A 56,119-nucleotide genomic window follows, 5' to 3' on the forward strand; every position below is an offset into this window, starting at 1 on the left:
AGCCGGTGGCCAGCAGCATGATCGGCAGCAGGGAAAGACACCACCGGCGCCTAGAATGAGCGCGCAATGCGCCGAGATCGTGCATCGCATCTCCATCGGCGAGGCGCTCACCGCCGCCGACCGGACCGTTCTCAAGGAGGAATGCCGAAGATGACCACCTCGACCCTGTTGCAGGCCCTGCGCCGGTGGTGTCTTTCCCTGCTGCCGATCATGCTGCTGGCCACCGGCTTGGCGGGATGCCAGACCTCGCCGCCGGTGTCGTCCAGCACCGACGCGGTGTCGCTGGACCAGGCCGTGGCCTTCGCCACCGACAGCCTGGCCGCGCAGTTGCAGAAGATGCCCGGCCTGCTGGCCAAGATGGAGGCCAAGCGCCCGGTGCTGATGGACCCGGCGCTCGATGCCGCGTCGGGCCAGCAGACGGCGCTGACGCGACAGCTCGACCAGAAGGTCACCGACCGCCTGCGCGCGCAGCCGCTGTTCGAAGTGCTGCCCTTCCAGCAGACCAGCCTGGCCAAGGCGCAGTACCTGCTGGTGGGCACCATCACCCGCATCGAGGTGGGCAAGGGCGCCTACCAGCTGCACCTGGCGCTGGCCGAACTGAAGACCGGCCAGATCGTGGCGCAGGCTTCTTCGCGCGCCCGCGACGAAGGCTTCGACACCACGCCCACCGCCTACTACCGCGACACGCCGGTGCTGATGGTCAAGGACAAGGTCGTCGAGGGCTACATCCGCACCGCGCAGACGGCGGTGGGGCAGAAGGCCAATGCCGCCTACCTCGAACGCGTGGCGGCCGCCGCCGTCATCAGCGAGGCCACCGCGCTGTACAACGCCGAGCGCTACAAGGACGCGCTGGGCCTGTACCGCAGCGCACTCGACACGCCGGCCGGCGAGCAGATGCGCACGCTCAACGGCATCTACCTGTCGAGCTGGAAGCTGGGCAACCTGCCCGAGGCCGAGCAGGCCTTCGGCAAGCTGGTGTCGCTGGGCCTGGCCAACAAGGCGCTGGGCGTGAAGTTCCTGTTCAGCCCGGGCAGCACCGATTTCTGGCCCGATCCGAAGATCAACGGCCCCTACGGCCTGTGGCTGCGCCAGATCGCGCGGCAGGCCGCCGGCGCCAAGGTGTGCCTCGAGGTGGTCGGCCACACCAGCCGCACCGGCTCGGAGGCCGTCAATGACCGCCTGTCGGCGCAGCGCGCGGCGGCCGTCCAGCGCAAGCTCGAAACCGAGTCGTCGGCCCTGGTCGGCCGCATGAAGGCCAGCGGCGTGGGCTACCGCGAGAACCTCATCGGCACCGGCACCGACGACGCCAGCGATTCGCTGGATCGTCGGGTGGAGTTCAAGGTCAACGGCTGCTGAAAGGCCTCCCGCCTTGGCGGGGATGCGGTGCGGCGCCGGCCCAGCGGGCTGGCGTTGCGTGGGCCGGAGCGCGTCGCCGCCTCAGCCCACCACCCCCGCCCGCTCCAGCATCGCGTGCAGCAGCACATTGCACCCCGCGGTGATGTGCTCGGGCTTGGCGTCCTCGATCTCGTTGTGCGAGATGCCGTCCTTGCAGGGGATGAAGATCATGCCGGCGGGGGCCAGGCGGGCCATGTAGACGGCGTCGTGCCCGGCGCCACTGACGGCGGGCATGTGGCTGTAGCCCAGCTTCTCGGTGGCGCGGGCCACGGCGTCGATGCAGTCGGGGTGGAAGGGCTGCGCCGGGTAGTTGGAGACCAGGTCGATCTGGATCGGCAGGCCGCTGTCGGCGCTCAACCGGGCGGCCACCGCGCGGATGTCGGCGTCCATCGCCTCGCACAGCGCGTCGCTGGCGTTGCGCAGGTCGATGCTGAACTTCACCCGGCCGGGGATCACGTTGCGGCTGTTGGGGTGCACCTGCACCATGCCCACGGTGCCGCGGCCGTGCGGTGGATGGCGGTGGGCGCAGGCCACCACCTCCTGCATCAGTGCGGCGGCCACCTGCAGCGCGTCCTTGCGCAGGGCCATCGGCGTCGGGCCGGCGTGGGCCTCCATGCCGGTGACGGTGCAGTCGTACCAGCGGATGCCCAGCACGCCGGTCACCACGCCGATGGTCTTGTCGTGGTCTTCCAGCACCGGGCCCTGCTCGATGTGTGTCTCGAAGTAGCTGCCGATGGGGTGGTCGCCGGGCTCCTGCTCGCCGATGTAGCCGATGCGCGCGAGTTCGTCCTTCACGCTCTTGCCGTCCACGTCCTTCGCGGCATAGGCATGCTCCAGCGTGAAGGCCTTGGCGAACACGCCCGAGCCCATCATCACCGGCACGAAGCGCGAGCCTTCCTCATTCGTCCACCAGGCCACCTCGATCGGTGCCTCGGTCTCGATGCCGGCGTCGTTGAGCGTGCGCACCACCTCCAGCCCGGCCAGCACGCCGTAGTTGCCGTCGAACTTGCCGCCGGTGGGCTGGGTGTCGATGTGGCTGCCGGTGACCACCGGCGGCAGGCTGTTGTTGCGGCCTGGGCGGCGCAGGAAGCCGTTGCCGATCTTGTCGATCGTCACCGTCAGGCCGGCCTCCCTGGCCCAGCGCGAGACGAGGTCGCGGCCCTGCTTGTCGAGGTCGGTCAACGTCAGGCGGCACACGCCGCCCTTGGGCGTGGCGCCGATCTGCGCCAGTTCCATCAGCGAATCCCACAAGCGCGGGCCGTTGATGCGCAGGCCCTGCACCTTCTCGGGCAGGGGCTTCGTCTTCATGTCCATGCGGATCTCCTCAGCGCGCCACGGGCGTGGGCGCATCCAGCGCGGCCTTGCGGGCCAGCGCATCGAACGGCGGGCCGAAGGGCGGGCGCTTCACGTACTGGCCGGCGCCGCGCACGGCGCGCAGGTCGCCGTCGGCCAAGACCAGTCGGCCGCCGCTGACGGTGTGGGTGGCCACGCCGGTGACGGTGCGGCCCTCGAAGACGTTGAAGTCGCCCAGCGAGCGCTGGGTCTTGACCGACAGCGTCTTGGTGGCCTTCGGGTCCCACAGCACCACGTCGGCGTCGGCGCCCTCGACGAGGCAACCCTTGCGCGGGTAGATGTTGAACAACTTCGCGGCATTGGCCGAGGTGACGGCGACGAACTCGCTGGGCGTCAGCCGTCCGGTGTTGACGCCTTCGTCCCAGATCACCGCCAGGCGCTCCTCGACACCGCCGCAGCCATTGGGGATCTTGCTGAAGTCGTCGCGGCCGGCGGCCTTCTGCTCGGCGCAGAAGGTGCAGTGGTCGGTGGCGGTGGTGTGCAGGTTGCCCGACTGCAGCCCACGCCACAGCATCTGTGCATGGCCCTTGGGGCGGAACGGCGGGCTCATCACGTGGCCGGCGGCAAACTCGAAGCGCGGGTCGCGGTAGACGCTGTCGTCCAGCGTGAGGTGTCCGGCCAGCACCTCGCCATAGACGCGCTGGCCGCGGGCGCGGGCGCGGGCGATGGCCTCGGCGCTTTCGGCGCAGCTCACGTGCACCACGTAGATCGGCACGTTCAGCACGTCGGCGATGGCGATGGCGCGTTGCGCGGCCTCGGCCTCCACCGCGGGCGGGCGGCTCAGCGGGTGGCCTTCGGGGCCGAGGATGCCCTTGGCCTTCATCTCGGCCTGCAGCAGGAAGACGAGTTCGCCGTTCTCGGCGTGCACCGTGGGCATCGCGCCCAGTTCCAGCGCGCGCTTGAAGCTGTTCACCAGCGTCTCGTCGTCGCACATGATGGCGTTCTTGTAGGCCATGAAGTGCTTGAAGCTGTTCACGCCTTCGTCCTGCACCAGCGTGCCCATGTCGCGGCGCACCGACTCGTCCCACCAGGTGACGGCGACGTGGAAGCTGTAGTCGCCGGCGGCCTTCTCGGCCCAGCCGCGCCAGGTGCGGTAGGCGTCCATCAGCGGCTGCTTCGGGTCGGGGATCACGAAGTCGATGATGGTGGTGGTGCCGCCGGCCATGGCCGCTGCGGTGCCGCTGTAGAAGTCGTCGCGCGTGACCGTGCCCATGAAGGGCAACTGCATGTGGGTGTGCGGGTCGATGCCGCCTGGGATCACGTATCGGCCACCCGCGTCCAGCACGTCGGCACCTGCAGGTGCGGCGAGGTTGGCACCCACGGCGGCAATGCGCCCGTCGACACACAGCACGTCGGCACGGAACTCGCGGTCGGCGTTCACCACCGTGCCGCCACGGATCAATAGGGGCTTCATCGAAGGCGCTCCTGCGGGGAAAGGGCAATGGTTGCGCCCGGGGCGCGTGGCGTCAAGCCGGCTGCGCGGCCTTGCGCATCGGGTTGTTCGGGTGCGTGGTCCAGTCGGCCGGCGTGGCGCTGACGGCGCGGCCGGTGCGCTGGTCGACCTCGCCGGGCGCCAGCGTGCGCAGCGTGATGCACTCGGGCACTGGGCAGACGGTGACGCACAGGTTGCAGCCGACGCACTCGTCTTCCTTCACCTCGAAGTGGCGCTGGCCGTCCTTCATCGCGGTGATGGCCTGGTGCGAGGTGTCCTCGCAGGCAATGTGGCAGCGACCGCAGGCGATGCACTTGTCCTGGTCGATGGCGGCCTTGCTGATGGCCTCGAGGTTGAGGTACTGCCAGTCGGTGACGGTCTTCAGCGCGCGGCCCTGGAAGTCGGCGGTGGTGGCGAAGCCCATCTCGTCCATGTAGTTGGCCAGGCCGTCGGTCATCTCCTGCACGATCTTGAAGCCGTACACCATCGCGGCGGTGCACACCTGCACGTTGGTGGCGCCCAGCGCGAGGTAGTCGAGCGCGTCGCGCCAGTTGCCCACGCCGCCGATGCCCGAGATGGGCAGGCCGGCGGTCTCGGCCGAGCGGCCGATCTCGGCCACCATGTTCAGCGCGATCGGCTTGATGGCCGGGCCGCAGTAGCCGCCGTGGCTGCCCATGCCGCCGGTGGCCGGGCTCATGGTCAGCGTGACGGGGTCGACGCCCATGATCGAGTTGAGGGTGTTGATCAGGCTCACCGCATCGGCGCCGCCGCGCCGGGCGGCGGCCGCGGGCTGGCGCACGTCGGTGATGTTGGGCGTGAGCTTCACGATCACCGGCAGCCGGCTGTACTGCTTGCACCAGCGGGTGACCATCTCGATGTACTCGGGCACCTGGCCCACGGCGGCGCCCATGCCGCGCTCGCTCATGCCGTGCGGGCAGCCGAAGTTCAGCTCCACGCCGTCGCAGCCGGTGTCTTCCACCATGGGCAGGATCGCCTTCCAGGCCTGCTCGGTGCACGGCACCATCAGGCTCACCACCAGCGCGCGGTCGGGCCAGTCGCGCTTGACCTGGCGGATCTCCTGCAGGTTGAGTTGCAGCGGCCGGTCGGTGATCAGCTCGATGTTGTTGAAGCCCAGCATGCGCCGGTCGGGCGTGAGCAGCGCGCCGTAGCGCGGGCCGTTGACGTTGACCACCGGCGGGCCTTCCTCGCCCAGCGTCTTCCAGACCACGCCGCCCCAGCCGGCCTCGAAGGCGCGGTTCACGTTGTAGGCCTTGTCGGTGGGTGGCGCGCTGGCCAGCCAGAACGGGTTGGGGCTCTTGATGCCGGCGAAGTGGTTGGTGAGGTCGGCCATGGCGGGCCCTTCCTGCGGTGGGGTGGGGCGCCGCTCAGCCGGCGGCGACAGGGGTGCCGATGAGGGCATGGATGGCGGCGGCGGCGCGCTTGCCGTCTTCCACTGCCTCGACGGTGAGGTCGCGGCCGCCGAGGCGGGCGTCGCCGCCGACGAACAGGCCCGGCGTGGCGGTGCGGCCGTCGTCGTCGGCCACGATGCGGCCGCCCTGCAGCGTGAGGCCCGTGCCGTCCAGCCAGCCGGCGTCGAGCTTCTGGCCGATGGCCTTGAGCACCATGTCGGCGACGAAGCTCTGGTGCGCGCCGGTGGCTTGCAGCACGCCGGCCGCCAGCCGCTGCCGCACGAAGCGCATGCCGGCCACGTGGCCCTGCGAGCCCAGCACCGCCTCGGGTGCCAGCCAGTGGTGGATGGCCACGCCTCGCGTCTGCGCCCACTCCTGCTCGGCACGCGACGCGCCCATCTGCTCGGGCCCGCGGCGGTAGACGATGTGCACCTCCTCGGCGCCCAGCAGGCGGCTCTGCACGGCCGCGTCGATGGCCGTCATGCCGCCGCCGATGACCACCACGCGGCGGCCGATCGGCAGGGTGGACTTGTCCTGCGCGACGCGCAGGTCGGCGATGAAGTCGACCGCGTCGCGCACGCCGGCCAGGTCTTCACCGGGCACGCCGAGCGTGTATGTGCGGCCCAGGCCCACGGCCAGGTAGACGGCCGCGTACTCGCGGCGCAGGGCGGCCAGCTGCGCGGCGTCGGCCAGGCGCCAGCCGGTCTCGAGGCGGATGCCGCCGATGCCCAGCAGCCAGGCCAGTTCGCGCTGCGCAAAGTCGTCGGCCACCTTGTAGGCGGCCAGGCCGTACTCGTTCAGGCCGCCGCCCTTGGGTCGTGCGTCGTGCACCACCACCTCGTGGCCCAGCCGGGCCAGCCCCACGGCGCAGGCCAGGCCCGAGGGGCCGGCGCCGACCACGGCGACGCGCCGGCCGCTGGGGGCCGCCCGCGGAAACAGCGAGGCGAAGGGCCGGTCCATCACCGCGTCGACCGCATGGCGCTGCAGCCGGCCGATCTCCACCGCCTTGCCCTGCTGGGCGTGGCGCACGCAGACCTGCTCGCACAGCACCTCGGTGGGACAGACGCGGGCGCAGGTGCCGCCCAGCGGGTTGGCATCGAGGATCACCCGCGCCGCGCCGCGCAGGTTGTCGTCGGCGATGCGGCGGATGAAGCTGGGCACGTCGATGCCGGTGGGGCAGGCGGTGCTGCACGGGGCATCGTGGCAGTACAGGCAGCGCTCGGCCTCGACCAGCGCCTGCGCGCGGGTCAGCGGGGGCACGGCGTCGCCGAAGCGCTGCGCCACCTCGGCCGGCCCCAGCCGGCCGGCCTTCACGTCGGGTGGGCCGCCGTCGATCGTTCCAGGGCTCGTGGACACGGGGCAACTCCTCGCGCACCGGGCAGGGCAGGTGGCCCGGATTCACACCGAAGCTGACCATTTGGTCAGAAATCTCGAGGGCATGGTACGCAACGGCCGTGCCCGGCGGCGACCCCGGAAAAACCCCCGCCGCGGTGCAGGGGCAGGTGTCTGCCGGGTTGCCCTTGGTGCACGCCGCCTCGGGGCGGTGCAGGGGCCGGACGGTGCGGCGGCGGCGCCGCTGCGGGGTGCGCTCGGCACTGCCGGCGTGGCGCACGTGGGGTCGGGCACGTGGGGTCGGGTCAGGCCCGACGGCCAGTCCCGTGCCCGAGAGGCTCAGGCCGCAGCGGACAAGCCCGTCAGCGCCTGGTGCATGGCCTCGGTGGCCTGCTCGACGATGCGCTGCTTCCAAGCGTCGGTGTCGGTGTAGAACGCGTCGCGCACGCGGCGCTTGATGGCCTCGCGCTGGGGCTCGCCGGCCTCGGGGTGGTTCTCGAGCCACTGGTCGGCGCGCAGGGCGTCCAGCACCTCGCCGATCGGCACGGTGCCGTACTCGAGCGCGATGCCGCTGTATATGGCCTGCGGGCATTCCTCGTAGGCGGACAACCACATCAGGCCCGACAGCAGCGCCGACGTGGACGAGCCGTCGTAGATGGACGTGACGCCAGCGCCCCACCAGCCGCGCACCCGCGCCAGCGCGGCGGCATCGTCGCGGCAGGCGAAGATGCGCTCGCCCACGCCGCTGGGGCCCAGGCCGGTGTGCAGGTCGATCCAGCCCAGCTGGCGGCAGCGCTGGCCGTGGTCGCGCAGCACCTGGCGCAGCGTCTGCTGGCTCCAGGTGGGGTTGCGTCCGCCGTAGAACAGGCCCTCGGGGTGGTCGTACTGGCCCGCGGTGATGGCCGTCTGCCAGGCGCGCAGGCCGTGGCGCGCGATGTAGTCGTCCTGCGCGGCCTGCACCCCGGCGCTGGGCGGCCAGGTGGACGGCACCAGCAGGTGGGCGATCTCGTCGTAGCCGGTGTTGCGCGGCAGCGGCCGGTGGAAATCGTGGAAGTTGCGATTGAGGTCGACGTTCTCCTGCGTCGTGCGCCGCCACCACGAGAAGCCGTAGGGGTTCAGGCCATGGATGTACAGCACCGCCACGCCCGACCGGCGCACCGCCTCGCGATGCGCCGCATTGCCCACCAGCGCCACCTGCGCGCCCGAGCCGCAGAAACCCTCGACGCCGTGGCAGGCGCTGCTGAGGATCAGCACGCTGGCGGCGTCGGCAGGGCCGTCGCGCACCACGTCCATCGACAGCGCTTCGCCATCGCGGCCGATCATCGGGTGCGGGTGCACCTCGACGTCGAGCCCGGCCGCCTCGGCCGCGGCCACGAACTTGCCGCGCGCCTCGGCGTAGGTTTGCGAGAAGGCCGCCGACACCGTGCCGTTCACTTCGGCGTGCCCAGCCAGGCCTCGGCCATCCGCACCCAGGCTGTGGCGCCGAGCGGGATCAGGTCGTCGTTGAAGTCGTAGCTGGGGTTGTGCAGCATGCACGGGCCCAGGCCGTGGCCGCCGTCGCGGTGCGATCCGTCGCCGTTGCCGATCAGGAAATAGCAGCCGGGCTTTTCGAGCAGGTAGTAGCTGAAGTCCTCGGCGCCCATCGTCGGCTCGAACTCGTGCACGTTGTCGGGCCCGACCACCTCGCCCAGCACGCGGCGGGCGAAGGCGGTCTCGGCGTCGTGGTTGACGGTGGGTGGGTAGTTGCGGACGAACTCGAACTCGCAGCCGCATTCGTAGGCCGCGGCGGTGGCCTCGGCCATGGCCTTCATGCGGCGCTCGATGAGGTCGAGCACCCCGGTGGTGAAGGTGCGCACCGTGCCCTCGATGACGCAGCTGTCGGGGATGACGTTGGTGGCCTCGCCGGCGTGGATCATGGTCACCGAGATCACGCCGGTGTCGATCGGCCGCAGGTTGCGCGAGACGATGGTCTGGAACCCCTGCACCATCTGGCAGGCGGCCGGCACCGGGTCGACGCCCAGGTGCGGCATCGCGCCGTGGGCGCCCTTGCCGCGCAGCGTGATCTTGAACTCGTTGCTGGATGCGAAGCAGGGCCCGGACTTCAACGCGAACTGGCCCACCGCCATGCCCGGCCAGTTGTGGGCGCCGAACATCGCCTCCATCGGGAACAGCCGGAACAGGCCGTCCTTGATCATCTCGCGGGCACCGCCGCCGCCTTCTTCGGCGGGCTGGAACACCAGGTAGACGGTGCCGTCGAAGTTGCGGTGCCGCGCCAAGTGCTTGGCCGCCGCCAGCAGCATCGCGGTGTGGCCGTCGTGGCCGCAGGCGTGCATCTTGCCGGCGTGGCGGCTGGCGTGCTCGAAGCGGTTGTGCTCGGTCATCGGCAGGGCGTCGATGTCGGCACGCAGGCCCACGGCGCGGCCGGAATTGCCGTTCTGGATGATGCCGACCACGCCGGTCTTGCCCAGGCCGCGGTGGATCGGGATGCCCCAGTCGGAGAGCGCCTGCGCGATGACGTCCGACGTGCGCTGCTCCTCGAAGCACAGCTCCGGGTGGGCGTGGATGTCTCGGCGCAGGGTCGCGATGGTCGCGGCGTCTGCCAGGATGGATTCGATCAGGCGCATCGCGAATGTCTCCGTTGGTGTTTCGAAAAGTCTACGTCCAACGCGATGGCCCCGGCTGAGCGCGGGTCAGCGCCGCACCCGGCCGTCCTCGGTGAGCATGGTCAGGTCGACGAAGGACGACCCGACGTGGTTGCGTGGGCCGAAGCCGACATGGAAGCCGCCCAGGTCGAGCCGCTGGATCGATTCGAGCGCGCCGATCAGCGTGTCCCGCGTGACGGCCCGGCCCGCACGCTTCAGCCCCTCGACGAAGACGCGGGCGGCGATGAAACCCTCCATGCCCGAGTAGTTGGGCTTGTGCTGGTCGCCAGCCCGCTTGGCGGCGTCGAGGTAGTCGCGCGAGATGCCCGCGGCGGTGCTGAAGGGGTAGGGCATGACCTGGCTGATCATCACGCCGCGGCCCTCCTTGCCCAGTTCGTCGGCCAGCGCCTGCGTGCCGACGAAGGACACGTTGTAGAAGGTGCCGCCGTAGCCGGCCTGCCGGGCCGCCCGGATGAAGGCCGCGCAGCTCTTGTAGGCGCTGATCTGCACCACCGCATCGGGCTGCTTGGCCACGATGGCCTGCACCGCCGCGGCCACGTCGACGCTGTTGCGTTCGACCAGGCCGACGACCGTGGGCGCCAGCCCCTGCGCCGACAACGCGCGGGTCACGCCATCGAGCCCGGCCTGGCCGTAGCTGTCGTTCTGGCGGAAGACGGCGATCTTCTTCAGCCCCAGGTGGGTGAGCTGGCGCACGATGAGCGCTGTCTCGTCGAAGTACGAGGCCCGCACATGGAAGACCTGGCGGCTGAAGGGCTCGCGCAGTGCCTGCGCGCCGGTGAAGGGGGCGAACAGCGGCACCCGCGCGTCGTTGACCAGCGGTAGCGCCGCCAGCGTGGTGGGCGTGCCGACGTAGCCGAACAGCGACAGCACGTCGTCGCGGATGAAGGTGTCGGTGTTGGCGCGGCAGCGGTCGGGCTCGTAGCCGTCGTCGAGCAGGCGCAGTTCGATGGGCTGGCCGTTGACGCCACCCTGCGCGTTGACGGCATCGAAATGCAGCTTCGCGCCCTGGTTCATCTGGATGCCCAGTTGCGCGGCAGCGCCCGTGGTCGGAGCCGACTGGCCGAGCACGAGGCGGCGGACCGGCTGCGCCAGGATGGGGCCTGAGGCCAGGGTGGCCGCGGCAGCGAGGTGGCGCAGGACGTGGCGTCGATCGAGGGTTCGGGTCATGGACAGTGGGTCGGCGACAGGCCGCGTGATGCTGCAGTGTTCGCGCGGCCGCCGCAACCTGGGAGCACCCCATCGGTTCGGACCGACCGTGCGAAGGTATGCAATAGTTGCCGCATGCAGACAAACACTGACCTGCGCATGGTACGTGGTGCCTGTCCGCACGATTGTCCGGACACCTGCGCGTGGATCGCGACGGTCGAGCGTGGCAAGGTCATCCGCCTGCAGGGCGACCCCGACCACCCGCCCACCCACGGAGCGCTGTGCACCAAGGTTTCGCGCTACGCCGAGCGCACCTACCATGCCGGGCGCGTGCTCACCCCCCTGAAACGGGTGGGCCCCAAGGGCGCCGGGCAGTTCGTGCCGGTGGGCTGGGACGAGGCGCTCGACGACATTGCCGCGCGCCTGCGCGAGATCGCGTCACGAGACCCCGAGGCCATCCTGCCTTACAGCTATGCCGGCACGATGGGCATGCTGCAGTCCGAGAGCATGGACCGGCGCTTCTTCCATCGGCTCGGCGCGTCGCTGCTCGACCGCACCATCTGCTCGAACGCCGGTGGCGAGGCGCTGGCCGGCACCTACGGCGGCAAGCTCGGCATGCACCTCGAGGACTACGCGGCGAGCCGGCTGATCCTCATCTGGGGCAGCAACTCGATCGCGTCGAACCTGCACTTCTGGACCTTCGCGCAGCAGGCCAAGCGGCAGGGCGCGCGGCTGGTGTGCATCGACCCGCGGCGCACCGAGACGGCCGACAAGTGCCACCAGCACATCGCCCTGCGGCCCGGCACCGATGGCGCGCTGGCGCTGGGCCTGATGCACGAGCTGATCACCGCAGGCCTGCTCGACGAAGACTACATCGCCCGCCATGTCGACGGCTTCGACGCGCTGCGCGAGCGCGCGCTGCAATGGCCGGCGGCCCGGGCGGCCGAGGTCTGCGGGCTCGACGCGGCCGTGATCACCGCCCTGACGCACGAGTACGCCGCCACGCGGCCCGCCGCCATCCGCCTGAACTACGGCGTGCAGCGCGTGCGCGGTGGCGGCAACGCGGTGCGGCTGATCGCGCTGCTGCCCTGCCTCACCGGCGCCTGGCGCGAGCGCGGCGGCGGGTTGCTGCTGTCGAGCTCGGGCTGGTTCCGCGCCTTCCGCAACGACGCAGTGCTGCAGCGGCCCGACCTGCTCGGCGATCGCCGGCCGCGCACCATCAACATGAGCACCATCGGCGACGACCTGCTGCGCGACAGCTCGCCTGCCTTCGGGCCGCGCGTCGAGGCGATCGTCGTCTACAACAGCAACCCGGTGGCGGTGGCGCCCGATTCCAGCAAGGTGGTGGCGGGCTTCCGGCGAGAGGACCTCTTCACCGTGGTGCTCGAGCACTTCCTCACCGACACGGCCGACCACGCCGACTACGTGCTGCCGGCCACCACGCAGCTGGAGCACCGCGACCTGCACACCGCCTACGGCCACACCTACGTGGTGGCCAACGAGCCGGCGGTGGCGCCGCTGGGCCAGGCGCGGCCCAACACGCAGGTCTTCCGCGACCTGGCTGCGCGCATGGGCTTCGACGAGCCGTGCTTTGCCGACACCGACGAGCAACTCGCCGCGCAGGCGCTGCAGGGCCTCGACCTGCAGGCCTTGCGAGCGCAGGGCTGGGTGAAGCTGCCCGTGCCCGACCGGCCCTTCGCCGACGGTGGATTCAGCACGCCCAACGGCCGCGCGCAGGTGGCGCCGCCGGGCTGGGCGGTGCCCGATCACCTGCCGCCGCACGAGTCGCCGGCCTCGGCGCCCGCGCTGGCCGCCCGCTACCCGCTGGCGATGATCTCGCCGCCGGCGCGCAACTTCCTGAACTCCACCTTCGTCAACGTCCAGAGCCTGCGCGACATCGAAGGCGAGCCGCTGCTCGAGATCCACCCCGACGACGCGGCCGCGCGCGGCATCGCCGACGGCAGTGTGGTGCGCGTGTTCAACGACCGCGGCACCTACCGCTGTAAGGCGGCGGTGTCGACACGCGCCCGGTCGGGCGTGGTCATCGGGCTGGGCGTCTGGTGGCGCAAGCTGGGGCTGGACGGCACCAACGTCAACGAGCTCACCAGCCAGCGCCTCACCGACATCGGTCGCGCGCCCACCTTCTACGACTGCCTGGTCGAGGTGCAGCCGGGATGACGTGGCGGCGGGTGGCCGCCACGGGCGGCGCGGTGCTGACGGCGATGCTGGCCAGCGGCTGCGACAGCATGGGCTACTACGCGCAGTCGGTGGGCGGCCACCTCGACCTGATGCGTCGCGCGCGGCCCGTGGCCGAGCTGCTGGACGATGCCGCCACCTCCGAAGCGCTGAAGCAGCGGCTGCAGCTCGCGCAGCGCCTGCGCCGGTTTGCGGTCACCGACCTCGCGCTGCCCGACAACGCCAGCTACCACCGTTACGCCGACCTCGGCCGCCCGTCGGCGGTGTGGAACGTGGTGGCCGCGCCCGAGCTGTCGCTGACGCTGCAGACCTGGTGCTTCCCGGTGATGGGTTGCGTCGGGTACCGCGGCTACTTCGACCGCGGTGGCGCCGAGCGCATGGGCACCGAGCTGCGCGGGCGGGGCCTCGAAGTCAGCGTCTATGGCGTGCCGGCCTACTCCACGCTCGGCTGGAGCAACTGGGTCGGCGGCGACCCGCTGCTCAACACCTTCATCGCCTGGTACGAGGCCGATCTGGCCCGGCTGATCTTCCACGAGCTGGCCCACCAGGTGGCCTATGCCGCGGACGACACCACCTTCAACGAGTCCTTCGCCACCGCGGTCGAGCGGCTGGGCAGCGCGCGCTGGTTCGAGGCCGCCGGCCGGCCGGTCGACACCGATGCCGCCTCGCGCCGCCGCGTCGAGTTCAAGGCGCTGACGCTGCGCACCCGATCGGCGCTGGAGGCGCTGTACCGCAGCGACCTGCCCGATGCCGACAAGCGCCAGCGCAAGGCCGAGCTGATGGCCACGATGCGCGCCGAGCATGCCGCGCTGAAGGCCGGGCCCTGGGCCGGCTTCACCGGCTACGATGCCTGGTTCGCCGGTGCCAACAATGCCGCACTGGCCGTGCAGGCCGCCTACGATGCGCTGGTGCCCGAGTTCGAGCGCCTGTACGAGCGCCAGGGCCGCGACTTCACCCGCTTCTATGCCGAGGTCAAGCGCCTGGCCGCCTTGCCCAAGGACCAGCGCCGCGCCACACTCGCGGCCAATCCCTGAACCCCTTGCCGTCCCCGGAGTCCTCTCGAATGTCCGACATCCGCATCCACCGCGACCACAGCCTCGGCCTGAAGAAGGCGCGCGAGGTGGCCTGGCAATGGGCCGAAGAGGTCGAGCAGAAGTTCGACATGGAATGCACCGTGCTCGAGGGTGAGTTCAGCGACACGGTGGAGTTCACCCGCAGCGGGGTGAACGGCACGCTGACGGTGGCCGCCGACCACTTCGACCTGCAGGCCAAGCTGGGCTTCCTGCTCGGCGCCTTCGCCAGGACCATCGAAGGCGAGATCGAGAAGAACCTCGACGCGCTGCTGGGCCAGGCCGGGGCCACCGGCAAGAAGGCTGCCTCACCGGCCAAGAAGGCCGCCGCGCCGCGCAAGACGGCCGCCAAGCGCTGAACCGCGTGGCCGCGCGCAGGGCCTCGCCGGGCCCCGCCGTGTCGACTTACTTCAGCGATTCGATCAGGTCGACGTACTCTTGCATCGCGTCGTCGGTGGACTTGCCCTTGAGGCCGTTCCAGGCGTCCCACTTGGCGCGGCCCACCATGTCGGTGAAGCCCGGGCGCTTGCCTTCGACGTCGCCCGCGCTGGCCTGCTTGTACAGCGAGTAGATCTGCAGCAGCGTCATGTTGTCGGGCTTTTCCGGCAGGTTCTTGCTGTCGGCCACGGCTTTTTCGAAGCGGGCTTTGAGGTCGGCCATGGGGGTCTCCTTGGGGGTCGGGATGTCGCTGACAATCGAAAACCGCGATTGACGACCCGGATGTTAACCAGCATCGTCGTCCGGACACCACCCAGAACAGGAGACGATCGATGACCGCACCCGCCGCCAGCCGCATGTCGAGAGTCGACACCGCGTGGCTGCGCATGGACAACGACGTCAACCTGATGATGATCGTCGGCGTCTGGTTGCTCACCCCGGCCATCACGGTGGAGGCCCTGCGCGAACGCATCGCCGACAAGCTGCTCAAGTACGAGCGCTTCCACCAAAAGGTGGTGCTCGACACGATGGGTGCCAGCTGGGTCCCCGACGGCGATTTCGACATCGCCCGCCACGTCTTCGTCGAGAAGCTCGTGCGCCGCCGCGGGCAGGGCGAGCGTGCCGCGCTGCAGGCGCGCTGCGGCGAACTGGCCACCACGCCCCTCGATCCTGCCCGCCCGCTGTGGCAGTTTCACCTCATCGAGCAGTACGAGGGCGGCTGTGCGCTGATCGCCCGCATCCACCACTGCATCGGCGACGGCATCGCGCTCATCTCGGTGATGATGTCCATCACCGACGGTGGCAGCGATCCCCCGCAGCGCCGCCGCCGCAAGGGCGCCGACGCTGACGGCGAACACGGCCACGAGGGCGACTGGCTGGCCGAGGCGGTGCTCAAGCCGCTGAACGACGTGGCCGTCAAGGCGGTTGCCATGTATGGCGGCGGCGTGGCCCGGTCGATCGACATGCTGGCCCATCCGCAGCAGCCGCTGCTGGGCTCGCTCGACATGGCGCGCTCGGGCCTGCAGGTGGTGGGCGACGTGGCCGCGCTGGCGCTGATGCCCGACGACTCGCCCACGCGGCTGAAGGGCAAGCCGGTCGGCAAGAAGGTGGTGGCCTGGAGCGAGCCGATGCCGCTGGACCGCGTCAAGGTCATCGGCAAGGCGCTGGGCTGTTCGATCAACGACGTGCTGCTGGCCTGCGTGGCCGGCGCCATCGGCCAGTACCTGCGCGAGCAGGGCGACGAGATCGACGGCCAGGAGATCCGCGCCATGGTGCCGGTGAACCTGCGCCCGCTCGAGAAGGCCTGGCAACTGGGCAACCGGTTTGGCCTGGCGCCGCTGGTGCTGCCCATCGGCATCGAGAACCCGGTGGAGCGCGTCTACGCCGTGCGCCAGCGCATGAACGACCTGAAAGGCAGCTACCAGCCCTTGCTGGCCTTTGCGGTGCTGTCGGTGGCGGGGCTGTTCATCAAGCCGGTGCAGGACGCGATCCTGGGGCTGTTCGCCAAGAAGTCGACCGCGGTGATGACCAATGTGCCGGGTCCGCAGGTGCCGCTGCGTTTCTGCGGTTCCACCTTGCGGCAGACCATGTTCTGGGTGCCGGCCTCGGGCGATATCGGCGTGGGCGTCAGCATCCTCAGTTACGGCGGCGGCGTGCAGTTCGGGCTGATCACCGACCGCAAGCTGTGTCCCGACCCTCAGGCCATCATCGACCGCTTCGAGCCCGAGTTCGAGAAGGTGCTGTGGCTGGCGATGATGCTGCCCTGGGGCGGGCAGGCCGACGGGTTCGACGGCTGATCAGGCGTTGCCGGCGTCCGGTGCCGGACCGGCGCCGGGGGCCGAGGGCGGCTCGCCGTCGAGGTGGCCGTCGTCGGTGGGGCGGCCGCGCATGCCGCCGCGCAGAAAGCGGTTGTGCTGGTGCGCCGCGCGCGGCAGGAACCGCGCCAGTTCGGACAGCGCCATCTGGTACACATCGCGCTTGAACTCGATCACCAGTTCCAGCGGCACCCAGTAGTCGTTCCAGCGCCAGGCGTCGAATTCGGGGTGATCGGTGGCGCGCAGGTCGAGATCGGAATCGCGGCCCGTCAGGCGCAGCAGGAACCAGATCTGCTTCTGGCCCCGGTAGTGGCCACGCGCATCCTTGCGGATGAAGTGCTCAGGCACTTCATAGCGCAGCCAGTCGCGCGTGCGCGCCAGGATGCGGACGTGCTCGGGGCGCAGGCCCACTTCCTCGTGCAGCTCGCGAAACATGGCCTGCTCCGGCGACTCGCCGTACTTGATGCCGCCTTGGGGGAACTGCCACGAGTGGGTACGCAGACGTTTGCCCCAGAACACCTGGTTGCGCGAGTTGAGCAGGATGATGCCGACGTTGGGCCTGAAGCCTTCCCGGTCGAGCATAATCAACCCCAATTCTTGAATTGAAATCATTATTGCACCGGCCTCGTGCGGCATGCGAACTCTCGCTTACCCGCACGCTCCAAAGGCCTCGGTGCCCGCTGCGGCCCCACCGCGGCGGCCTCAGCGAGCCCCCATGAAAGCCACCCAGTTCTTCATCGCCACCCTGAAGGAAGCGCCTGCCGACGCCGAGGTCGTGAGCCACCAGCTCATGATGCGCGCCGGCATGATCAAGCGGCTCGGCGCCGGCATCTACAACTACATGCCCATGGGCTTGCGTGTCATTCGCAAGGTCGAGGCGATCATCCGCGACGAGATGAACCGCGCCGGGGCGGTCGAGCTGCTGATGCCCGTGGTGCAGCCCGCCGAGCTGTGGCAGGAGACCGGCCGCTTCCAGGCCTATGGCCCCGAGCTGATGCGCGTGAAGGACCGCCACGACCGCGACTTCATCATCCAGCCCACCAGCGAAGAGGTCATCACCGACATCGCCCGCCAGGAGCTGCGCAGCTACAAGCAGCTGCCCCGAAATTTCTACCACATCCAGACCAAGTTCCGCGACGAGCGCCGGCCGCGCTTCGGCGTGATGCGCGGGCGCGAGTTCACGATGAAGGACGCGTACTCCTTCGATCGCGACAAGGCTTCGGCGCTGAAGAGCTACCAGGTCATGTTCGATGCCTACAAGCGCATCTTCGACCGTTTCGGCCTGACCTACCGCGCCGTGGCTGCCGACACCGGCGCCATCGGCGGCGATGCCTCGCACGAGTTCCAGGTCATCGCCGACACCGGCGAGGATGCCATCGTCTACTGTCCCACCAGCGACTACGCGGCCAACATCGAGCTGGCCGAGGCGGTGGCGCCTGCGGCCCCGCGCGCCGCGCCGTCGCAGCCGCTGCACAAGACGCCCACGCCGGGCAAGAGCACCTGCGAAGACGTGGCTGCTCTGCTGAGCCTGCCGCTGGAGCGAACCGTGAAGTCGCTGGTGCTGGCCACCGACGTCAAGAACGAGGCCGGCGACATCGTCGAGAGCACCGTGTGGCTGCTGCTCGTGCGTGGCGACCACAACCTCAACGAGATCAAGGCCGGCAAGCTGCCGGGGCTGAAGGACGGCTTCCGCTTTGCCACCGTCGCCGAGATCGAAGACCGCTTCGGTTGCAAGCCCGGCTACCTGGGCCCCATCGGTACCGCCAAGCCGGTGAAGGTGGTGGCCGACCGCACCGTGGCGGCCATGGCCGATTTCGTCTGCGGCGCCAACGACGCCGACTTCCACTTCACCGGCGTCAACTGGGGCCGCGACCTGCCCGAGCCCGACCTGGTGGCCGACATCCGCAACGTCGTCGTCGGCGACCCCTCGCCCGACGGGCAGGGCGTGCTCGCCATCCAGCGCGGCATCGAGGTCGGCCATGTGTTCTACCTGGGCACCAAGAAGTACAGCGAGCCGATGAAGGCCCACTTCCTCGACGAGACCGGCAAGCCGCAGCCCTTCGAGATGGGCTGCTACGGCATCGGTGTCACGCGCATCCTGGGCGCGGCCATCGAGCAGAACCACGACGAGCGCGGCATCATCTGGCCGGTGGCCATCGCCCCCTTCGCGGTGGTGATCTGCCCGATCGGCTACGACCGCAGTGCCGAGGTGCGTGCCGCGGCCGACCAGTTGCACGACACGCTGGTGGCGCAAGGCATCGACGTCATGCTCGACGACCGTGGCGAGCGCCCCGGCGCGATGTTCGCCGACTGGGAACTGGTGGGCGTGCCGCAGCGTGTGGTGCTGTCCGACCGCGGCCTGAAGGCCGGCACCGTCGAACTGCAGGGCCGTCGCGAGGCCCAGGCCACCGTGGCGCCGCTGGCCGAGGCCGCCGCCCTCGTGAAGGACCGGCTCTCGGCATGACCGGGCGGCTGCGCCGCCGCGCGGTGCTGGCCGCGGCCGCCGGGGTGGCTTGGCCGCCGGCCCAGGCCGGCCGGCAGGCCGAGGAGCCGCTGGCCGACTCGGTGCGCACGGCCTTGTCCGCGGCCATCGGCAGTGCGGCGCCGCCGCGGCCGCAGTTCGACCAGATCGAGGCCCGCCTGGCTTACCTGCGCTGGCTGGGCGCCATGAGCGAGCGGCTCAAGCGCCGCAAGAGCGAACACAGCACCCGCGTCGAATTCCTCGAGACCCTGTGGTACGAGAGCAAGCGTGCCGGCCTCGAACCCGAACTGGTGCTGGGGCTGATCCAGGTGGAGAGCGGCTTCCGCAAGTACGCCATCAGCTCGGTCGGGGCACGCGGCTACATGCAGGTGATGCCGTTCTGGGCCCGCCTCATCGGCGACGGCGACCCGGCGCGGCTGTTCCACATGCAGACCAACCTGCGCTTCGGCTGCGTGATCTTGCGCCACTACCTGGGCATCGAGCGTGGCGACCTGTTCCTGGCGCTGGGCCGCTACAACGGCAGCCGAGGCAAGCCCGAATACCCCAGCGCGGTGTTCGCAGCGCGCCGCCAGTGGTCGGCGGCCTGACCCTCAGCGCCTGAGGCCTTGCCAGTGCCGCGGACGGGCGTCGGCCACGCCCAGCAGCGACAGCACGCGTTCCACGCTCTCGTCGACCAACTCGTCGATGCTGCTCGGCCGGTGGTAGAACGCTGGCAGCGGCGGGAAGACGATGCCGCCCATCTCGGTGACGGCCGTCATGTTGCGAAGGTGGGCCAGGTTGAAGGGCGTCTCGCGCACCATCAGCAGCAGCGGGCGGCGTTCCTTCAGCGTCACGTCGGCGGCGCGCGTGAGCAGGTTGTCCGACAGGCCGTGGGCGATGGCCGCCAGCGACTTCATCGAGCACGGCGCCACCACCATCGCGTCGGTGGGAAAGCTGCCGCTGGCCACGCACGCTCCCACGTCGCCCACACCATAGGCCTGGTCGGCCAGCGCCTCGAGCGCCGAACGGTCGAGGCCCAGTTCATGGTGGCCGTTGAGCACGCCGGCGGCCGTGACCACCAGGTGCGTCTCCAGGCCGAGTGCTCTCGCGCGCTGCAGCAGCCGCACGCCATACACCGCCCCGGTGGCGCCGGTGATGCCGACGACGAGCCTGCGTGGTTCGTCGCTCACGGCGATGGCCTACGCGCGTGGCGGTCGGTCATGCGGCGACCGCGCGGGGTGTCACTTCGCCAGCATCTGCTGCAGTTCGCCGGACTCGTACATCTCCATCATGATGTCCGAGCCGCCGACGAACTCGCCCTTCACGTACAGCTGCGGGATGGTCGGCCAGTTGGCGTAGTCCTTGATGCCCTGGCGGATGGCTTCGTCCTCGAGCACGTTCACGGTCTTCAACTCGGTCACGCCACAAGCCTTCAGCACCTGGATGGCCCGGCCCGAGAAGCCGCACATCGGGAACTGCGCATTGCCCTTCATGAACAGCACCACGGGGCTGCCCTTCACGATGTCGTCGATCTGCTTGTGCACGTCAGTCATGTCTTGCCCGGTCCAATGTCTTGATCAGGTCGAGGTTATACGGCAAACCGGGTCGGCGCCGCCACGGCCGGTCATGTAGGCCCGTCGCGTGCGACGGCTTCTGTGGCGCCGGGCGCTCAGAAGCTGTAGGTCACGCCCAGGCGCACCATGGGCTGCAGGCGCAGGTCGCGCAGCGCGTCGCCGACGCTCAGGCCGCCGTTGAGCACGCGTCCCAGGCGGGCCGCGGCCCCCAGGCTCTGCGCCGCCATGCCGACATCGGCGCTGAAACCCCAGTCGCCGCGCTGTCCGGCGCCAGAGTAGCCGATGCCGAGGTAGGGCCAGGCGCTGACGGCATCGCCGTCGGTGGCCGCCGACACGATGCGCTGGTTGAGCACCAACCCGCTGGTCAGCCGCAGGCCACCGGTGTTGCCGAACCTCAGTGCGTCGAGGTGGTAGTCACCGAACAGGCGCGCCGATCGCTGCAACGCGCCATGCCCGAGGTCCAGCGGCGACCAGCCGGGTCGGGGCAATGCCGTCTCGAACTCCAGGCGCGCCTGCCAGTGCGCACTGGGCTCCGGCGCTCGCGGCACGGACAGGCCATCCGCCCACGCCGCCAACGGCGCCAACAGCAGGCAGGTGGCCAATGCGATCGACGTGCGGTTCATGGCGTACTCCTTGCGCAAGGGACTGCCAGATCATCGTACGCCCGGCTCGGCAGTCTGTCTCGGCACTGGCTTGCCAACCACACCCCGCGCGGCCTTTGCCTCATCCCCAGAGGGGACCGGGCCACCGCCCGCCGGTGCACCGATCGTGTCCGGCCAGATCGCATCGGGTCGCGATGTCGTCCAAGCCCCCGGCATGGAGCAGCGCACGCACGGCGGGCGCCTGGTCGAAGCCATGCTCGAGCAGCAGCCATCCGCCGGCCTCGAGGTGCGCCGGCGCGCCGGCGACGATGGCGCGGAGGGCGTCGAGTCCGTCCGGCCCGGAGGTCAGTGCGAGCGCGGGCTCGTGCCGCAGCGCCGGCAGATGCGGGTCGGCCTCGGCGATGTAGGGCGGGTTGGACACCACCAGGTCGAAGCGACGGCCCGCCACGGCCTGCCACCAGGCGCCGGCCCGCCATTCGACGGCCAGGCCCAGCCGGTGGGCATTGCCGCGGGCCACGGCCAGCGCGGCCGGGCTCAGGTCGGTGGCCGTCACGCGCCAGGCGGGCCGGGCGTGGGCCAGGGCCAGGGCCACGGCGCCGCTGCCGGTGCCCAGGTCCAGCACCTCGGCCGACCCGGCGCCCCGGGCGTCGAGTGCCCAGTCGACCAGCGTCTCGGTGTCGGGCCGCGGCACCAGCACGTCGGGCGTGACCTGCAGCGACAGGCCGTGGAACTCGCGTTCGCCCAGCAGATAAGCCACCGGCCAGTCGTCGGCGCGGCGCTGGCAATCGGATTGGAATGCCACCCAGGTGTGAGCCGGCAGCGGATCGCCGTCATGGGCCAGCAGCCAGGCGCGTGGCTGGCCGAGATGGTGCGACAACAGCAGGTGCGCGTCGAGCCGGTCGAGGCCGGCCTGCTGCGCCCAGGCCAGCGCCTGCGCCACCGTGGCGGGTTGGGTCGGGCCTGGCGGCAGGCTCACGCCGCGCTGCCGTCCAGCGCCGCCAGCTGGGCCTGGGCCTGCGCGGCCTGCAGCGCCGCCACGACGTCGTCGAGTTCGCCGTCCATGATCGCGCCCAGCTTGTACAGCGTGAGGTTGATGCGGTGGTCGGTGAGCCGCCCCTGCGGGAAGTTGTAGGTGCGGATGCGGTCCGAGCGGTCGCCGGTGCCGACCAGGCTCTTGCGCGTGGCGGCCTCCTTGGCCTCGCGGGCCACGCGGTCGCGGTCGCGCAACCGGGCCAGCAGCACCGCCATGGCCTTGGCCTTGTTGCGGTGCTGCGAGCGGTCGTCCTGGCATTCGGCCACCAGGCCGGTGGGCAGGTGGGTGATGCGGATGGCCGAGTCGGTCTTGTTGACGTGCTGGCCGCCGGCGCCGCTGGCGCGGAAGGTGTCGATGCGCAGGTCGGCCGGGTTGAGGGTGACGTCGGTGGCCTCGTCCGGCTCGGGCATCACGGCCACGGTGCAGGCGCTAGTGTGGATGCGGCCCTGCGACTCGGTCTCGGGCACGCGCTGCACGCGATGGCCACCGGACTCGAACTTGAGCTGGCCGTAGACGCCGTCGCCCTCGATGCGCAGCACCAGTTCCTTGTGGCCGCCCAGGTCGCTGGGGCTGTCGCTCATGACCTCGCTGCGCCAGCCCTTGCGCTCGCAGAAGCGCAGGTACATGCGCGCCAGGTCGGCGGCGAACAACGCCGATTCCTCGCCGCCGGTGCCGGCGCGGATCTCGAGGAAGGCCGGGCGGGCATCGTCCGGGTCTCGGGGCAGCAACGCCGCCTGCAGGTCGGCCAGCCCCTGTTCGAGGTCGGCCTGCGCGGCATCGATCTCCTCTCGGGCCATGTCGGCGAGGTCCGGGTCCGACAGCATCTCGTGCGCGGCGGCCAGGTCGGCCTCGCGCTGCTCATGGCGCCTGAAGCGCGCGACCACGTCGGACGCCTCGGCCTGTTCCCGGGCGATGCTGCGGTAGCGCTGCATGTCGGACGTGACCTGCGGGTCGGCCAGGCTGGCATCGAGCTCGGCCAGGCGCATGACGAGGCGCTGGAGCTGCAGGCGGAGGCTGTCTTTCATCGGCGGCGAGGGCAGGGTGGCGCTGGGCACGCGCGACGTGGTCGCACGTGCCGGTGGCGGCGTAGCAGCCGCTAACGGCCGTCGTCGGCGGGATTGCGGGTGGTCTGGCGCAGGAACAGACGCGACACCGTCTGCGCCATCTGCGCGCGCTGCTCGCCATCGCTGGCGTGGAGTTCGGCCATCGTGCCGTGCAGCATCTTCTGCGTCAGGCCGCGGGACAGCGCCTCGAGCACGGTGTCGATGTCGGCTCCCTTGGCCAGCAGCTTGCGGGCCCGCGCGATCTCGGCAGCGCGCCAATCGTCGGCCTGCCGATTGAGTGCCTGGATGAGCGGCACGCTGGCGCGCTGGTCGAGCCAATGGGTGAAGCTCTGCACGCCGGCGTCGATGATGGCTTCGGCCTGGGCCACGGCGGCCTGGCGCTTCTCGCCGGCCGACTGCACCTGGGCGGAGAGATCGTCCACCGTGTACAGGTAGACGTCGGACAGCGCGGCCACTTCGGGCTCGATGTCGCGTGGCACGGCCAGATCGACCATGAACATGGGGCGGTGGCGGCGGGCCTTCAGCGCGCTGCGCACGGCACCCAGGCCGATGATCGGCAGGGTGCTGGCGGTGCAGGACACGATGGCGTCGAACTCGTGCAGCCGATGCGGCAGATCGGCCAGGCGCAACGCCTGGGCGCCGAAGCGGCCGGCCAGTTTCTCGCCGCGCTCGAGCGTGCGGTTGGCGATGGCCATGCCCTTGGGGGCACGCGCCGCGAAGTGCGTGGCCACCAGCTCGATCATCTCGCCGGCGCCGACGAACAGGACCTGGATGTCTCGCAGGTCTTCGAACAGTTGCGCGGCCAGCCGCACCGAGGCCGCGGCCATGCTGATGGAATGCGAGCCGATCTCGGTGGACGTGCGCACGTCCTTGGCCACCGAGAAGGTGCGCTGGAACAACTGGTGCAGCGTGGTGCCCAGGGTGCCGGCCATGTCGGCCTCGCGCACGGCCTGTTTCATCTGTCCCAGGATCTGGGGCTCACCCAGCACCATGGAATCGAGGCCGGACGCCACACGGAAGGCGTGGCGCGCGGCGTCGCGGTGCTCGAGCACGTAAGTGTGGTGGCGCAACTGGTCGGTGCTGACGCCGCCGTGACCGGCCAGCCAGTCGATCGCCGGGGCAACCAGACCATTGACTTGGGCCGGTTCGGCCGCGACGTAAAGTTCGGTGCGGTTGCAGGTGGACAGCAGCGCCGCCTCAGGCAAAACGCGCTGCAGGTTCTCGCGGAACGCGCGCAGTGCCGGAGAGAGCTGCTCGGGCGCGAACGCGAACCGGCCACGCAGATCGACGGGCGCTGTCGTGTGGTTCAGGCCGAGGGCGAACACGCTCATGCACCGATTATAGAATTCGGTCCTCGAAAAACGCGGCATCCAGCCCACGAACTTGACGTGAGTCAAGTCGACACGACTGGACATCGACACGCCCATGGGACCGCTCGACGCCGCCTGGCACCTGCTCAACTTCTTTGCCCCGGCGGTGGGCGTCGGGCTGCTGTCGGCGGCGGGCGCCAAGTGGCTGTGGCGGCGCGAACTGGGCGCTGTGCCGTGGCGCCGGCTGGCCAGCGCGGCCAGCGGCGCCTCGGCGGCGGTGCTGGTGGCCGGCCTGGTGCTCAGCGGCCGCGACGGCCGCATGGTCGTCTACGCCGCGATGGTGCTGGCCTGCGCCGCAGCCCTGGCCTGGGTGGGCTTCGGGCCTGGCCGGCGCTGAGCGTCAGCCGGCGACCACCGGGGCGACCGGCGCGTCCCGCATCGTCGGCACCAGCACCTCGCCGCGCAGCGAATGCGGCAGCGCCTGCGTGATGCGCACGTCGATCATCTGCCCCACCAGCCGCTGCGGCAGCGGTCCGCCGTCGAAATTGACGATGCGATTGCACTCGGTGCGGCCCATCAATTCTGCAGCGCTCTTCCGGCTGGGCCCCTCGACCAGGATGCGCTGCACCTGGCCGACGAGTCCGGCGCTCAGCCGCTGCACGTTCTGCTCGATCAGCGCCTGCAACTGCTGCAGGCGGGCGAGCTTCAGCGCCTGCGGCGTGTCGTCTTCCAGCGCGGCCGCGGGCGTGCCCGGGCGCGGGCTGAAGACGAAGCTGAAGCTGGCATCGAAGCCGATGTCCTCGATCAGCCTGAGCGTGCGGGCGAAGTCGTCCTCGGTTTCGCCCGGGAAGCCGACGATGAAGTCGGTGGACAGGCTCAGGCCGGGGCGTGCTGCGCGCAGCTTGCGCACCAGGCTCTTGTACTCGAGCACGGTGTAGCCCCGCTTCATGGCCATCAGGATGCGGTCGGCGCCGTGCTGCACCGGCAGGTGCAGGTGCCCGACCAGCTTGGGCAGGTGCCCGTGGGCCTCGATCAGCCGCGCGGTGAACTCGTTGGGGTGGCTGGTGGTGTAGCGGATGCGCTCGATGCCGGGGATCTCGTGCACCACCTCCAGCAGCAGCGCGAAATCGGCGATCTCGCCGCTGGCGCCCATGCTGCCCCGGTAGGCGTTGACGTTCTGGCCGAGCAGCGTCACTTCCTTGACGCCCTGTTCGGCCAGCCCGGCCACTTCGGCGAGCACGTCGTCGAAGGGGCGGCTCACCTCCTCGCCGCGGGTGTAGGGCACCACGCAGTAGGTGCAGTACTTGGAGCAGCCTTCCATGATCGACACGAAGGCGCTGGCGCCTTCGGTGCGCGCCGGCGGCAGGTTGTCGAACTTCTCGATCTCGGGGAAGCTGATGTCCACCTGCGGCCGCCCCGCCAGCCGACGAGCGGCCAGCAACTGCGGCAGGCGGTGCAGGGTCTGCGGCCCGAACACCACGTCCACGTAGGGGGCTCGTTCGATGATGGCCGCGCCCTCCTGGCTGGCCACGCAGCCACCGACGCCGATGAGCACACCCTTCTGCTTGAGGTGTCGCACCCGACCCAGGTCGGAGAACACCTTTTCCTGCGCCTTTTCGCGTACCGAGCAGGTGTTGAACAGGATGAGGTCGGCCTGCTCGGGGTCGTCGGTGGGCTCGTAGCCGTCGGCCGCGTGCATCACGTCGGCCATCTTGTCGGCGTCGTACTCGTTCATCTGGCAGCCGAAGCTGCGGATGTAGACCTTCTTGGTCATCGCTGCCTCCGCCGCCTCAGCGTTTGGTCCAGACCTGGGCCGCCGGATCGAAGGCCCAGCGCTGGGCTTCTTCCGGCGTGCTGGGCCAGGGCTTGCGTGACATCTCCTCGGCCGTGAGGATCCACACGTTGTGCACCATGCCCATCGTCTCGAGCGTGTAGTGCACGACGACCTTCTGGCCGGCCAGCGCGCCGGACAGCACCAGCAGGTTGTTCTCGCCGCGGATGCGCGAACCGGGCGACAAGCGCGCGGGCTGACCGTTGAGCAGCACTTCCGGGCCCTGGTTCACTTCGAGCGTGCCGCGCAACGCGTTGGCCGGGAACGGGCGAGGCGCCTGGGCGGCGGCGGTGCCGGCCAGCAGCATCGAGGCCACGATGGCCGGGGCGGCGGTCGCCCACCGCACAGCGGGCAGGACACAGCGGATCATGGTGTTCATCCAGTGGCTGTGGAAAGAAAAACGGCCCGAGCTCATCGCTCGGGCCGGGATCTGGTGGCGCTTCAGGGATTCGAACCCCGGACCTGCGGATTATGATTCCGTCGCTCTAACCGACTGAGCTAAAGCGCCTTTCAGCCTGTCATTATAGCGGTCTCCAACGACGGAATCGAATGTTCAGTTTCTTCAGGAAGAAGGCGCCCGCGGCGGCGCCGGTCGAAGTCCCCGTTCCGGCGGTCGACAACGCACCCGTTGCAGCACCCGCTGCCACGTCCCCACAGGCTGCGCCGGCAGTCGACCTCACCCCAGCGATGGCACCGCCGGCAGCGGCCGCGACGCCCGCGCTGTTCGGCCTATTCAAGCGGAAGTCGGCAGCGGCGCCGGCGGCCGACACGCCTGCACCAGCCGCCGCCGAGGCGATCGTGGCCGCCCCGGTCGTTGCGCCGGCTTCGGCACGGCAGGGCTGGCTCGACCGGCTGAAGAATGGCCTGCGCAAGACGGGCTCCAGCATCGCCCAGGTGTTCACCGGCACGCAGATCGACGACGCGCTGTACGAAGAACTCGAGTCCGCGCTGCTGATGGCCGACACCGGCGTCAGGGCCACCGAGTTCCTGTTGCAGGACCTGAAGCGGCGTGTCAAGGAGGCCAAGGCCACCGACCCGTCACAGGTGAAGGCGCTGCTGGCGGATGCACTCACCGACCTGCTGGCGCCGCTGGAGCGGTCTCTGGCCATCGGTCAGCAGCACCCGACCGTGATGATGGTGGTGGGCGTCAATGGCGCCGGCAAGACCACCAGCATCGGCAAGCTCACCCGGCACCTTGCCGATGCCGACCAGTCGGTGCTGCTGGCGGCCGCTGACACGTTCCGCGCGGCAGCCCGCGAGCAACTTGCGGTGTGGGCCGACCGCAACAAGGTTGAGATCGTCAGCCAGGAGGGCGCCGATCCCGCGGCCGTGGCCTTCGATGCCGTCAGCGCGGCCAAGGCACGCGGGCGCGACGTGGTGATCGCCGACACCGCGGGCCGCCTGCCGACGCAACTGCACCTGATGGAAGAGTTGCGAAAGATCCGCCGCGTCATCGCCAAGGCGGACGCGAGCGCGCCGCACGAGGTGCTGCTGGTCGTCGACGGCAACACGGGGCAAAACGCCTTGACACAAGTGAAGGCCTTCGACGACGCGCTGCAACTGACCGGTCTGATCGTCACCAAGCTCGACGGCACGGCCAAGGGCGGGGTGCTGGCGGCCATCGCACGCGAGCGCCCGGTGCCGGTCTACTTCATCGGGGTGGGCGAAAAGCTCGAGGACCTGCAGACATTCAACGCGCGGGAATTCGCCCAGGCCTTGCTCAGTTGAGGCATCTCCCCGCTGCGCCTGTGTCGCGCATCGGACGCCTGGCGTCAGCGCTTGGCGGGCAGCGGCAGGTCGGGTGCAAACTCGTCGAACAGCGCCGACGGCACCGGCTCCATCGCGCTGTCGCCCTCGCTGTCCGCATGGTCGGCATCGCCTTCGGCGAGCACCTCGGCCACCGGGATCAGCGGCATCGGCCGAGACGACGTGCCGGCCGACGATCGTGCCGCCTGCCCGGTGAGCAGCGGCAAGATCTGGTTGCGGATCATCGTCACGTCGGGCAGCGCGTCTTCGTTCCAGGACAGCACCTTGATCCCCGCCGCCTTGAGCAGTCGGTTCATCTTGTCGTGCCGACGGCGGCTGCCGTCGCTGGATCGCGCCGACCGCACATCGACCACGGCGAGCACGCGAGAGCCCGAATCACAGACCAACATGTCCACGCTGAGCCCATTGGCCAATTGCAGCCACTCGCTCTGCTGGGTGTCGACGCGCAGGAACCGCGTCACCGGAACCTGGGCCAGCACAAGGTAGCCCGGCAGTGCCTGGCGCAGCAGCGTGTGGGCGCGGCGCTCGGCGACCGTGAGCACCCGGACCGCCTGGGGCACGAAGCGGGGCAGAGATGAATCGGGCGCGCGCTGGGGGCGGCGACCTGCGTTGCGTCGGCGAACCACGGCGGCGCGCAGCGTCAACATCAGCAGCAGGGCGGCGACGAGGGCGAGGGCGGAGGAGGGTTCTACGGCAAACATGCTCGGTGTTCGGCCAGGTGAGCGTCAACTGTAGGCGGTCACCCTGCGCGCCTTGGTGACGAGTCGGCCGATTCTGTATCGGCTTGTTTCATGAATCAGGGCATCAGGCCTTTCATGCCGCCCATGCGCTTCATCATCTTCATCAAGCCGCCACCCTTCATCTTCTTCATCATGCCCTGCATCTGGTCGAACTGATTGAGCAATCGGTTCACCTCCTGGACATGCACCCCGGCGCCGGCCGCGATGCGCCGCTTGCGGCTGGCCTTCAGCAGGTCGGGCTTGCGCCGCTCCAGCGGAGTCATCGAGCGGATGATGCCTTCCATGCGGCGCACGTCACGTTCGGCACGGTCCATGTCGACCGCGCCGGCCTTGGCGGTCATCTGCGAGGGCAGCTTGTCCATCAGGCTGGACAGGCCGCCCATCTTCTTCATCTGCGAGATCTGCATCAGGAAGTCGTCGAGATCGAAGACCTCGCCGGACTTGACCTTGTTGGCCAACTTCTGCGCGGATTCGAGGTCGACGCCCTTCTGCACCTCCTCGACCAGGGCAACGATGTCACCCATGCCCAGCACGCGGCCGGCATGCCGTTCGGCGTCGAAGACCTCGAGGCCGTCGATCTTTTCGGACACGCCGGCGAACTTGATCGGTGCCCCGGTGATCTGGCGCACCGACAGCGCGGCGCCGCCGCGCGAATCGCCGTCGAGCTTGGTGAGCACGATGCCGGTGAGCGGCAGCGCCTCCTTGAAGGCCTTGGCGGTGTTGACCGCATCCTGGCCCTGCATCGCATCGACGACGAACAGCGTCTCGATCGGCCCGAGGGCGGCGTGCAGGTCGCGGATCTCGGCCATCAGCGCTTCGTCGATGGCCAGGCGGCCGGCGGTGTCGACCAGCAGCACGTCGAAGTAATGGCGCTTGGCGTGATCGAGCGCGGCCAGCGCGATGTCGCGCGGCTTCTGCGACGGGTCGGACGGGAACCACTCGGCGCCCGCCTGGCGCGTCACGGTCTTCAACTGTTCGATGGCCGCCGGGCGGTAGACGTCGGCGGACACCGTGAGCACCTTCTTCTTGCGGCGCTCGATCAGGTGCTTTGCCAGCTTGGCGGTGGTGGTGGTCTTGCCGGCACCCTGCAGGCCGGCCATCAGGATGACCGCCGGGGGCTGGGTGGCGAGGTTGAGATCGGCCACCCCTGCGCCCATCGTGGCGGCCAGTTCCTTGTGCACCACGCCGACCAGTGCCTGGCCGGGGTTGAGCGACCCGACCACTTCGGTGCCGAGCGCCTTTTCCTTGACCCGCGCGATGAAGTCGCGCACCACGGGCAATGCGACGTCGGCTTCGAGCAAGGCCATGCGCACCTCGCGCAGCATGTCCTGCACGTTGGTGTCGGTGATGCGGGCTTGCCCGCGCATCGTCTTGACGAGGCGCGACAGGCGGTCGGAGAGGGTGGAGGCCATCTGGATGGCGCCCGGGGGGTCTGCATGCCGCAGGGCCGGCCGCGAAAGTACACTGTCCGTGATGATTCTATCGTTCGCATCCTCGGCCTCCGCCGGCTCGCCGCCGATCGCCCTGGCGGTGATGGCCCTGGTGGCCTACCTGGTGGCGGCGGGCCTCGTCGGCACGTCCGAACGCGTGCCCACCATCGCGCTCAGCGTGGGCTGGCTGCTGCACGGCCTCTGGCTGGTGCTCGACATCGCCGGACTGCACCGGCCCGAGGCTGGCGTCCGGCTCGGCTTCGGGCCGGTGTTGGCGCTGGCGGCCTGGCTGATCCTGGCGGTGCACACCGTCGAGAGCCGCTTCGTTCCCTTGCCCGCGGTGCGCCGTGTGTTGGCGCTGCTGGGTGCCGTCACGCTGCTGCTGGCGTGGGCCTTCCCGGGCGAACTGCGGCAGATGGCCTCGCGCTGGGCCCCGCTGCACTGGGCGCTCGGTGTCGCCTCCTACGGCCTGTTCGGCGCGGCCGTGCTGCATGCCACCATGCTCGATTCGGCGGAGCGCCAGATGCGGCATCGCGGCCCCGCCATCAGGGGGCCGCTGGGCATGCCGCTGCTGCGGCTGGAGCGCCTCACCTTCCGCTTCGTCGACATCGGGTTTGCGGTGCTGACCCTCACGCTGCTGCTGGGCGTGGCCACCTCGACACATTGGCGGCTCGACCACAAGTCGGTGTTCTCGCTGTTGGGCTGGGGCGTGTTCGCGGCCTTGCTGGCCGGTCGGCACTGGAAGGGGTGGCGAGGCCAGCGTGCCACCCGCTGGCTGTACGCCGGCGTGACCTTGCTGCTGCTGGCCTATGTCGGCTCGCGCTTCGTCTTCGAGGTGTTGCTGGGTCGCGGAGGGGCCTGACCATGAAGTACGTGCTGGTCCTGGCGGTCGTGGTGGCGGTGCTTTGGATGCTTTCCACGAAGACGCGCCGACCCGGCGGGCGCACCGAGAGCCCCCGGCCTCCGCCTCCGCAGGTGCCACAGGCCATGACCCGCTGTGCACACTGCGGTCTGCACCTGCCGGCTGCCGACGCAGTGGTCGACGGCGCGCAGCAGTACTGCAGCGACGCCCACCGCCGGCTCGGCCCCACGGCCGGTTGATGTCGGCGTCTTCGGCCCACGAGCGGCGCCGCGTCGAGCGACGCCGCACCGATCGTCGGCAACCGCCCAAGCCGCCGGGCGAAGATTCCTGGTTCGGCGCGCTGGCCGATGGCGGCGACACGGTGCAGCGCGGCGATGGCGCCGATCCGTCGGCCCTGCCCGACGCGGGCCGCCCATCGGTCACCGACAGCCGGTTCCTGGCGCGGGAGGCCCGGCGCATCGTGTCGGGCGAGGGCACCGCGCTGCACCGCGTGTTCCGCGCCTATGTGACAGCGCGAGCCGTCATCGGGGCCGCGTTGGTGCTGGCGCCCTGGGCGATGTCGATGATGGGGTCCCGGCCTCCATTGGCCCTGGTGCTGGTGTGCCTGGGCTATGCCAGCCAGGCCGCGTCGATGTGGTTGCTGGGTGGCCGGGAAGAATCTGGCCAGCCCGCGGCTGCGCGCTTGCGGCGCCGCCAGTGGGTGTTGACCATCGGCGTTGACCTGGTCGCCTTTTCGGCCCTTCACCTGATGGAGACCACGCAGCCGCTCAACTTCTCGGCCCTGCTGGCGTTGCCGGTGCTGATGGCCGGGATCATGACCAAGCGGCTGGCGGCGCTGGCCACGGCGTCCTTTGTGGCGCTGGTGCTGCTGGTGGGCGTGTGGCGTCTGGCGCTGCAGGGGGGCGATCCAGTCGTGCTGTTCTCGCAGGCCGGCGTGGCCGGCATCGGCGCCTTTGTCATCACGCTGATCGCCAGCGAGCTGGCGCAGCGGCTGGCGCGCGAGGAGCGCTCGGCGCGCGGCAGCCTGGAGATCGCCCGCCAGCAGGCGCAGCTCAACCGGCTGGTGCTCGAGGAAATGGCCGATGGCGTCATGGTGATCGACCGCCGCTCCCGCGTGCGGGCCGCCAACCCGGCGGCGCGCGCCATGCTCGGCGTGGCCGCGCGCGGTGTGCCGATGCCGTTTTCGCTGCAGGGCGAGCCGACCTGGAAGGAGTTGATCGAATCCGTCGAGCAGGCTTTCGCGCTCGGTGGCTGGCCGGAGACGAGCCGCGAGCTCCGCCTGGGCGGGCCGACCACGGCGATGCGCATGGTGCAGGCCCGCGCACGGTTCACGCGGCGCGGCAGCATCGACGGATCCGACGACCAGCCCGAGGACGTGTGCGTGCTGTTCCTCGAAGACATGCGCCACGTGCAGGCCCGCGTGCGTCAGGAGAAGCTCGCGTCGATGGGCCGCATGTCCGCCGGCATCTCGCACGAGATCCGCAACCCGCTGGCGGCCATCGCGCAAGCCAATGCGCTGATGCTCGAGGATGCGCTCGACCCGAGCCAACGCAAGCTGGCGCGCATCGTCGAGGACAACGTGCTGCGGCTCAAGCGCATCGTCGACGATGTGCTGGCCGTGGCGCCGACCGAGGTGGTGCGGCCGCACCCGGTGGACGTGGCCGCCCTCGTCCGCGAGATCTGCGACGACTGGATGAAGGGCCTGGCGACGCCGGCCGGCACCGGGGCCGCCGGGCGGGTGACCCTGCTCCTGCCCGAGGCCGCGATGCTGGCGCTGTTCGACGCCGAGCACATGCGCCGGGTGCTGGTCAACCTGCTCGACAACGCCAACCGCCATGCCACGCAGGCGGAGGGTTCGATCCTCGTCGGCCTGCGGGCGCAACACCCCGATGGCATCGTCCTGAGCATCGGCAGCGATGGCGCGCCGATCACGCCCGACGTCGAGCGGCACCTGTTCGAACCGTTCTTCTCGACGCGCAGCCGGGGCACCGGGCTGGGCTTGTATATTTGCCGCGAGCTGTGCGAGCGCTATGGGGCCACGATCGACTTCCGGCCCGGCCAGCCGGGCGACCGCCACTGCAATGTCTTCCGCGTCGTGATGCGACCGGCCCCCAGTCCCTGACCACCGAGGCATGCCACGCCGATGTCGGACTCGACCGCTTTCAGCCTGCTCGTCGTCGACGATGAGCCGGACCTGCTCACCCTCTACGAACTGACGCTGCTCCGCGAGGGCTACAACGTCGAAACCGCGGGCACGGTCGAGGAAGGATGGCAGTGCCTCACTGCCGGCAGCTTCGATGCGGTGATCACCGACATGCGACTGCCCGACGGCAGCGGCCTCGATCTGCTGCACCGGCTCGAGCAGGCTGGGCGCAGCGAGAAGACCATCGTGATCACCGCCTACGGGTCGGCCGAGAACGCGGTGGAGGCGCTCAAGGCGGGCGCCTTCGACTACCTCACCAAGCCGGTCGACCTGCGGCAGTTCCGGCACGTGGTGGCGTCTGCGCTGGGGCGCAGCCTGCCGGTGCCAGCGCCGGCGAAGGCCGCCGGGACTGCAGCGCCCGGTGCGGCGCGGCCACAGACCGCGGCGGCCTCGCCGTCTGGTGCGGCAACGCCGCCGGTCGATCGGGGCGCGGCAGCCACCGCCGCCGCGCCGCCGCCGGTCCATCCGGCGTTGAGAAGACTGTCCGGCGAGTCCACGGCCATGCAACAGGTTCGCTCCCTGATCGAACGGGTGGCGCGAGGCATGGCGCCGGTGATGGTGCAGGGCGAGTCCGGCACCGGCAAAGAATTGGTGGCCCGGGCCATTCACGACGTCAGCGCCCGTGCGCCACAGGCCTTCGTGGCCGTCAACTGCGGGGCCATCCCCGAGCAGTTGCTCGAGGCCGAGTTCTTCGGCTATCGCAAGGGCGCCTTCACCGGGGCCAACGAAGACCGCGACGGCTTCTTCCAGGCCGCGCACGGGGGCACGCTGTTCCTCGATGAAATCGGCGACCTGCCGCTGGCCATGCAAAGCAAGTTGCTGCGCGCGATCCAGGAGCGATCGGTGCGGCCGATCGGCTCGGTCACCGAATCGCCGATCAACGCGCGCATCGTCAGCGCCACGCACAAGGACCTGGCCACGGAGGTCCACGAGGGCCGGTTCCGCCAGGACCTGTACTACCGGCTCAATGTCATCCAGATCCGCATGCCGCCGCTGCGCGAGCGGCTGGACGACCTGCCGACGATCTGCCGCGTGGTGCTCGAGCGCATCTCCCGCGATGCCGACGTGTCGCCGGCGCCCACGCTGTCGGCCGACGCGTTCGCGCTGTTGGCCCGCTATGGCTTTCCAGGCAACGTGCGCGAGCTGGAGAACCTGCTGCACCGCGCCGTGGCACTGTCGGGCGGCGGGGTGATCGATGCCGCCGCCCTGGGCCTCGGCGACGAGGCCTTCGAGGAAAGCGGCTGGCAGGCCCTGGAGGCCGTGGCACCGGCGCCACCGCCGACGGCCGCCGGCGCCGACCTGCCCAGCGACCTGGTCGGCCACCTCGACCATGTCGAACGCGACATCCTGGTTCGGGCCCTGGAACGGCATCGCTTCAACCGCACGGCAGCGGGCGCGAGCCTGGGTCTGTCGCTGCGCCAGATGCGCTATCGCATGGCGCGCCTGGGCATCCACGCCGGCGACCTGGGCGGCGACTGAGGCCGTGGCGGGGGCGGCATCGGGTGCCAGGCCTGGCGCCTGGACGCAGGGCTGGTGGCGCGGTGCGCGGATCATCGAGTCGCCGAACCACGGACCGCGTCCCGACGGGCTGCCGATCGAACTGGTGGTCCTGCACTCCATCAGCCTGCCGCCGGGACAGTTCGGCGGCGATGCCGTCGAGCAGCTGTTCACCAACCGACTAGACCCGTCGGCGCATCCGTCATTCGAGCCGCTGCGCGGCCTGGCCGTGTCGGCGCACTTCTTCGTGCGGCGCGACGGCGAGGTGTTGCAGTTCGTGTCGTGCGACCGCCGTGCCTGGCATGCCGGGGTGTCCTGCTGGCAGGGCCGAGACAATTGCAACGACTGGTCGATCGGCATCGAGCTCGAGGGCCTCGAGGGCGATGTGTTCGAGCAACCGCAGTACCTGGCGCTGGCCACGCTGATGCGCGCGTTGCGGCGGCGCTATCCGATCACCCTGGTGGCCGGTCACGAGCACGTCGCACCGGTGCGCAAGCGCGATCCCGGTCCGGGGTTCGACTGGTCCTTGCTGCAGCGCCTGCTGCGCTGGCGCCTCACGATCTTCCCGGCGTCGCTGCCCGGCGGCGGCGGGGCACCTTAGCCACGCGGTCTGCGTGGGGTTGGGCGCGGCGCGAAGGCGCGGCCGGCCGGTTCGACCAGCGCCGCGTCTGCGCCCCCACATGAGGGTAAGCACGCTACGGGTAGTGCTTGAGGCTCTTCGAGCCCCCAGATATAGTGTCGGCATGCTATTCTTTGCGCCGATCGAAGCTGAGCTTTGCAGCGCGCGACATCACAGGGGCGATCACTTCCAGGCCGGGCACGGCGGGGGTGAATGCAGCCCAGGCCGCAGGCCTCGATCCCGATAGACCACGCACGAGCCGGCGTCGCGAGTACCACCGACGCTGGGCGCTGCCCGCATCTTTTTGACTTCACACAGCGCCAGCCGCTGACCAAACCACGAGGGGAATCCATGCAGACCATTGCCACCACCCAAGCATCTGTCACGCCGGTGCCGCGCCTGTCGACGGCCGCGGGCCCGGCTGCGTCGGCCTATGCCGGCTACCAGATCATCCGGCGCAACGGATCGGTGGTGTCCTTCGAGCCCAACAAGATCGCCGTCGCGCTGATGAAGGCCTTCCTGGCCGTGCATGGCACGCAGGGCGCGGCTTCGGCCAGCGTGCGCGAGACGGTCGACGGGCTCACGGAGTCGGTGGTGCGCGCGCTGCTGCGCTCGCGGCCGGGCGGTGGCACCTTCCACATCGAGGACGTGCAGGACCAGGTCGAACTCGGCCTGATGCGCGGCAGCCACCACGAGGTGGCCAGGGCCTATGTGCTGTACCGCGAGCGCCGCACGCAGGAGCGTGCGCGTCAACTGCACCAGGCGCAGCCGAGCGAGCCGCAACTGCACGTGGTCGACGGTGGCCACCGCCGCCCGCTCGACATGAAGGCGCTGCAGTCGTTGGTCGAGTCGGCTTGCGCCGGCCTCGGCGACGATGTCACCGCCGAGCCGATCCTCGCCGAGACGCGCCGCAATCTCTACGACGGCGTGCCGATCGAAGAGGTGCACAAGGCGGCCATCCTGGCCTCGCGCACGCTCATCGAGAAGAGCCCGGCCTACACCCGTGCCACCGCGCGCCTGCTGATGCACACCATCCGCAAGGAGATCCTCGGCGAGGAGATCGACCAGGCCGCCATGGCAGAGCGCTACGCCGACTACTTCCCGCGCTTCGTCAAGCAGGGCGTCGAGGCCGAGCGCCTCGACCCGCGCCTGCTGCAGTTCGACCTGGCGCGACTGGGTGCCGCGCTGCAGGCCGAACGCGACCTGCGCTTCGACTACCTCGGGCTGCAGACCTTGTTCGACCGCTACTTCCTGCACATCGACGAGCGCCGCATCGAGATGCCGCAGGCCTTCTTCATGCGCGTGGCCATGGGCCTGGCGCTGAGCGAGATCGACCGCGAGGCCCGCGCGATCGAGTTCTACAACGTGCTGTCCACCTTCGACTTCATGGCCAGCACGCCCACGCTGTTCAACAGCGGCACGCTGCGTTCGCAGCTGTCGAGCTGCTACCTCACCACGGTGGCCGACGACCTGGACGGCATCTACGAGGCGCTGAAGGAGAACGCCCTACTGTCCAAGTACGCCGGCGGCCTGGGCAACGACTGGACCCGCGTGCGCGCGCTGGGCAGCTACATCAAGGGCACCAACGGCAAGAGCCAGGGCGTGGTGCCGTTCCTGAAGGTGGTCAACGACACGGCGGTCGCGGTCAACCAGGGCGGCAAGCGCAAGGGAGCGGTCTGCGCCTACCTCGAGACCTGGCACCTCGACATCGAGGAGTTCCTCGAGCTGCGCAAGAACACCGGCGACGACCGTCGGCGCACGCACGACATGAACACCGCCAACTGGATCCCCGACCTCTTCATGCGCCGCGTGATGGAAGGCGGCCAATGGACGCTGTTCTCGCCCAGCACCTGCCCCGACCTGCACGACAGGTTCGGCAAGGACTTCGAGCAGGCCTACGTCGGCTACGAAGAGAAGGTCGACCGCGGCGAGCTCAAGCTCTACAAGCGCCTGCCCGCCAAGGACCTGTGGCGCAAGATGCTCACGATGCTGTTCGAGACCGGGCACCCCTGGATCACGTTCAAGGACGCCTGCAACGTGCGCAGCCCGCAGCAGCATGTGGGCGTGGTGCATTCGTCCAACCTGTGCACCGAGATCACGCTGAACACCAGCGACACCGAGATCGCCGTGTGCAACCTCGGCTCGGTCAACCTGGCGCAGCACCTCGACGGCGGCCAGATCGACCATGCCAAGCTCAAGCGCACCATCGCCACGGCGATGCGCATGCTCGACAACGTCATCGACATCAACTACTACGCCGTGAAGAAGGCGCGCGACTCCAACCTGCGCCACCGCCCGGTCGGCCTGGGCATCATGGGCTTCCAGGACGCGCTGTACGAACTGCGCATCCCGTATGCGTCGCAGGCCGCGGTGGAATTCGCCGACCGCTCGATGGAGGCGGTGTGCTACCACGCCTACTGGGCCTCGACCGAACTGGCCGAGGAGCGGGGCCGCTACTCCAGCTACCGCGGCTCGCTGTGGGACCGCGGCATCCTGCCGATCGATTCGCTGAAGCTCCTGTCGGAGCAGCGCGGCGGCTACGTCGAGGTCGACACGTCCTCGACCATGGACTGGGATGCGCTGCGCGCCCGCATCGCGCAGCACGGCATGCGCAACTCCAACTCGGTGGCCATCGCCCCCACCGCCACCATCTCCAACATCATCGGTGTCGACGCATCGATCGAGCCCTGCTTCGGCAACCTCTCGGTCAAGAGCAACCTGTCGGGCGAGTTCACCGTGGTCAACGAGTACCTGGTGCGCGATCTCAAGAAGCTGGGCCTGTGGGACGACGTGATGGTCATGGACCTCAAGCACTTCGACGGCTCGCTGCGCCGCATCGACCGTGTGCCCGAGGAGATCAAGCAGCTCTACGCCACCGCGTTCGAGGTCGATGCGCAGTGGCTGGTCGAGGCCGCGGGCCGGCGCCAGAAGTGGATCGACCAGGGCCAGTCGCTCAACATCTATCTGGCCGGTGCGTCGGGCAAGAAGCTCGACGAGGTCTACAAGCTCGCGTGGCTGCGCGGACTGAAGACCACCTACTACCTGCGCACGATGGGCGCGACGCATGCCGAGAAATCCACCGTCACCGCCGGCGCCATGAATGCGGTGTCGAGCGGCTCGGGCTCAGGTGGTCTGTCGGCGCATGAGACAGCGTCCTCGTCGGCGATCGATGCATCGCCCGCGAGCGACATCAAGTTCTGTTCGATCGACACGCCGGATTGCGAGGCCTGCCAGTGATGCGATGAGCCATGCACGATGCCAGACGGCGTGTCCGACGATGGCATCGTTGCATCGATCACGCGCCGGCTTCGACGGTGTTCATCACGATGCGAGGTCGCAACATCGCGTCCGCTTCGTTGTCAAGAAGTGCTTGGTGTTTGAACACAACACTCCGATAATTTGAGCCATAGGAAGTACACACATGCTGGTCTGGGAAGACGACGTCAGACTCCCATCGACGATTTCACCGAATGGCTCCGCGCCGCTCCCTCCGAGTGCCGCGCGGACAGCCGTCCCGCCACCTCCCACGCAGTTGCAGCCCGTCACCTCCGCCATCGCAGAAGCGGTCGCCTACGTGGCCCCGGTGGTGGCATCGCAAGCGGCCCAGCGAGCGGCCATCTCGAGTGACACGCGCCGTGTCAACGTGGCCGAGAAGCGCATCATCAACGGCCACACCGATGTGAACCAGTTGGTGCCGTTCAAGTACAAGTGGGCCTGGGAAAAGTACCTCGCCACGTGCGCGAACCACTGGATGCCGCAAGAGATCAACATGTCGCGCGACATCGCGACCTGGAAGGATCCCAACGGACTCACCGAGGACGAGCGCCGCATCATCAAGCGCAACCTCGGCTTCTTCGTCACCGCCGATTCGCTGGCCGCGAACAACATCGTGCTGGGCACCTACCGGCACATCACGGCGCCCGAGTGCCGGCAGTTCCTGTTGCGCCAGGCCTTCGAGGAAGCGATCCACACGCACGCCTACCAGTACATCGTCGAGTCGCTCGGCTTGGACGAAGGCGAGATCTTCAATGCGTACCACGAGGTCACGTCGATCCGCGAGAAGGACGAGTTCCTGATCCCGTTCATCGACGCGATCATGGACCCGATGTTCAAGACCGGCACGCTCGAGAACGACCGGACGCTGCTGCGCTCGCTGATCGTCTTCGCCTGCCTGATGGAAGGGCTGTTCTTCTACGTCGGCTTCACGCAGATCCTGGCGCTGGGTCGGCAGAACAAGATGACCGGTGCGGCGGAGCAGTACCAGTACATCCTGCGTGACGAGTCCATGCACTGCAACTTCGGCATCGACCTGATCAACCAGATCAAGCTCGAGAACCCGCAGCTGTGGACGGCACAGTTCAAGGCCGAGATCAATGAGCTGTTCCGCAAGGCCGTCGACCTCGAGTACCGCTATGCCGAAGACACCATGCCGCGCGGCGTGCTGGGCATGAATGCGAGCATGTTCAAGGGCTACCTGCGTTACATCGCCAACCGGCGTGCCACGCAGATCGGCCTGGAGGCGCTCTTCCCGAACGAGGAGAACCCGTTCCCCTGGATGAGCGAAATGATCGACCTGAAGAAGGAGAGAAACTTCTTTGAAACCCGCGTCATCGAGTACCAATCCGGTGGCGCACTGAACTGGGATTGAAGGGCCGGCCCGCGTTGCCGGCGTTCACCCCAGGAGCAGATCAAGATCCGCGCGCGTGACATTGCTGCCGACAGAAGCAGCGAGCACGGGCGCTCCCCCGTTCATCGGGGCAGGCCCCAAGCCGGCATCAGACGGCGCGGCCTGACCCGATGAATTGCCTCACCTGGAATGCAGGTGCGGCGTCTATGCAACTTGATCAAGGAGATCGAAATGGCAACTGCGAAGAAGGCTGCGGCGAAGAAGGCCGCCCCGGCGAAGAAGGCTGCACCGGCGAAGAAGGCTGCCCCGGCGAAGAAGGCTGCCCCGGCGAAGAAGGCTGCACCGGCGAAGAAGGCCGCACCGGCGAAGAAGGCGACCGTCAAGAACGCGCCGGCGAAGAAGGCCGCTGCGAAGAAGGCGGCCCCTGCCAAGAAGGCGACGGCGAAGAAGGCTCCCGCAAAGAAGGCTGCAGCGAAGAAGGCTCCGGCCGCTCCCGCTGCGCCTGCGCCTGCGGCGAAGACTGCGCTCAGCCCTGCTGCCGCTTGGCCGTTTCCGACGGGAAACAAGCCCTGACGAGCACGTGGAATGATGTAAGCAACCCGGCATCTGCCGGGTTTTTTTGTTGCTAGGCAATCATTTGGGCAATCGGCTCTATCAGCACTTTCAGTTGGCTCCTGTCCGAGTTGAACTTGGCGAACGCGGTTCGTGCTGAAGTCATGAGGGACTGGGCACGGACGTGGTCGCCACCTTGTTCGGCGATCTGTGCCAGTCGCGCATGTATGAATGCCACCTCATCGAGGTCTGTCGAGGCGTTGACCAATTCGAGTGCGTTCTCTGCGAGGGAAGCGGCCTCGTCGAACTTGCCTTGCGCAGCAAGACTCCACGCGGTATCCACCAACAGCAAGGGCAGGGATCTCGCGGCTAACGCCGTGCGGTCTATCGAATCCAGCATCTGATTTGCGCCTGCAAAGTCCCCTTGGACAATCAACAGATGGCCCTTTTGCAGAGGGATCAAGGTCTGGAGAGATGTAGTGCCGATTGCGGTGTCATAGTTCCAAGCTGAGTTGGCCTGCATTAGTGCGAACTTGGTATCGACGGAATACTTCTCTCCGAACGCGTCCGCCATCCTGATGTTGTCGGTGAGTAGTGCAGCCATGTTGTGCATGAGCGCACTGAGCGTGGCCTGATCGCCCTCTGCGGTCGCGTGGAGTCGAGTTTTCTCGTACCAAGGCCGGGCGAGTTGGAAGTCTCCACAGTAATTGAGGACATCCGCCACATTCAACGATGCCCGCGCAAGGGCCTGGTGGTCGTCCGGTCGGGCCAACGTGAGTGCATCGCGCAGGTGCTTCACCATGCTTTCGAAGCGCAGCTCATTGAAGTCGATGTGTGCCATCCAGGCGGCGCAAGTCGGTTTGGCCTCCTCCACGTTCATTGCGAAGGCGATCGCATGCGCGCGGCGGGTGCGATCGAAACTGTCCTTCCACCGGCCCTGGAAGAAGTGCAGGATCCCTTCCGACAGCATCAGCCAGACACCGCCCGGGGCACTCAGGTCCTTGCCGTAGGCGGCCCGAACGCCACTGATCGCCGACAAGGCCTCTTCGGTGTGGCCCTGCCGGGCGTAGGTCGATGCCGCCCGGCACATGGCGCGCGCCCAGTCATCGCGGTGGGTGCTGGATCGGGCCTCTGCGAGCAGCGTCTCGAGCAGGCGGGAGTTCATCGCCAGTCCTCAGGCGGAGGCCGTCAGCGCGTCCAGCGCCTGCCGGTAGCGCTCGGCCGTGGCCGCGGCCACGGCATCGGGCACGTCCGGCGCCGGGGCCACCTTGGGCCAGGGCTTGCCGTTCACCGTGGCGGTTTCCAGCCAGTCGCGCAGGAACTGCTTGTCGAAGCTCGGAGGGTTCTCGCCCTCGCGGTACGAGTCCACCGGCCAGAAGCGCGATGAGTCGGGGGTCAGGATCTCGTCCATCAGCGTCAGCCGCCCAGTCTCGTCGAGACCGAACTCGAACTTGGTGTCGGCGATGATGATGCCGCGGGTCAGGGCATAGGCGGCGGCCTCGGTGTACAGCCGGATCGCCACGTCTCGCACCTGCGTGGCAAGGTTCGGGCCGATGATGTCGGCCATGCGCTCGAAGGGGATGTTCTCGTCGTGGTCGCCCTGCTCGGCCTTGGTGGCCGGCGTGAAGATCGGTGTCGGCAGGCGGCTGGCGTTCTTCAGGCCCGGGGGCAGTGGCACACCGCAGACCTGGCTGTTCTGCTGATATTCCTTCCAGCCCGAGCCAGCCAGGTAGCCTCGCACGACGGCCTCCACCGGCAGGGGTTTCAGGCGCTTGACGAGCATCGCCCGGCCGGCCACCTGCGCCACCTCGTCGGGGGCCACCACGGATTCAGGCGCCTGCCCGGTCAGGTGGTTCGGCACGATGTGCGACAGCTTGTCGAACCAGAACAGCGCCATGCGCGTGAGCAGTGCGCCCTTGCCGGGAATGGGCTGGCCCATCACCACGTCGAACGCCGAGATGCGGTCGGAGGCGACCATCAGCAGCCGATCGCTGCCGACGGCGTAGTTGTCCCGCACCTTGCCACGCGCCAGCAGCGGCAGCGAATGCAGGCGGGATTCGAGCAGGGCGGTGGGCGAGGTCATGTCGGCTCCAGGGGAAGGCTCGGGCACGGTGCAGGTCCAGGCGCACGGGGCAGCATCCGGGGCGCACGGGCGGACATTGTGCCCGCGCCACTCCGGCGCGCGGTGCGCGGTCGTGGCGGCCGTGCAGCGGCTTGGCCGCGCCCAGAAAAAAGCCCGCCGGTCAGGGCGGGCTGGTGGCAACGGTCGGGCCTCGTCAGCTCAGTTCACGACCTGGGCCAGATCGCCGCTGGCATAACGCTGCGCCACCACCGTCAAAGTCAGCGGCTTGATCTTGCTGCCCTGACCGGCGCAGCCGAACTGCTGGTAGCGTTGCATGCAGATGCCCTTGGCGGCCTCGCGCGCGGGCTTGAGGTAGTCGCGCGGGTCGAACTTGCTGGGGTGCTCGGCGAAGAAGCGGCGGATGGCGCCGGTCATCGCGAGGCGGATGTCGGTGTCGATGTTGATCTTGCGGACGCCGTACTTGATGGCTTCCTGGATCTCTTCCACCGGCACGCCATAGGTCTCCTTCATGTCGCCACCGAACTGGCGGATCTCGGCCAGCAGGTCCTGCGGCACGCTGGAGCTGCCATGCATCACCAGGTGGGTGTTGGGGATGCGGCGGTTGATGGCCTTGATGCGGTCGATGGCCAGGATGTCGCCGGTGGGCTTGCGGGTGAACTTGTAGGCGCCGTGGCTGGTGCCGATGGCAATGGCCAGCGCGTCGAGCTGCGTCTTCTTGACGAAATCAGCGGCCTGCTCCGGGTCGGTGAGCAGTTGCTCGCGGGTCATCGTGGCGTCGGTGCCGTGGCCGTCTTCCTTGTCGCCCTTCATGGTCTCGAGCGAGCCCAGGCAGCCCAGCTCGCCCTCGACCGTGACGCCCAGCGCGTGCGCCATGTCGACCACCTTGCGGGTGACCTCGACGTTGTAGTCGTAGCTGGCGATGGTCTTGCCGTCGGCCTGCAGCGAGCCGTCCATCATCACCGAGCTGAAGCCCAGGCCGATGGCGCCGCGACAGACGTCGGGGCTCTGGCCATGGTCCTGGTGCATCACCAGAGGCACGTTCGGCCAGGCCTCGGTGGCAGCCTGGATCAGGTGCTTGATGAAGTGCTCTCCGGCGTACTTGCGGGCGCCGGCACTGGCCTGCAGGATCACGGGGGCGTCGAGCTCCGCGGCGGCCGACATCACGGCCTGCACCTGCTCGAGGTTGTTGACGTTGAAGGCAGGGATGCCGTAGCCGCTTTCGGCGGCGTGGTCCAGCAGCTGGCGCATCGAGACGAGTGGCATGGTGGTTCCAGTGGGAAGTGGGGAAATCGCGTCGGTCGGGCGAATCCATGGTGCCGGGGCCGCGGACGAGCACACCGGGGCGATGAAACCACCCTGAAACTCGGCTCGATTGTATCGGCGGCACTCCGACACGACAGTGCTCTCGGTCAGGCCGGCCGAACGGCGCGCGCCACGGATTTGGCAGGCGATCGACCCGCTTTTCCGGCTCAAGCCGGCGCTCGGCGGTCCGACACTGCGTCCACGACCCCACAGGGCACGGCGCCCCGCCGCAAGGACATCCCATGAAGCAGCCAGCGTTGAACGACGTGACCACCTGGATCACCGAGGCCGTCCGACAGCACCCGGCCGACCTGCCCGCGCACCTGGCCGAGCGCCTGGGCGTCGGGCGGCGCAGCGCCCTGGCGCTCGTGCGCAAGCTGGTGGAGGCGCAATGGCTCGTCCGCGGGGGCACGCCACGGCAGCCCAGCCACGCGCCGGGCGCACTGAGGCAGGTGATCCGCCACTACCCCGTCGACGGATTGCAGGAAGACGCCGCCTGGCGCCGCGATTTCGCGCCGCAGTTCGACCTGCCGGCCCACGTGGCCCGCATGGCGCAGCATGTGTTCACCGAACTGCTGAACAACGCGACCGACCACAGCGGCGGCACGCAGGTGACGGTGTCGATGCGGCAGACGCCGCTGCAGGTGCAACTGCTGGTCAGCGACAACGGCCGCGGCGTGTTCGACGCCATCCAGCAGGCCTTCGGCATCGACGAGCCGGCGCTGGCCATGCTGGAGCTGGCCAAGGGCAAGCTCACCAGCCAACCCGATCGGCACTCGGGCCGTGGCCTGTTCTTCGCGGCCAAGCTGGCCGACGTGTTCGACCTGCATGCCAACGAGGCGGCCTTCGCGCAGCGCGACTGGCAGCGTGACCGCTGGGTGGCCGGGCGGCCGGCCTGCCGCCGCGGCAGCTCGATCTACGTGGCGATCTGCCTGGACACCAGCCGCACGCTCGACGCCGTGATGGAGCGCTACAGCACGGCGGGCGATGGCATCGGCTTCGACCGCACGGTGGTGCCGCTGGCGCTGGCCACCACGCCGCAGGCGGGGCTGGAATCGCGGGCGCTGGCCCGTCGCGTGGCCGCGCGCCTGCCGCAGTTCAAGCGTGCCGTGCTCGATTTCGATGGCCTGACCGACATGGGCCACGGCTTTGCCGACGAACTGTGGCGGGTCTTCGCGCGGCAACACCCGGGCCTGGAACTGGTGCCGACGAACATGTCGCCGCACATCGCCGCCCTGGTGGACAGCGTGCTCCACCCGGCGCCGGCCTGAGCGCCCGGCGCGGCGGGCCGTTGGTCAAGCCGCGTCAGGCGACCCGGCAGACCTTCAGCATGTTGGTGCCGCCGGGGTAGCCCATCGGCTCACCGCAGGTGATGGCGTAGGTGTCGCCGGGCTTGAGCACGCCGCGCTCCACCAGCACCTGCTCGGCCTCGGCCAGCGCCTGGTCGCGGTCGTTGTGGGTGGGCATCAGGATGGGCTGCACGTTGCGGTACAGCGCCATGCGGCGCTCGGCGATGTGCTTGTGGGTCAGGCCGAAGATCGGCACCTTGATGTTGTGGCGGCTCATCCACAGCGCGGTCGAGCCGCTCTCGGTCAGCGCGATGATGGCCTTGCAGCCCAGGTGGTGCGCGGTGAAGAGCGCGCCCATCGCGATGCTCTGGTCGATGCGGCCGAAGTGGCGCTGCATGAAGTCGTCCTTCAGGCCGAACTCCTCGGCGCGCTCGGCCTCGTGGGCGATGGCGGCCATCTGCTCCACCGTCTCGACCGGGTACTTGCCGGCGGCCGTCTCGGCGCTCAACATTACGGCGTCGGTGCCGTCGAGCACGGCGTTGGCCACGTCGCTGACCTCGGCGCGGGTGGGCACCGGGTTGACGATCATGCTCTCCATCATCTGCGTGGCGGTGATGGCGATCTTGTCCATCTCGCGGGCCATGCGGATCATGCGCTTCTGCAGCGCCGGCACGGTGGCGTTGCCCACCTCCACCGCCAGGTCGCCGCGCGCCACCATGATGCCGTCGCTGGCGCGCAGGATGGCCTCGAGCTGCGGAATGGCCTCGCTGCGCTCAATCTTGGCGATCATCGCCGGCTTGTGGCGATAGGGCTCGCCGGCCACGTTGGCCAGCTGGCGGGCCATCTCCATGTCGGTGGCGTTCTTCGGGAAGCTCACGGCCACGTAGTCGGCCTGGAAGGCCATCGCGGTCTTGATGTCCTCCATGTCCTTGGCCGTGAGGGCCGGCGCGGTGAGGCCCCCACCCTGCTTGTTGATGCCCTTGTTGTTGGACAGCTCGCCGCCGATCTTGACGAGGGTGTGCACCTGATCGCCACGCACCGCCTCGACCGTCAGCACCAGCAGGCCGTCGTTCAGCAGCAGCGCATCGCCCGGCCGCACGTCGCGCGGCAGTTCCTTGTAGTCGAGGCCGACGATCTCGACGTTGCCGGGCTCGGTGCGGGCGGCGTCCAGGATGAACGGCGCGCCCGGCACCAGCATCACCTTGCCCTCGGCGAACTTGCCGACGCGGATCTTCGGCCCCTGCAGGTCGGCCATCAGCGCGATCGGCTTGCCCACGCGGTCGGCCACCGCGCGCACGAGGTTGGCGCGGTCGATGTGGTCCTGCGCCGTGCCGTGGCTGAAGTTCAGGCGCACCACGTCCACCCCGGCGCGCAGCAGGCGCTCCAGCACCTCGGGGGCGCTGGAGGCCGGGCCGAGGGTGGCAACGATCTTGGTGGCACGTGGCATGGGGCGGTCCGTCGAAGGGGAAGTGGCCGCGATTATCGGGCCGCGGCCCGGTGCCGGTTACCGCTGGGTTTCACGCAGGGCCGCCGCGTCGGCAACCGCCAGCGCGGTCATGTTGACGACGCGGCGCATCGTTGCCGACGGCGTGAGGATGTGCACCGGCGCGGCCGCGCCCAGCAGCATCGGCCCGACCGTCACGCCGTGGCCGCTGGTCACCTTGAGCACGTTGAACAGGATGTTCGCGGCGTCCAGGTTGGGCAGCACCAGCAGGTTGGCCGCGCCCTTGAGCGTGTCGTCCTGCAGGAAGCTGTGGCGGATGGTCTCGGACAAGGCCGCATCGCCTTGCAGCTCGCCGTCGCATTCGACGTCGGGCGCCAGCGTCACGAACAGGTCGCGTGCCGCGCGCATGCGCCGGGCCGACGCGCGCTGCGACGAGCCGTAGACCGAGTGCGACAGGAAGGCCACCTTGGCCGGCATGCCGAAGCGGCGCAGCTCGGCCGCGGCCATCACCGCGATGTCGGCCAGTTCCTCGGCAGTGGGTTCCTCGTTGACGAAGGTGTCGGTGACGAACAGCGTGTGCTGGTCGAGCATCAGCGCGTTCATCGCCGCCATGGTGCGCACGCCGGGGCGCATGCCGATGATGGCGCGCACGTGTTCGAGGTGGGCGTCGAAGCGCCCGACCAGGCCGCACAGCATCGCGTCGGCCTCGCCCCGGCTGAGCATCAGCGAGGCGATCAGCGTGCTGCTGCGCCGCACGGCGGCCTTGGCGGCCTCGGGCGACATGCCGTCGCGGCCCATCAGCCGGTGGTATTGCTCCCAATAGCTGCGGAAGCGCGGGTCGTTCTCGGGGTCGCAGACTTCGAAGTCGACACCCGCCTTGATGCGCAGGCCGGCGCGCTCGATGCGCATCGCGATGACGCTGGGCCGGCCGACCAGGATCGGCTGGGCCAGGCCCTCGTCGCGCACCACCTGCAGGGCGCGCAGCACGCGCTCGTCCTCGCCCTCGGCGTACACCACGCGCGCCGGCCGGGCCCGCGCGGCGGCGAACACCGGGCGCATCACCATGCCAGTCTGGTAGACGAAGCGGCCGAGCTGCTGGCGGTAGGTGTCGAGGTCTGTGATCGGCCGCAGGGCCACGCCGCTGTCCGCCGCGGCCTGGGCCACGGCCGGCGCGATGCGCAGGATCAGCCGCACGTCGAAGGGCTTGGGGATGATGTACTCGGGCCCGAACTTGAGCTCCTGCCCGGCATAGGCCGCGGCCACCTCGTCGCTCGTCTCGGCCTTGGCCAGTGCGGCGATCTCGCGCACGCAGGCCAGCTTCATGGCCTCGTTGATCGTGGTGGCGCCGCAGTCGAGCGCGCCGCGGAAGATGTACGGGAAGCACAGGACGTTGTTGACCTGGTTCGGGTAGTCTGACCGCCCGGTGGCCACGATGCAGTCGGGCCGCGCGGCCTTGGCCAGTTCGGGACGGATCTCGGGTTCGGGGTTGGCCAGCGCCAGGATGATCGGCCGGTCGGCCATCGTGCCCACCATCTCGCCGGTCAGCACGCCCGCGGCCGAGCAGCCCAGGAAGACGTCGGCGCCACGCACCGCATCGGCCAGCGTCTTCGCGTCGGTCTTCTGGCAGTAGCGCTGCTTCGATTCGTCGAGCTTGTCGCCACGGCCTTCGCGGATCACCCCCTTGGAGTCGACCGCGAAGACGTTCTCGATCTTCACGCCCAGGCCGACCATCAGGTCGAGGCAGGCGATGGCCGCCGCGCCGGCGCCCGAGGCCACCAGCTTGACCTCGCCGATGGACTTGCCCACCAGTTCGAGCGCGTTCAGCAGCGCGGCCGACGAGATGATGGCGGTGCCGTGCTGGTCGTCGTGGAAGACGGGGATCTTCATCCGCTCGCGCAGCTTCTTCTCGATGTAGAAGCACTCGGGCGCCTTGATGTCCTCGAGGTTGACGCCGCCCAGCGTGGGTTCGAGCGCCGCGATGATGTCGACCAGCTTGTCGGGGTCGTTCTCGGCGAGTTCGATGTCGAAGACATCGATGCCGGCGAACTTCTTGAAGAGGCACCCCTTGCCCTCCATCACCGGCTTGCCCGCCAGCGGGCCGATGTTGCCCAGGCCCAGCACCGCGGTGCCGTTGGTGACCACGCCCACCAGGTTGGCCCGCGAGGTGTACTCGGCGGCGAGGCTGGGGTCCTCCTCGATCGCCAGGCAGGCATAGGCCACGCCGGGCGAGTAGGCCAGGGACAGGTCGCGCTGGTTGGACAGCGGCTTGGTCGGCGTGATCGAGATCTTGCCGCGCGTGGGCGAGCGGTGGTATTCGAGCGCGGCCTCGCGCAGGGCTTGTTCGGCGTCGGAAAGGACTGGCTTGGTCACGTCGCGTGTCTCCATCGTTGTCGGGTTCGACCGGACGCGGAGATTACGCCCGTTTCGGCCCGGCAGGCGTTGTGGACAACCGCAATGCTGCGTTCGCGCCGGCGGCATTGCCGCCGGCCGGGGGGGTCAGCCGTCGGCGCGCTGCTGCAGGATCTCGAAGGCCGGCAGGGTCTTGCCTTCCAGCACCTCGAGGAAGGCGCCGCCGCCGGTGGAGATGTAGCCCACGTCCTTCTCGATGCCGTACTTGGCGATGGCCGCCAGCGTGTCGCCGCCGCCGGCGATGCTGAACGCGTCGCTCGCGGCGATGGCCCGGGCGATGGCCTCGGTGCCGTGCGAGAAGGCCTCGAACTCGAACACGCCCACCGGGCCGTTCCAGACAATGGTGCCCGATGCCATCAACTGCGCGGCCAGGATGGCCGCGGTCTTCGGGCCGATGTCGAGGATCAGGTCATCATCGGCCACGTCGGTGGCCGCCTTCACCGTGGCCGGCGCGTCGGCCGCGAAGGCCTTGGCGGTGACCACGTCCACCGGGATCGGCACCGCGGCGCCGCGGGCCTTCATGGCCTCGATCACCGCCTTGGCCTCGCCGACCAGGTCGGCCTCGACCAGGCTCTTGCCGATCTTCATCCCGGCGGCCAGCATGAAGGTGTTGGCGATGCCGCCGCCGACGATCAGGCCGTCGACCTTGGACGCCAGGCTCTTCAGGATGGTGAGCTTGGTCGACACCTTGCTGCCGGCCACGATGGCCACCAGCGGCCGCTTCGGGTGCGCCAGGGCCTTCGTGATGGCGTCGATCTCGGCCGACAGCAGCGGGCCGGCGCAGGCCACCGGCGCGTACTGGGCGATGCCGTAGGTGGTGCCCTCGGCGCGGTGCGCGGTGCCGAAGGCGTCGTTGACGAAGATGTCGCACAGCGCGGCCATCTTGCGTGCCAGCGCCTCGTTGTTCTTCTTCTCGCCCTTGTTCAGGCGGCAGTTCTCGAGCATCACCACCTGGCCCGGGGCCACGGTGACGCCATCGACCCAGTTCGACACCAGCGGCACCTCGCGCCCGAGCAGTTCGCCCAGGCGTGCGGCGACGGGCGCCAGGGAATCCTCGGGCTTGAACTCGCCCTCGGTCGGTCGGCCCAGGTGCGAGGTGACCATCACCGCTGCGCCGGCGTCCAGCGCCATGCGGATGCAGGGCACCGAGGCGCGGATGCGCGTGTCCTCGGTGATGTGGCCGGCATCGTCCTGCGGCACGTTCAGGTCGGCGCGGATGAACACGCGCTGACCGGCCAGGCGGCCTTGCCGGATGAGTTCGTCGAGTCGGAGGATCTTCATGGTCGGGTGGGGCAGTGGGTTGATCGGCGGGGCCAGCCGCAAGTGTGTCAGATCACCAGCCCAGCCCCAGGCGGAAGATCAACATCACGGCAGTTCCCGCCAGGATGGTGCCGAGCATGTCGCGGCGCCACAGGTACCAGGCGGTGGCCGCCACGGTGCCGAACAGGCGGGCGTCCTGCCAGCTGTCGATCAAGCGGCCCTGGGTCATCACGATCTCGGGCGTGACCACGGCCACCAGCGCGCCGATGGGCGCGTAGCGCAGGCCCTCCTTCAGCCAGCCCGGCATCGGCCATTCGCGGTCGGGCAGGATGAAGAAGCCGCGCGTCAGCAGCGTGATGACCGCCAGGCCGAAGATGGCCACAGCGGTTTCGACGTCGCTCACCGGGCGTTCCCGGCGCACCGCCCGGGCAGGTGATCGATCACGCTGCCCACCGCCACCGCGGCGGCGATGGCCACCAGCAGGTTCAGTTTCAGCGGCAGCGCGAAGGCGGCCACGGCGGCGGCGCCGGCCACCACCGCAGGCAACCAGGTGGCGCGGTCGGCCAGCAGCGAGTAGGTCATGCCCAGCAGCGCCATGGTGCCGGCGAAGCCCAGCCCCCATTCCTGCGGCACGCGGTGGCCCAGCGCGATGCCCACCAGCGACATCACGTGCCATGAGCCCGCGTTGATGAAGGTGCCACCCCAGAAGTAGGGCACCTGCTCCGGGGCCGGTTCCGGCTTGGGGAATCGGCGCATGAACAGCACGTAGTTCAGGTCAGCGCAGAAGTAGGCCTTCAGCGCCCGGCGGCCGCGCGGCAGGTGCGCGAAGTAGGGCCGCCACTGGGCGCTGAAGATCACGAAGCGCAGGTTCACGCACAGCGCGGTGGCCCACACCACCCAGATCGGCGCGCCACTGGCGATCAATGGGGCGGTGGCCAGCTGTGCCGTGCCGGCGAACACCATCAGCGACATCAGCACGGCCATGCCCACGCCCATGCCGCCCTTGACCATGGCCACGCCGGTGACCAGGCCCCAGGCCCCGACACCCAGCCCGATGCCGAACATGTCGCGGGCGCCGCGGGCGAACTCAGGGTGGCGCCACAAGGGCGCAGCGGCTCGCAACTCTGCACTCATGCCGCGATTGTCGGGGACCGGTGCCGGCGTTTTCGCCGCCGGCTGCGGCGCGCTTGCGTGGGGGCTTCGGCGCCGCCGGGCGGTCGCCACCGGCGCGTTGTCGCGCCGGCCGGTTCAGCGCTTGCGCACCGAGCCGCTGCCGACGATCGACTGGCTCACGGCCGCGTTGCCGCTGTAGGCCACGTCGCCCGAGCCCGCGATGCGCACCTCGAGCGACTTGTCGGCGTGCACGGCGGCGTCGCCGGACCCGGCAATGGACACGCTGACCTCGTCGGCCTTCAGGCCGCTGGCGCGCACGTCGCCCGAGCCCGCGATCTTCACCTGCAGCCGGGTCGCCTGGCCGCTGGCCGTCATGTCGCCGGAGCCCGCGATGCGCATCGCCAGGGTGTCGCTCACCAGGCCACCGAGGTGGATGTCGCCTGCGCCGGAGATCGACGCGTCGAGGCTGGGCGTCTTCAGGCCATCGACATGGATGTTGCCCGAGCCGGCCGCGGCCAGCTTCCTCAGTCGCACGACCGTGAGCGTGATCGTTGGCAGGGCGCGGGCACGCACCGCGCTGTCGCGCTTCCATCGGATGGTCAGGCGCTGGCCGTCCTGCACGGTGTCGATCAGCGGCAGCAGCGCGGCGTCGCCGCGCAGTTCGATGGCGGGCGTGCTGCCTTGCTGCACCCGCAGGTCGAAGCCGCCGGTCAGCACCACCTCGTCGATGTCGCCGACGCTGCGGCGCTCGGTGCTGGTCTGTGCCGAACCGGCCACCGACTCGGCGGCCTGGGCGCCGGTCGGCATCGCGGTCACGATGGCCATGGTCAACGCACCCATCAGGGTCAGGCCGAGGGCGGTGTCGAGGGCGCGGGACAGTCGGGTCATGGGGCGATCTCCATCGGGATGGTGCCCATGATGGCGAGCCCGGTCGCGGCGGTCACGGCCGCTGCGACGAACGCATCGTCTGGCCGACGGAGGTGCCGAAATCGGTGACGAACCGCACCCGGGGATGACTGCAGCCTGCGCGCACGTCCGCGCGCCCGGCGCGATCAGGAGGCCTGCTTCTTGCCCTTGGCAGCCGGCTTCTCGGCCGCCGGCTTGGCGTGGGCGTCGTCCGCCTCGGCCTCGTCGGCGGGCTTGGCCGCCACGGCCTGCTCGGGCTTGATCACGGGGATCACCGGCTCGATCTTGTTCTCGCGCATGTACTCGTTCATCTCACGCCAGCCGGCGTAGACGGACGGCCGGTCGGCCTTCTTGTTGAGCGTGTAGCAGTCTTCGATGGCGCGGCCGGCATGGCGGCAGGCGCCGCCGACGGCCTTGCCGTCGGCTTCCTTGCGGGCGGCCACGGCGCTGGCCGATTCGATGCCCAACTGGTCGCAGCCCGCCCCCAGCAGGGCGGTGGCAGACAGCAGCAGGGTGGCGATGAAGCGGCGCATGTCCGGGTTATCGGCCGCGGGCGGCGTCGGCTTGAGGGCCGACCGCCACGACCTCGGCCTCGCGCGCGGCCGGTCAGCGCCCGCGCGCCATCTCGAGCAGGCGCTCGACCCGTTCCTCGGTGGCCGGGTGGGTGGAGAACAGGCCGCGCAGCCCGCCGGCCGACAAGGGGTTCATGATCATCATCTGCGCGGTCTCGGGGTGGCGTTCGGCCGCCTCCATAGGGACCCCCTGGGCGTAGCGCTGGATCTTCTGCAGCGCCGAGGCCAGGGCCTGCGGGTCGCCCGAGATCTCGGCGCCACCGCGGTCGGCCTCGAATTCGCGCCCTCGGCTGATGGCCATCTGGATCAGGCTGGCGGCCAGCGGCGCGAGGATGGCCACCATCAGGCCCACCAGGGGGTTGGCCGGTCGCCCTTCGCTGTCGCGGCCTCCGAACATCATGCCGAAGTTGGCCAGCATGCCGATGGCGCCGGCCATCGTGGCACTGATGGTGCTGATGAGGATGTCGCGGTGCTTCACGTGCGCCAGTTCGTGGGCCATCACGCCGCGCAACTCGCGCTCGCTCAGCACGCGGATGATGCCGGTGGTGGCGGCCACGGCCGCGTGGTCGGGGTTGCGCCCGGTGGCGAAGGCATTGGGCGCGGCCTCGTCGATGAGGTAGACCTTGGGCATCGGCAGGCCGGCCTTGTCGGCGAGCTCTCGCACCATGCGCACGAACTGCGGCGCGGAGGACTCGTCCACCTCCTGCGCGTTGTACATCTTCAGCACGATCTTGTCGCTGAACCAGTAGCTGAAGAAGTTCATCCCCAGCGCCACCACCAGCGCCAGCATCATGCCGGCCTGGCCTCCCATCCACCGGCCGATCAGCATGAACAGCGCGGTGATGGCGGCCATCAGGATGGCGGTCTTCATCATGTTGAACATGTCGGGGGGTCCTTTCTGGCTGAACAGGCCGATAGATGCGGCCGGGGGCCTGAACTTCAACCGAGGCGGTCGCCCGTCGTCAGGGGGCGCGTGGCCAGGAAGTCGCGGGTGGCGATGCGGCGGCCACCGGGGCATTGCAGCACCACCAGATCGAGCGACCCGGTGCCGCAGGCCACGCGCAGCAGGTCGCCGTCGGCCGCCAGCACCTCGCCGGGTGCGGCCTTCGGCGCGCCGGGTGCGAGCCTGGCCCGCCACAGCTTGACGGCCTCGCCCGCCCACTGGAAGTGCATGCCCGGGAAGGCGTCGAACGCGCGCACCCGCCGCTCGATCACCTCGGCCGGCTGCGACCAGTCGATGGCGGCCTCGGCCTTCTCGACCTTGTGCGCGTAGGTCACGCCTTCAGAAGGCTGGGGCGTGCGCACCAATGCTTGCAAGGTGGCCACGTCGGTCAACGCGCGCACCACCATGCGGGCGCCCAGCGCGGCCAGCCGGTCGTGCAGCAGCGCGGTGGTGTCGTCCGGGCCGATGGGCACGCGCTCGATGTCGAGCATGTCACCCGTGTCGAGACCCGCGTCCATCTGCATCAGCGTGATGCCGGTCTCGGTGTCGCCGGCCTCGATGGCCCGGTGGATCGGCGCGGCGCCGCGCCAGCGCGGCAGGATCGAGCCATGGATGTTCAGGCAGCCCAGCGGCGGGTGGGCCAGCACCCAGGCCGGCAGGATCAGCCCGTAGGCGGCCACCACCATCACCTCGGGCGCGGCCTTGTCGAGCGCATCGCGGGCCGCCCGTGCGTCGTCCGGGAACTTGCCGTCCAGCCGCAGGCTGCGTGGCTGGGCCACCGCCAGGCCATGGTCGAGGGCCACCGACTTCACGGCCGAGGCCTGCAGCTTCATGCCGCGGCCGGCCGGTCGGTCGGGCTGGGTCAGCACCAGCACCAGGTCGTGCCCCGCCGCCAGCAAGGCGCGCAGGGCCGCGGCAGCGAACTCGGGTGTGCCGGCGAAGGCGATCCTCATCGGCCCCGCACCTGCTCGTCGCGAGTCTTCTTCAGCATCTTGGTGCGGATGCGCTCGCGCTTGAGCGGGCTGAGGTACTCGACGAAGACCTTGCCGATGAGGTGGTCCATCTCGTGCTGAACGCACACCGAGGTCAGGCCCTCGGCGTCCAGGTCGAAGGACTGCCCGTGGCGGTCGAGTGCCCGCACCGTCACCCGTGCATGGCGCTCGACGTCATCGTAGATGGTGGGCACCGACAGGCATCCCTCGTCGCCGATGTGCATCTCGGCGCTGCGCGACAGGATCTCGGGGTTGATGAGCACCAGCGGCTTGTCGCGCGCCTCGGAGGTGTCCATCACGATCAGGCGCAGGTGCACGTCGACCTGGGTGGCGGCCAGGCCGACCCCCTCGGCCTCGTACATGGTCTCCAGCATGTCGTCGATCAGCCTGCGCAGGCGGTCGTCGACCTCGGTCACCTTGGCGGCAACCGTGTGGAGTTTGGGATCGGGGTAGCGGAGGATCTTCAGCAGGGCCATGGGATCGATGCTCGGCTGTGGCCGTCACAAGCGGCAACAGGTGTGGAGAGGAAGCAACGGCAGGAGTATCGCAAGCCCGCGGCCGGTCGTGGGACGGGGGCGCTTTTCATTGCGATATCAATGGTTTATCGGCAGAATCTGCGAGGCAGCATGAGCATTTGAGGCGGTGTGGCCGTTCCGACGGCTTTGGCCGTCAGGCCGGTGGCCTCGATGCAGATTGCCATTGCCACCCAGGAGATCGACTACATGAGTTCATGCCGGCGCCGCAAGCCCTCCCACCGGAACGGCGGGCGCGTTCTGGCCGCCGCCGCCTTGCTCTGTGGCGTCGTCGGTGCACAGGCCGTCGACCTGACCATCCGGCCCGAGCAGCGTGCCACTGCCCAGCAGGTGGCCCAGGCTGGCGTGCCCTTGTCCGAACTGGCCCCCGACGCGCCCGATTCGCACACGGTGCAGCGCGGCGACACGCTGTGGGACATCTCCAAGCTCTTCCTGCGCAGCCCGTGGCGATGGCCCGAACTGTGGGGCATGAACCTCGAGCAGATCCGCAACCCGCACCTCATCTACCCGGGGCAGGTGCTGGTGCTCGACAAGACCGGCGGCCGCGCCCGCCTGCGCCTGGCCGACACGTCGGGCCAGCAGGTGCCCTCGAACACCGTGCGCCTGTCACCGCGGGTACGCGGCCAGGCCCTCGACAACGGCGCCATCGCGGCGATCCCGATGCACCTGATCGGGCCGTTCCTCAACGAGGCCGTGGTGCTGGGCAACGACGACCTGGCCGCCGCCCCCCGCGTGGTGGCCACCCAGGAAGGCCGCGTGATGGTCTCCCAGGGCGAGACCGCCTATGTGCGCGGCGACCTGAAGGGCGCACGAGATTTCCGCCTCTTCCGCGAAACCCAGCCGCTCACCGACC

Annotated in this window: 51 protein-coding genes and 1 tRNA gene (1 of these 52 cut by a window edge); 19 read left to right on the forward strand and 33 right to left on the reverse strand. The window is 69.5% G+C overall.

Features of this window, described 5'->3' with window-relative positions; genetic code table 11:
- Positions 1–150: 150 nt before the first annotated feature.
- Positions 151–1,356, forward strand: a complete 1,206-nt coding sequence (locus EOINJALH_RS17370) for an OmpA family protein (RefSeq protein ID WP_088282481.1) — start codon at positions 151–153, stop codon at positions 1,354–1,356.
- Positions 1,357–1,437: 81 nt separating this feature from the next.
- On the opposite strand, the gene EOINJALH_RS17375 is transcribed toward EOINJALH_RS17370, so the two are convergent.
- The 7 genes from EOINJALH_RS17375 to EOINJALH_RS17405 form a co-directional block, all read right to left on the reverse strand.
- Positions 1,438–2,709 carry a Zn-dependent hydrolase gene (locus EOINJALH_RS17375; RefSeq protein ID WP_404872772.1) on the reverse strand — a complete coding sequence of 424 codons (1,272 nt, stop codon included), beginning with the start codon at positions 2,707–2,709 and terminating at the stop codon, positions 1,438–1,440.
- Between the two features lie 10 nt (positions 2,710–2,719).
- Complete coding sequence (gene hydA / locus EOINJALH_RS17380) at positions 2,720–4,162, reverse strand: dihydropyrimidinase (RefSeq protein ID WP_088282328.1); 1,443 nt, start codon at positions 4,160–4,162, stop codon at positions 2,720–2,722.
- 52 nt (positions 4,163–4,214) lie between these two features.
- Positions 4,215–5,531 (reverse strand): NAD-dependent dihydropyrimidine dehydrogenase subunit PreA, encoded by a 1,317-nt coding sequence (preA, locus tag EOINJALH_RS17385; RefSeq protein WP_088282330.1) that lies wholly within the window; start codon positions 5,529–5,531, stop codon positions 4,215–4,217.
- 34 nt (positions 5,532–5,565) lie between these two features.
- Complete coding sequence (locus EOINJALH_RS17390; protein ID WP_404872773.1) at positions 5,566–6,945, reverse strand: NAD(P)-dependent oxidoreductase; 1,380 nt, start codon at positions 6,943–6,945, stop codon at positions 5,566–5,568.
- A 315-nt stretch (positions 6,946–7,260) separates the two neighbouring features.
- A complete protein-coding gene (locus tag EOINJALH_RS17395; protein WP_088282332.1) occupies positions 7,261–8,355 on the reverse strand; it encodes a M14 family metallopeptidase in 1,095 nt (364 codons plus the stop codon).
- Positions 8,352–9,545 carry a M20 aminoacylase family protein gene (locus EOINJALH_RS17400; protein ID WP_088282334.1) on the reverse strand — a complete coding sequence of 398 codons (1,194 nt, stop codon included), beginning with the start codon at positions 9,543–9,545 and terminating at the stop codon, positions 8,352–8,354. The genes EOINJALH_RS17395 and EOINJALH_RS17400 overlap by 4 nt, the downstream gene beginning before the upstream one ends.
- 66 nt (positions 9,546–9,611) lie before the next feature.
- Entirely contained in the window at positions 9,612–10,751 is a 1,140-nt protein-coding gene (locus tag EOINJALH_RS17405) for an ABC transporter substrate-binding protein (RefSeq protein WP_088282336.1), read from the reverse strand.
- A 138-nt stretch (positions 10,752–10,889) separates the two neighbouring features.
- On the opposite strand from EOINJALH_RS17405, the gene EOINJALH_RS17410 reads away from it, so the two are divergent.
- The 3 genes from EOINJALH_RS17410 to EOINJALH_RS17420 are packed head-to-tail and all read left to right on the forward strand — an operon-like array spanning position 10,890 to position 14,355.
- Positions 10,890–12,908 carry a molybdopterin-dependent oxidoreductase gene (locus tag EOINJALH_RS17410; RefSeq protein WP_234413898.1) on the forward strand — a complete coding sequence of 673 codons (2,019 nt, stop codon included), beginning with the start codon at positions 10,890–10,892 and terminating at the stop codon, positions 12,906–12,908.
- Positions 12,905–13,960 carry an aminopeptidase gene (locus EOINJALH_RS17415; RefSeq protein ID WP_088282340.1) on the forward strand — a complete coding sequence of 352 codons (1,056 nt, stop codon included), beginning with the start codon at positions 12,905–12,907 and terminating at the stop codon, positions 13,958–13,960. The genes EOINJALH_RS17410 and EOINJALH_RS17415 overlap by 4 nt, the downstream gene beginning before the upstream one ends.
- A gap of 29 nt (positions 13,961–13,989) precedes the next feature.
- Entirely contained in the window at positions 13,990–14,355 is a 366-nt protein-coding gene (locus EOINJALH_RS17420; RefSeq protein WP_088282342.1) for a polyhydroxyalkanoic acid system family protein, read from the forward strand.
- A gap of 46 nt (positions 14,356–14,401) precedes the next feature.
- Here EOINJALH_RS17420 and EOINJALH_RS17425 read toward each other — a convergent pair whose 3' ends face one another.
- The gene (locus EOINJALH_RS17425) at positions 14,402–14,656 is read right to left on the reverse strand and encodes an acyl-CoA-binding protein (RefSeq protein WP_088282344.1); all 255 of its coding nucleotides are present in this window, start codon (positions 14,654–14,656) and stop codon (positions 14,402–14,404) included.
- 110 nt (positions 14,657–14,766) lie between these two features.
- Between EOINJALH_RS17425 and EOINJALH_RS17430 the strand changes: the two genes are divergently transcribed.
- On the forward strand, positions 14,767–16,230 hold the full coding sequence (locus tag EOINJALH_RS17430) for a wax ester/triacylglycerol synthase family O-acyltransferase (protein ID WP_234413899.1): 1,464 nt from the start codon (positions 14,767–14,769) through the stop codon (positions 16,228–16,230).
- Here EOINJALH_RS17430 and EOINJALH_RS17435 read toward each other — a convergent pair whose 3' ends face one another.
- Positions 16,231–16,830: an RNA pyrophosphohydrolase gene (locus EOINJALH_RS17435; RefSeq protein WP_088282348.1), complete on the reverse strand. Its 600-nt coding sequence runs from the start codon at positions 16,828–16,830 to the stop codon at positions 16,231–16,233.
- Between the two features lie 133 nt (positions 16,831–16,963).
- Here EOINJALH_RS17435 and EOINJALH_RS17440 point away from each other — a divergent pair, with 133 nt between their 5' ends.
- Positions 16,964–18,712, forward strand: a complete 1,749-nt coding sequence (locus tag EOINJALH_RS17440) for a proline--tRNA ligase (protein ID WP_088282350.1) — start codon at positions 16,964–16,966, stop codon at positions 18,710–18,712.
- On the forward strand, positions 18,709–19,317 hold the full coding sequence (locus tag EOINJALH_RS17445) for a lytic transglycosylase domain-containing protein (protein WP_088282352.1): 609 nt from the start codon (positions 18,709–18,711) through the stop codon (positions 19,315–19,317). The genes EOINJALH_RS17440 and EOINJALH_RS17445 overlap by 4 nt, the downstream gene beginning before the upstream one ends.
- A gap of 3 nt (positions 19,318–19,320) precedes the next feature.
- Here EOINJALH_RS17445 and EOINJALH_RS17450 read toward each other — a convergent pair whose 3' ends face one another.
- The 6 genes from EOINJALH_RS17450 to hemA form a co-directional block, all read right to left on the reverse strand.
- Entirely contained in the window at positions 19,321–19,899 is a 579-nt protein-coding gene (locus EOINJALH_RS17450) for a UbiX family flavin prenyltransferase (protein WP_199873411.1), read from the reverse strand.
- 51 nt (positions 19,900–19,950) lie between these two features.
- The gene (gene grxD, locus EOINJALH_RS17455) at positions 19,951–20,262 is read right to left on the reverse strand and encodes a Grx4 family monothiol glutaredoxin (protein WP_088282356.1); all 312 of its coding nucleotides are present in this window, start codon (positions 20,260–20,262) and stop codon (positions 19,951–19,953) included.
- Between the two features lie 116 nt (positions 20,263–20,378).
- On the reverse strand, positions 20,379–20,906 hold the full coding sequence (locus EOINJALH_RS17460) for a hypothetical protein (RefSeq protein ID WP_144290072.1): 528 nt from the start codon (positions 20,904–20,906) through the stop codon (positions 20,379–20,381).
- A 100-nt stretch (positions 20,907–21,006) separates the two neighbouring features.
- Positions 21,007–21,855, reverse strand: coding sequence for a peptide chain release factor N(5)-glutamine methyltransferase (prmC, locus tag EOINJALH_RS17465; RefSeq protein ID WP_199873412.1), 849 nt, complete (start codon positions 21,853–21,855; stop codon positions 21,007–21,009).
- A gap of 2 nt (positions 21,856–21,857) precedes the next feature.
- Positions 21,858–22,943, reverse strand: a complete 1,086-nt coding sequence (gene prfA / locus EOINJALH_RS17470; RefSeq protein ID WP_144290073.1) for a peptide chain release factor 1 — start codon at positions 22,941–22,943, stop codon at positions 21,858–21,860.
- A gap of 71 nt (positions 22,944–23,014) precedes the next feature.
- Positions 23,015–24,313, reverse strand: a complete 1,299-nt coding sequence (gene hemA, locus EOINJALH_RS17475) for a glutamyl-tRNA reductase (RefSeq protein WP_088282364.1) — start codon at positions 24,311–24,313, stop codon at positions 23,015–23,017.
- Positions 24,314–24,407: 94 nt separating this feature from the next.
- On the opposite strand from hemA, the gene EOINJALH_RS17480 reads away from it, so the two are divergent.
- Positions 24,408–24,689, forward strand: coding sequence for a hypothetical protein (locus tag EOINJALH_RS17480; RefSeq protein ID WP_088282366.1), 282 nt, complete (start codon positions 24,408–24,410; stop codon positions 24,687–24,689).
- Between the two features lie 3 nt (positions 24,690–24,692).
- Here the strand turns inward: EOINJALH_RS17480 and miaB are convergent, their stop codons facing one another.
- The 3 genes from miaB to EOINJALH_RS17495 all read right to left on the reverse strand — a co-directional run bounded on the left by miaB (position 24,693) and on the right by EOINJALH_RS17495 (position 26,631).
- Positions 24,693–26,066, reverse strand: coding sequence for a tRNA (N6-isopentenyl adenosine(37)-C2)-methylthiotransferase MiaB (miaB, locus tag EOINJALH_RS17485; protein ID WP_088282367.1), 1,374 nt, complete (start codon positions 26,064–26,066; stop codon positions 24,693–24,695).
- 16 nt (positions 26,067–26,082) lie between these two features.
- Positions 26,083–26,493 (reverse strand): hypothetical protein, encoded by a 411-nt coding sequence (locus tag EOINJALH_RS17490; RefSeq protein ID WP_234413901.1) that lies wholly within the window; start codon positions 26,491–26,493, stop codon positions 26,083–26,085.
- Between the two features lie 61 nt (positions 26,494–26,554).
- Positions 26,555–26,631 (reverse strand) — tRNA-Met (locus tag EOINJALH_RS17495).
- A 41-nt stretch (positions 26,632–26,672) separates the two neighbouring features.
- Here EOINJALH_RS17495 and ftsY point away from each other — a divergent pair.
- Positions 26,673–27,851, forward strand: a complete 1,179-nt coding sequence (gene ftsY, locus EOINJALH_RS17500; protein ID WP_088282369.1) for a signal recognition particle-docking protein FtsY — start codon at positions 26,673–26,675, stop codon at positions 27,849–27,851.
- 44 nt (positions 27,852–27,895) lie between these two features.
- Here the strand turns inward: ftsY and EOINJALH_RS17505 are convergent, their stop codons facing one another.
- Both EOINJALH_RS17505 and ffh read right to left on the reverse strand, forming a co-directional pair.
- Positions 27,896–28,450: a DUF2726 domain-containing protein gene (locus EOINJALH_RS17505; RefSeq protein WP_158219802.1), complete on the reverse strand. Its 555-nt coding sequence runs from the start codon at positions 28,448–28,450 to the stop codon at positions 27,896–27,898.
- Between the two features lie 236 nt (positions 28,451–28,686).
- Complete coding sequence (ffh, locus tag EOINJALH_RS17510) at positions 28,687–30,042, reverse strand: signal recognition particle protein (protein ID WP_088282373.1); 1,356 nt, start codon at positions 30,040–30,042, stop codon at positions 28,687–28,689.
- Positions 30,043–30,103: 61 nt separating this feature from the next.
- On the opposite strand from ffh, the gene EOINJALH_RS17515 reads away from it, so the two are divergent.
- The 8 genes from EOINJALH_RS17515 (at position 30,104) to EOINJALH_RS17550 (ending at position 40,441) form a co-directional block, all read left to right on the forward strand.
- A complete protein-coding gene (locus tag EOINJALH_RS17515) occupies positions 30,104–30,922 on the forward strand; it encodes an inner membrane protein YpjD (protein WP_088282375.1) in 819 nt (272 codons plus the stop codon).
- Between the two features lie 2 nt (positions 30,923–30,924).
- A complete protein-coding gene (locus tag EOINJALH_RS17520) occupies positions 30,925–31,161 on the forward strand; it encodes a PP0621 family protein (protein WP_088282377.1) in 237 nt (78 codons plus the stop codon).
- On the forward strand, positions 31,161–33,044 hold the full coding sequence (locus EOINJALH_RS17525; RefSeq protein ID WP_088282379.1) for a PAS domain-containing sensor histidine kinase: 1,884 nt from the start codon (positions 31,161–31,163) through the stop codon (positions 33,042–33,044). Before EOINJALH_RS17520 ends, EOINJALH_RS17525 begins: the two co-directional genes overlap by 1 nt.
- 21 nt (positions 33,045–33,065) lie before the next feature.
- Entirely contained in the window at positions 33,066–34,604 is a 1,539-nt protein-coding gene (locus EOINJALH_RS17530) for a sigma-54 dependent transcriptional regulator (protein ID WP_088282381.1), read from the forward strand.
- A 4-nt stretch (positions 34,605–34,608) separates the two neighbouring features.
- A complete protein-coding gene (ampD, locus tag EOINJALH_RS17535) occupies positions 34,609–35,223 on the forward strand; it encodes a 1,6-anhydro-N-acetylmuramyl-L-alanine amidase AmpD (RefSeq protein ID WP_088282383.1) in 615 nt (204 codons plus the stop codon).
- 369 nt (positions 35,224–35,592) lie between these two features.
- On the forward strand, positions 35,593–38,478 hold the full coding sequence (locus EOINJALH_RS17540; RefSeq protein ID WP_088282385.1) for a ribonucleoside-diphosphate reductase subunit alpha: 2,886 nt from the start codon (positions 35,593–35,595) through the stop codon (positions 38,476–38,478).
- Positions 38,479–38,662: 184 nt separating this feature from the next.
- The gene (locus EOINJALH_RS17545) at positions 38,663–39,889 is read left to right on the forward strand and encodes a ribonucleotide-diphosphate reductase subunit beta (RefSeq protein WP_088282387.1); all 1,227 of its coding nucleotides are present in this window, start codon (positions 38,663–38,665) and stop codon (positions 39,887–39,889) included.
- A 210-nt stretch (positions 39,890–40,099) separates the two neighbouring features.
- The gene (locus tag EOINJALH_RS17550) at positions 40,100–40,441 is read left to right on the forward strand and encodes a histone (protein ID WP_088282488.1); all 342 of its coding nucleotides are present in this window, start codon (positions 40,100–40,102) and stop codon (positions 40,439–40,441) included.
- A 52-nt stretch (positions 40,442–40,493) separates the two neighbouring features.
- Here EOINJALH_RS17550 and EOINJALH_RS17555 read toward each other — a convergent pair whose 3' ends face one another.
- The 3 genes from EOINJALH_RS17555 to fba form a co-directional block, all read right to left on the reverse strand.
- Positions 40,494–41,585, reverse strand: coding sequence for a tetratricopeptide repeat protein (locus EOINJALH_RS17555; protein ID WP_088282389.1), 1,092 nt, complete (start codon positions 41,583–41,585; stop codon positions 40,494–40,496).
- Between the two features lie 9 nt (positions 41,586–41,594).
- Positions 41,595–42,503: a phosphoribosylaminoimidazolesuccinocarboxamide synthase gene (locus EOINJALH_RS17560; protein WP_088282391.1), complete on the reverse strand. Its 909-nt coding sequence runs from the start codon at positions 42,501–42,503 to the stop codon at positions 41,595–41,597.
- Positions 42,504–42,701: 198 nt separating this feature from the next.
- Positions 42,702–43,766 (reverse strand): class II fructose-bisphosphate aldolase, encoded by a 1,065-nt coding sequence (fba, locus tag EOINJALH_RS17565; RefSeq protein ID WP_088282393.1) that lies wholly within the window; start codon positions 43,764–43,766, stop codon positions 42,702–42,704.
- Between the two features lie 281 nt (positions 43,767–44,047).
- On the opposite strand from fba, the gene EOINJALH_RS17570 reads away from it, so the two are divergent.
- Complete coding sequence (locus tag EOINJALH_RS17570) at positions 44,048–45,076, forward strand: ATP-binding protein (RefSeq protein ID WP_144290074.1); 1,029 nt, start codon at positions 44,048–44,050, stop codon at positions 45,074–45,076.
- Between the two features lie 34 nt (positions 45,077–45,110).
- On the opposite strand, the gene pyk is transcribed toward EOINJALH_RS17570, so the two are convergent.
- The 10 genes from pyk to def form a co-directional block, all read right to left on the reverse strand.
- Positions 45,111–46,541, reverse strand: coding sequence for a pyruvate kinase (gene pyk / locus EOINJALH_RS17575; protein ID WP_088282397.1), 1,431 nt, complete (start codon positions 46,539–46,541; stop codon positions 45,111–45,113).
- 57 nt (positions 46,542–46,598) lie between these two features.
- Entirely contained in the window at positions 46,599–48,908 is a 2,310-nt protein-coding gene (locus tag EOINJALH_RS17580; protein ID WP_234413902.1) for an NADP-dependent malic enzyme, read from the reverse strand.
- Positions 48,909–49,034: 126 nt separating this feature from the next.
- A complete protein-coding gene (locus tag EOINJALH_RS17585; protein WP_088282490.1) occupies positions 49,035–50,228 on the reverse strand; it encodes a phosphoglycerate kinase in 1,194 nt (397 codons plus the stop codon).
- Between the two features lie 52 nt (positions 50,229–50,280).
- A complete protein-coding gene (locus tag EOINJALH_RS17590) occupies positions 50,281–50,610 on the reverse strand; it encodes an AzlD domain-containing protein (protein WP_088282492.1) in 330 nt (109 codons plus the stop codon).
- A complete protein-coding gene (locus EOINJALH_RS17595) occupies positions 50,607–51,341 on the reverse strand; it encodes an AzlC family ABC transporter permease (protein ID WP_088282401.1) in 735 nt (244 codons plus the stop codon). The genes EOINJALH_RS17590 and EOINJALH_RS17595 overlap by 4 nt, the downstream gene beginning before the upstream one ends.
- 114 nt (positions 51,342–51,455) lie before the next feature.
- A complete protein-coding gene (locus EOINJALH_RS17600) occupies positions 51,456–52,208 on the reverse strand; it encodes a head GIN domain-containing protein (RefSeq protein ID WP_088282403.1) in 753 nt (250 codons plus the stop codon).
- A gap of 164 nt (positions 52,209–52,372) precedes the next feature.
- Positions 52,373–52,759: a hypothetical protein gene (locus tag EOINJALH_RS17605; RefSeq protein ID WP_088282405.1), complete on the reverse strand. Its 387-nt coding sequence runs from the start codon at positions 52,757–52,759 to the stop codon at positions 52,373–52,375.
- 73 nt (positions 52,760–52,832) lie between these two features.
- Positions 52,833–53,681: a zinc metalloprotease HtpX gene (gene htpX / locus EOINJALH_RS17610; protein ID WP_088282407.1), complete on the reverse strand. Its 849-nt coding sequence runs from the start codon at positions 53,679–53,681 to the stop codon at positions 52,833–52,835.
- A gap of 56 nt (positions 53,682–53,737) precedes the next feature.
- Complete coding sequence (gene fmt / locus EOINJALH_RS17615) at positions 53,738–54,694, reverse strand: methionyl-tRNA formyltransferase (protein ID WP_088282409.1); 957 nt, start codon at positions 54,692–54,694, stop codon at positions 53,738–53,740.
- Positions 54,691–55,209 carry a peptide deformylase gene (def, locus tag EOINJALH_RS17620; RefSeq protein WP_088282411.1) on the reverse strand — a complete coding sequence of 173 codons (519 nt, stop codon included), beginning with the start codon at positions 55,207–55,209 and terminating at the stop codon, positions 54,691–54,693. Before def ends, fmt begins: the two co-directional genes overlap by 4 nt.
- A 210-nt stretch (positions 55,210–55,419) precedes the next feature.
- Between def and EOINJALH_RS17625 the strand changes: the two genes are divergently transcribed.
- Positions 55,420–56,119, forward strand: partial view of a LysM peptidoglycan-binding domain-containing protein gene (locus EOINJALH_RS17625; protein ID WP_234413903.1) — the 5' portion only. 518 nt of this gene lie beyond the right edge of the window; the window shows 700 of its 1,218 coding nt (coding positions 1–700); its start codon is at positions 55,420–55,422; the stop codon falls past the right edge of the window.

Source organism: Ideonella sp. A 288, from assembly GCF_002198735.1.
In the GTDB taxonomy this organism is placed as follows: domain Bacteria; phylum Pseudomonadota; class Gammaproteobacteria; order Burkholderiales; family Burkholderiaceae_C; genus Pseudaquabacterium.

Bases quoted from the DNA above. Each gene is read 5' to 3' on its own strand.
- EOINJALH_RS17370 (WP_088282481.1), top strand. From the start codon at position 151: ATGACCACCTCGACCCTGTTGCAGGCCCTGCGCCGGTGGTGTCTTTCC.
- EOINJALH_RS17375 (WP_404872772.1), bottom strand. From the start codon at position 2,709: ATGGACATGAAGACGAAGCCCCTGCCCGAGAAGGTGCAGGGCCTGCGC.
- hydA (WP_088282328.1), bottom strand. From the start codon at position 4,162: ATGAAGCCCCTATTGATCCGTGGCGGCACGGTGGTGAACGCCGACCGC.
- preA (WP_088282330.1), bottom strand. From the start codon at position 5,531: ATGGCCGACCTCACCAACCACTTCGCCGGCATCAAGAGCCCCAACCCG.
- EOINJALH_RS17400 (WP_088282334.1), bottom strand. From the start codon at position 9,545: ATGCGCCTGATCGAATCCATCCTGGCAGACGCCGCGACCATCGCGACC.
- EOINJALH_RS17405 (WP_088282336.1), bottom strand. From the start codon at position 10,751: ATGACCCGAACCCTCGATCGACGCCACGTCCTGCGCCACCTCGCTGCC.
- EOINJALH_RS17410 (WP_234413898.1), top strand. From the start codon at position 10,890: ATGGTACGTGGTGCCTGTCCGCACGATTGTCCGGACACCTGCGCGTGG.
- EOINJALH_RS17415 (WP_088282340.1), top strand. From the start codon at position 12,905: ATGACGTGGCGGCGGGTGGCCGCCACGGGCGGCGCGGTGCTGACGGCG.
- EOINJALH_RS17420 (WP_088282342.1), top strand. From the start codon at position 13,990: ATGTCCGACATCCGCATCCACCGCGACCACAGCCTCGGCCTGAAGAAG.
- EOINJALH_RS17425 (WP_088282344.1), bottom strand. From the start codon at position 14,656: ATGGCCGACCTCAAAGCCCGCTTCGAAAAAGCCGTGGCCGACAGCAAG.
- EOINJALH_RS17430 (WP_234413899.1), top strand. From the start codon at position 14,767: ATGACCGCACCCGCCGCCAGCCGCATGTCGAGAGTCGACACCGCGTGG.
- EOINJALH_RS17435 (WP_088282348.1), bottom strand. From the start codon at position 16,830: ATGCTCGACCGGGAAGGCTTCAGGCCCAACGTCGGCATCATCCTGCTC.
- EOINJALH_RS17440 (WP_088282350.1), top strand. From the start codon at position 16,964: ATGAAAGCCACCCAGTTCTTCATCGCCACCCTGAAGGAAGCGCCTGCC.
- EOINJALH_RS17445 (WP_088282352.1), top strand. From the start codon at position 18,709: ATGACCGGGCGGCTGCGCCGCCGCGCGGTGCTGGCCGCGGCCGCCGGG.
- grxD (WP_088282356.1), bottom strand. From the start codon at position 20,262: ATGACTGACGTGCACAAGCAGATCGACGACATCGTGAAGGGCAGCCCC.
- EOINJALH_RS17460 (WP_144290072.1), bottom strand. From the start codon at position 20,906: ATGAACCGCACGTCGATCGCATTGGCCACCTGCCTGCTGTTGGCGCCG.
- prfA (WP_144290073.1), bottom strand. From the start codon at position 22,943: ATGAAAGACAGCCTCCGCCTGCAGCTCCAGCGCCTCGTCATGCGCCTG.
- hemA (WP_088282364.1), bottom strand. From the start codon at position 24,313: ATGAGCGTGTTCGCCCTCGGCCTGAACCACACGACAGCGCCCGTCGAT.
- EOINJALH_RS17480 (WP_088282366.1), top strand. From the start codon at position 24,408: ATGGGACCGCTCGACGCCGCCTGGCACCTGCTCAACTTCTTTGCCCCG.
- miaB (WP_088282367.1), bottom strand. From the start codon at position 26,066: ATGACCAAGAAGGTCTACATCCGCAGCTTCGGCTGCCAGATGAACGAG.
- EOINJALH_RS17490 (WP_234413901.1), bottom strand. From the start codon at position 26,493: ATGATCCGCTGTGTCCTGCCCGCTGTGCGGTGGGCGACCGCCGCCCCG.
- ftsY (WP_088282369.1), top strand. From the start codon at position 26,673: ATGTTCAGTTTCTTCAGGAAGAAGGCGCCCGCGGCGGCGCCGGTCGAA.
- ffh (WP_088282373.1), bottom strand. From the start codon at position 30,042: ATGGCCTCCACCCTCTCCGACCGCCTGTCGCGCCTCGTCAAGACGATG.
- EOINJALH_RS17515 (WP_088282375.1), top strand. From the start codon at position 30,104: ATGATTCTATCGTTCGCATCCTCGGCCTCCGCCGGCTCGCCGCCGATC.
- EOINJALH_RS17520 (WP_088282377.1), top strand. From the start codon at position 30,925: ATGAAGTACGTGCTGGTCCTGGCGGTCGTGGTGGCGGTGCTTTGGATG.
- EOINJALH_RS17525 (WP_088282379.1), top strand. From the start codon at position 31,161: ATGTCGGCGTCTTCGGCCCACGAGCGGCGCCGCGTCGAGCGACGCCGC.
- EOINJALH_RS17530 (WP_088282381.1), top strand. From the start codon at position 33,066: ATGTCGGACTCGACCGCTTTCAGCCTGCTCGTCGTCGACGATGAGCCG.
- EOINJALH_RS17540 (WP_088282385.1), top strand. From the start codon at position 35,593: ATGCAGACCATTGCCACCACCCAAGCATCTGTCACGCCGGTGCCGCGC.
- EOINJALH_RS17545 (WP_088282387.1), top strand. From the start codon at position 38,663: ATGCTGGTCTGGGAAGACGACGTCAGACTCCCATCGACGATTTCACCG.
- EOINJALH_RS17550 (WP_088282488.1), top strand. From the start codon at position 40,100: ATGGCAACTGCGAAGAAGGCTGCGGCGAAGAAGGCCGCCCCGGCGAAG.
- EOINJALH_RS17555 (WP_088282389.1), bottom strand. From the start codon at position 41,585: ATGAACTCCCGCCTGCTCGAGACGCTGCTCGCAGAGGCCCGATCCAGC.
- EOINJALH_RS17560 (WP_088282391.1), bottom strand. From the start codon at position 42,503: ATGACCTCGCCCACCGCCCTGCTCGAATCCCGCCTGCATTCGCTGCCG.
- fba (WP_088282393.1), bottom strand. From the start codon at position 43,766: ATGCCACTCGTCTCGATGCGCCAGCTGCTGGACCACGCCGCCGAAAGC.
- EOINJALH_RS17570 (WP_144290074.1), top strand. From the start codon at position 44,048: ATGAAGCAGCCAGCGTTGAACGACGTGACCACCTGGATCACCGAGGCC.
- pyk (WP_088282397.1), bottom strand. From the start codon at position 46,541: ATGCCACGTGCCACCAAGATCGTTGCCACCCTCGGCCCGGCCTCCAGC.
- EOINJALH_RS17585 (WP_088282490.1), bottom strand. From the start codon at position 50,228: ATGAAGATCCTCCGACTCGACGAACTCATCCGGCAAGGCCGCCTGGCC.
- EOINJALH_RS17595 (WP_088282401.1), bottom strand. From the start codon at position 51,341: ATGAGTGCAGAGTTGCGAGCCGCTGCGCCCTTGTGGCGCCACCCTGAG.
- EOINJALH_RS17600 (WP_088282403.1), bottom strand. From the start codon at position 52,208: ATGACCCGACTGTCCCGCGCCCTCGACACCGCCCTCGGCCTGACCCTG.
- EOINJALH_RS17605 (WP_088282405.1), bottom strand. From the start codon at position 52,759: ATGCGCCGCTTCATCGCCACCCTGCTGCTGTCTGCCACCGCCCTGCTG.
- htpX (WP_088282407.1), bottom strand. From the start codon at position 53,681: ATGTTCAACATGATGAAGACCGCCATCCTGATGGCCGCCATCACCGCG.
- fmt (WP_088282409.1), bottom strand. From the start codon at position 54,694: ATGAGGATCGCCTTCGCCGGCACACCCGAGTTCGCTGCCGCGGCCCTG.
- def (WP_088282411.1), bottom strand. From the start codon at position 55,209: ATGGCCCTGCTGAAGATCCTCCGCTACCCCGATCCCAAACTCCACACG.